62 protein-coding genes and 1 other annotated feature (2 of these 63 running past the window's edge) are annotated in these 57671 nt (G+C 36.2%); of the genes, 55 read left to right on the forward strand and 7 right to left on the reverse strand.

Annotated features, from left to right (window positions below; genetic code table 11):
* Positions 1 to 351 carry the 3' portion of a YrrS family protein gene (locus tag SM124_RS03900; protein ID WP_322445431.1) on the forward strand. 306 nt of this gene lie to the left of the window's left edge, so 351 of the gene's 657 nt are visible here — the last part of the coding sequence; the start codon falls outside the window, past its left edge; it ends in the stop codon at positions 349 to 351.
* A gap of 252 nt (positions 352 to 603) precedes the next feature.
* Here SM124_RS03900 and SM124_RS03905 read toward each other — a convergent pair whose 3' ends face one another.
* Complete coding sequence (locus SM124_RS03905; RefSeq protein ID WP_322445432.1) at positions 604 to 810, reverse strand: DUF2536 family protein; 207 nt, start codon at positions 808 to 810, stop codon at positions 604 to 606.
* A 244-nt stretch (positions 811 to 1054) separates the two neighbouring features.
* On the opposite strand from SM124_RS03905, the gene SM124_RS03910 reads away from it, so the two are divergent.
* From SM124_RS03910 to sigK, 9 genes are all read left to right on the forward strand, one after another.
* The gene (locus SM124_RS03910) at positions 1055 to 1690 is read left to right on the forward strand and encodes a class I SAM-dependent DNA methyltransferase (RefSeq protein WP_322445433.1); all 636 of its coding nucleotides are present in this window, start codon (positions 1055 to 1057) and stop codon (positions 1688 to 1690) included.
* A 15-nt stretch (positions 1691 to 1705) separates the two neighbouring features.
* Positions 1706 to 2410 carry a 5'-methylthioadenosine/S-adenosylhomocysteine nucleosidase gene (gene mtnN, locus SM124_RS03915; protein WP_322445434.1) on the forward strand — a complete coding sequence of 235 codons (705 nt, stop codon included), beginning with the start codon at positions 1706 to 1708 and terminating at the stop codon, positions 2408 to 2410.
* Between the two features lie 21 nt (positions 2411 to 2431).
* Positions 2432 to 3355 (forward strand): PLP-dependent cysteine synthase family protein, encoded by a 924-nt coding sequence (locus tag SM124_RS03920; protein ID WP_322445435.1) that lies wholly within the window; start codon positions 2432 to 2434, stop codon positions 3353 to 3355.
* Positions 3356 to 4492, forward strand: coding sequence for a bifunctional cystathionine gamma-lyase/homocysteine desulfhydrase (locus SM124_RS03925; protein ID WP_322445436.1), 1137 nt, complete (start codon positions 3356 to 3358; stop codon positions 4490 to 4492).
* Positions 4493 to 4891: 399 nt separating this feature from the next.
* Positions 4892 to 5152: a YrhC family protein gene (locus SM124_RS03930; protein WP_322445437.1), complete on the forward strand. Its 261-nt coding sequence runs from the start codon at positions 4892 to 4894 to the stop codon at positions 5150 to 5152.
* A 405-nt stretch (positions 5153 to 5557) separates the two neighbouring features.
* On the forward strand, positions 5558 to 5698 hold the full coding sequence (locus SM124_RS03935; RefSeq protein ID WP_322445438.1) for a YrzI family small protein: 141 nt from the start codon (positions 5558 to 5560) through the stop codon (positions 5696 to 5698).
* A gap of 14 nt (positions 5699 to 5712) precedes the next feature.
* Positions 5713 to 5853: a YrzI family small protein gene (locus SM124_RS03940; RefSeq protein ID WP_322445439.1), complete on the forward strand. Its 141-nt coding sequence runs from the start codon at positions 5713 to 5715 to the stop codon at positions 5851 to 5853.
* 626 nt (positions 5854 to 6479) lie between these two features.
* On the forward strand, positions 6480 to 6947 hold the full coding sequence (locus tag SM124_RS03945) for a GNAT family N-acetyltransferase (protein WP_322445440.1): 468 nt from the start codon (positions 6480 to 6482) through the stop codon (positions 6945 to 6947).
* Positions 6948 to 7057: 110 nt separating this feature from the next.
* Positions 7058 to 7789 (forward strand): RNA polymerase sporulation sigma factor SigK, encoded by a 732-nt coding sequence (gene sigK, locus SM124_RS03950; RefSeq protein WP_322445441.1) that lies wholly within the window; start codon positions 7058 to 7060, stop codon positions 7787 to 7789.
* Between the two features lie 27 nt (positions 7790 to 7816).
* Here the strand turns inward: sigK and SM124_RS03955 are convergent, their stop codons facing one another.
* The gene (locus SM124_RS03955; protein ID WP_322445442.1) at positions 7817 to 8374 is read right to left on the reverse strand and encodes a TVP38/TMEM64 family protein; all 558 of its coding nucleotides are present in this window, start codon (positions 8372 to 8374) and stop codon (positions 7817 to 7819) included.
* A gap of 578 nt (positions 8375 to 8952) precedes the next feature.
* Between SM124_RS03955 and SM124_RS03960 the strand changes: the two genes are divergently transcribed.
* The 3 genes from SM124_RS03960 to SM124_RS03970 all read left to right on the forward strand — a co-directional run bounded on the left by SM124_RS03960 (position 8953) and on the right by SM124_RS03970 (position 12266).
* Positions 8953 to 9102, forward strand: coding sequence for a hypothetical protein (locus SM124_RS03960; RefSeq protein ID WP_322445443.1), 150 nt, complete (start codon positions 8953 to 8955; stop codon positions 9100 to 9102).
* 342 nt (positions 9103 to 9444) lie between these two features.
* Positions 9445 to 11241: a M3 family oligoendopeptidase gene (locus SM124_RS03965; protein WP_322445444.1), complete on the forward strand. Its 1797-nt coding sequence runs from the start codon at positions 9445 to 9447 to the stop codon at positions 11239 to 11241.
* Between the two features lie 242 nt (positions 11242 to 11483).
* A complete protein-coding gene (locus tag SM124_RS03970) occupies positions 11484 to 12266 on the forward strand; it encodes a phosphatidylserine decarboxylase (RefSeq protein ID WP_322445445.1) in 783 nt (260 codons plus the stop codon).
* Between the two features lie 104 nt (positions 12267 to 12370).
* Here SM124_RS03970 and SM124_RS03975 read toward each other — a convergent pair whose 3' ends face one another.
* A complete protein-coding gene (locus tag SM124_RS03975; protein ID WP_322445446.1) occupies positions 12371 to 12511 on the reverse strand; it encodes a sporulation histidine kinase inhibitor Sda in 141 nt (46 codons plus the stop codon).
* A gap of 739 nt (positions 12512 to 13250) precedes the next feature.
* Here SM124_RS03975 and SM124_RS03980 point away from each other — a divergent pair.
* From SM124_RS03980 to SM124_RS04015, 8 genes are read left to right on the forward strand one after another with little or no spacing between them, the layout of a single operon-like run.
* A complete protein-coding gene (locus SM124_RS03980; protein WP_322445447.1) occupies positions 13251 to 13766 on the forward strand; it encodes a YqeG family HAD IIIA-type phosphatase in 516 nt (171 codons plus the stop codon).
* A gap of 3 nt (positions 13767 to 13769) precedes the next feature.
* Positions 13770 to 14873: a ribosome biogenesis GTPase YqeH gene (gene yqeH / locus SM124_RS03985; protein WP_322445448.1), complete on the forward strand. Its 1104-nt coding sequence runs from the start codon at positions 13770 to 13772 to the stop codon at positions 14871 to 14873.
* 26 nt (positions 14874 to 14899) lie between these two features.
* Entirely contained in the window at positions 14900 to 15739 is an 840-nt protein-coding gene (gene aroE, locus SM124_RS03990) for a shikimate dehydrogenase (RefSeq protein WP_322445449.1), read from the forward strand.
* Entirely contained in the window at positions 15733 to 16023 is a 291-nt protein-coding gene (gene yhbY, locus SM124_RS03995) for a ribosome assembly RNA-binding protein YhbY (RefSeq protein WP_322445450.1), read from the forward strand. The genes aroE and yhbY overlap by 7 nt, the downstream gene beginning before the upstream one ends.
* Positions 16024 to 16043: 20 nt before the next feature.
* Positions 16044 to 16613, forward strand: coding sequence for a nicotinate-nucleotide adenylyltransferase (locus SM124_RS04000; protein ID WP_322445451.1), 570 nt, complete (start codon positions 16044 to 16046; stop codon positions 16611 to 16613).
* On the forward strand, positions 16600 to 17157 hold the full coding sequence (yqeK, locus tag SM124_RS04005) for a bis(5'-nucleosyl)-tetraphosphatase (symmetrical) YqeK (protein WP_322445452.1): 558 nt from the start codon (positions 16600 to 16602) through the stop codon (positions 17155 to 17157). Before SM124_RS04000 ends, yqeK begins: the two co-directional genes overlap by 14 nt.
* Before the next feature lie 14 nt (positions 17158 to 17171).
* Positions 17172 to 17528, forward strand: a complete 357-nt coding sequence (gene rsfS / locus SM124_RS04010) for a ribosome silencing factor (RefSeq protein ID WP_322445453.1) — start codon at positions 17172 to 17174, stop codon at positions 17526 to 17528.
* Entirely contained in the window at positions 17525 to 18271 is a 747-nt protein-coding gene (locus SM124_RS04015; RefSeq protein WP_322445454.1) for a class I SAM-dependent DNA methyltransferase, read from the forward strand. Before rsfS ends, SM124_RS04015 begins: the two co-directional genes overlap by 4 nt.
* An 82-nt stretch (positions 18272 to 18353) precedes the next feature.
* On the opposite strand, the gene comER is transcribed toward SM124_RS04015, so the two are convergent.
* On the reverse strand, positions 18354 to 19178 hold the full coding sequence (gene comER, locus SM124_RS04020; protein ID WP_322445455.1) for a late competence protein ComER: 825 nt from the start codon (positions 19176 to 19178) through the stop codon (positions 18354 to 18356).
* Positions 19179 to 19342: 164 nt separating this feature from the next.
* On the opposite strand from comER, the gene SM124_RS04025 reads away from it, so the two are divergent.
* From SM124_RS04025 to SM124_RS04035, 3 genes are all read left to right on the forward strand, one after another.
* Positions 19343 to 19972: a helix-hairpin-helix domain-containing protein gene (locus tag SM124_RS04025; RefSeq protein ID WP_322445456.1), complete on the forward strand. Its 630-nt coding sequence runs from the start codon at positions 19343 to 19345 to the stop codon at positions 19970 to 19972.
* Between the two features lie 103 nt (positions 19973 to 20075).
* Complete coding sequence (locus SM124_RS04030; protein WP_322445457.1) at positions 20076 to 20576, forward strand: deaminase; 501 nt, start codon at positions 20076 to 20078, stop codon at positions 20574 to 20576.
* Positions 20577 to 20745: 169 nt separating this feature from the next.
* On the forward strand, positions 20746 to 23055 hold the full coding sequence (locus SM124_RS04035; protein WP_322445458.1) for a DNA internalization-related competence protein ComEC/Rec2: 2310 nt from the start codon (positions 20746 to 20748) through the stop codon (positions 23053 to 23055).
* Positions 23056 to 23172: 117 nt separating this feature from the next.
* Here the strand turns inward: SM124_RS04035 and SM124_RS04040 are convergent, their stop codons facing one another.
* A complete protein-coding gene (locus SM124_RS04040; RefSeq protein WP_322445459.1) occupies positions 23173 to 23307 on the reverse strand; it encodes a YqzM family protein in 135 nt (44 codons plus the stop codon).
* Positions 23308 to 23609: 302 nt separating this feature from the next.
* Here SM124_RS04040 and holA point away from each other — a divergent pair, with 302 nt between their 5' ends.
* Positions 23610 to 24635: a DNA polymerase III subunit delta gene (gene holA, locus SM124_RS04045; protein ID WP_322445460.1), complete on the forward strand. Its 1026-nt coding sequence runs from the start codon at positions 23610 to 23612 to the stop codon at positions 24633 to 24635.
* Between the two features lie 151 nt (positions 24636 to 24786).
* Here the strand turns inward: holA and rpsT are convergent, their stop codons facing one another.
* A complete protein-coding gene (gene rpsT, locus SM124_RS04050; protein ID WP_322445461.1) occupies positions 24787 to 25053 on the reverse strand; it encodes a 30S ribosomal protein S20 in 267 nt (88 codons plus the stop codon).
* A 332-nt stretch (positions 25054 to 25385) separates the two neighbouring features.
* Here rpsT and gpr point away from each other — a divergent pair, with 332 nt between their 5' ends.
* The 13 genes from gpr (at position 25386) to deoC (ending at position 41310) form a co-directional block, all read left to right on the forward strand.
* A complete protein-coding gene (gene gpr, locus SM124_RS04055; RefSeq protein WP_322445462.1) occupies positions 25386 to 26507 on the forward strand; it encodes a GPR endopeptidase in 1122 nt (373 codons plus the stop codon).
* Positions 26508 to 26615: 108 nt separating this feature from the next.
* Positions 26616 to 27815, forward strand: a complete 1200-nt coding sequence (gene spoIIP / locus SM124_RS04060; protein WP_322445463.1) for a stage II sporulation protein P — start codon at positions 26616 to 26618, stop codon at positions 27813 to 27815.
* 79 nt (positions 27816 to 27894) lie between these two features.
* A complete protein-coding gene (locus SM124_RS04065; RefSeq protein ID WP_322445464.1) occupies positions 27895 to 28236 on the forward strand; it encodes a DUF3679 domain-containing protein in 342 nt (113 codons plus the stop codon).
* A gap of 133 nt (positions 28237 to 28369) precedes the next feature.
* A complete protein-coding gene (lepA, locus tag SM124_RS04070) occupies positions 28370 to 30208 on the forward strand; it encodes a translation elongation factor 4 (protein ID WP_322445465.1) in 1839 nt (612 codons plus the stop codon).
* A 353-nt stretch (positions 30209 to 30561) separates the two neighbouring features.
* Positions 30562 to 31701, forward strand: coding sequence for a radical SAM family heme chaperone HemW (gene hemW / locus SM124_RS04075; protein ID WP_322445466.1), 1140 nt, complete (start codon positions 30562 to 30564; stop codon positions 31699 to 31701).
* Between the two features lie 125 nt (positions 31702 to 31826).
* Positions 31827 to 32858 carry a heat-inducible transcriptional repressor HrcA gene (gene hrcA, locus SM124_RS04080; protein WP_322445467.1) on the forward strand — a complete coding sequence of 344 codons (1032 nt, stop codon included), beginning with the start codon at positions 31827 to 31829 and terminating at the stop codon, positions 32856 to 32858.
* Between the two features lie 147 nt (positions 32859 to 33005).
* Positions 33006 to 33608 carry a nucleotide exchange factor GrpE gene (gene grpE / locus SM124_RS04085; protein ID WP_322445468.1) on the forward strand — a complete coding sequence of 201 codons (603 nt, stop codon included), beginning with the start codon at positions 33006 to 33008 and terminating at the stop codon, positions 33606 to 33608.
* 97 nt (positions 33609 to 33705) lie between these two features.
* Positions 33706 to 35538 carry a molecular chaperone DnaK gene (gene dnaK / locus SM124_RS04090; RefSeq protein ID WP_322445469.1) on the forward strand — a complete coding sequence of 611 codons (1833 nt, stop codon included), beginning with the start codon at positions 33706 to 33708 and terminating at the stop codon, positions 35536 to 35538.
* A 398-nt stretch (positions 35539 to 35936) separates the two neighbouring features.
* Complete coding sequence (dnaJ, locus tag SM124_RS04095; RefSeq protein ID WP_322445470.1) at positions 35937 to 37073, forward strand: molecular chaperone DnaJ; 1137 nt, start codon at positions 35937 to 35939, stop codon at positions 37071 to 37073.
* Positions 37074 to 37094: 21 nt separating this feature from the next.
* Positions 37095 to 38030: a 50S ribosomal protein L11 methyltransferase gene (gene prmA, locus SM124_RS04100; protein ID WP_322445471.1), complete on the forward strand. Its 936-nt coding sequence runs from the start codon at positions 37095 to 37097 to the stop codon at positions 38028 to 38030.
* A gap of 334 nt (positions 38031 to 38364) precedes the next feature.
* Positions 38365 to 39111: a 16S rRNA (uracil(1498)-N(3))-methyltransferase gene (locus SM124_RS04105; protein WP_322445472.1), complete on the forward strand. Its 747-nt coding sequence runs from the start codon at positions 38365 to 38367 to the stop codon at positions 39109 to 39111.
* A gap of 4 nt (positions 39112 to 39115) precedes the next feature.
* Positions 39116 to 40465 (forward strand): tRNA (N(6)-L-threonylcarbamoyladenosine(37)-C(2))-methylthiotransferase MtaB, encoded by a 1350-nt coding sequence (gene mtaB / locus SM124_RS04110; protein WP_322445473.1) that lies wholly within the window; start codon positions 39116 to 39118, stop codon positions 40463 to 40465.
* Positions 40466 to 40641: 176 nt separating this feature from the next.
* Entirely contained in the window at positions 40642 to 41310 is a 669-nt protein-coding gene (gene deoC, locus SM124_RS04115; RefSeq protein ID WP_407691373.1) for a deoxyribose-phosphate aldolase, read from the forward strand.
* A 51-nt stretch (positions 41311 to 41361) separates the two neighbouring features.
* On the opposite strand, the gene SM124_RS04120 is transcribed toward deoC, so the two are convergent.
* On the reverse strand, positions 41362 to 42279 hold the full coding sequence (locus tag SM124_RS04120; RefSeq protein WP_322445474.1) for a Na/Pi symporter: 918 nt from the start codon (positions 42277 to 42279) through the stop codon (positions 41362 to 41364).
* Between the two features lie 305 nt (positions 42280 to 42584).
* On the opposite strand from SM124_RS04120, the gene rpsU reads away from it, so the two are divergent.
* The 17 genes from rpsU to glyS form a co-directional block, all read left to right on the forward strand.
* The gene (rpsU, locus tag SM124_RS04125; RefSeq protein ID WP_019154564.1) at positions 42585 to 42758 is read left to right on the forward strand and encodes a 30S ribosomal protein S21; all 174 of its coding nucleotides are present in this window, start codon (positions 42585 to 42587) and stop codon (positions 42756 to 42758) included.
* A 16-nt stretch (positions 42759 to 42774) separates the two neighbouring features.
* On the forward strand, positions 42775 to 43218 hold the full coding sequence (locus SM124_RS04130) for a GatB/YqeY domain-containing protein (RefSeq protein WP_322445475.1): 444 nt from the start codon (positions 42775 to 42777) through the stop codon (positions 43216 to 43218).
* 231 nt (positions 43219 to 43449) lie between these two features.
* Positions 43450 to 44775 (forward strand): NfeD family protein, encoded by a 1326-nt coding sequence (locus SM124_RS04135; protein WP_322445476.1) that lies wholly within the window; start codon positions 43450 to 43452, stop codon positions 44773 to 44775.
* Between the two features lie 137 nt (positions 44776 to 44912).
* Positions 44913 to 45908: a flotillin-like protein FloA gene (gene floA / locus SM124_RS04140; RefSeq protein WP_322445477.1), complete on the forward strand. Its 996-nt coding sequence runs from the start codon at positions 44913 to 44915 to the stop codon at positions 45906 to 45908.
* Positions 45909 to 45940: 32 nt separating this feature from the next.
* Positions 45941 to 46453: a YqfB family membrane protein gene (locus tag SM124_RS04145; RefSeq protein WP_322445478.1), complete on the forward strand. Its 513-nt coding sequence runs from the start codon at positions 45941 to 45943 to the stop codon at positions 46451 to 46453.
* Positions 46454 to 46603: 150 nt separating this feature from the next.
* Entirely contained in the window at positions 46604 to 46930 is a 327-nt protein-coding gene (gene yqfC, locus SM124_RS04150; RefSeq protein WP_322445479.1) for a sporulation protein YqfC, read from the forward strand.
* Positions 46931 to 46978: 48 nt separating this feature from the next.
* Entirely contained in the window at positions 46979 to 48172 is a 1194-nt protein-coding gene (gene yqfD, locus SM124_RS04155; RefSeq protein ID WP_322445480.1) for a sporulation protein YqfD, read from the forward strand.
* Positions 48169 to 49134, forward strand: coding sequence for a PhoH family protein (locus tag SM124_RS04160; RefSeq protein WP_322445481.1), 966 nt, complete (start codon positions 48169 to 48171; stop codon positions 49132 to 49134). Before yqfD ends, SM124_RS04160 begins: the two co-directional genes overlap by 4 nt.
* A gap of 199 nt (positions 49135 to 49333) precedes the next feature.
* On the forward strand, positions 49334 to 51511 hold the full coding sequence (locus SM124_RS04165; protein ID WP_322445482.1) for an HD family phosphohydrolase: 2178 nt from the start codon (positions 49334 to 49336) through the stop codon (positions 51509 to 51511).
* Positions 51512 to 51514: 3 nt separating this feature from the next.
* Positions 51515 to 51985 carry an rRNA maturation RNase YbeY gene (gene ybeY, locus SM124_RS04170; protein WP_322445483.1) on the forward strand — a complete coding sequence of 157 codons (471 nt, stop codon included), beginning with the start codon at positions 51515 to 51517 and terminating at the stop codon, positions 51983 to 51985.
* Positions 51963 to 52361, forward strand: coding sequence for a diacylglycerol kinase family protein (locus SM124_RS04175; protein ID WP_322445484.1), 399 nt, complete (start codon positions 51963 to 51965; stop codon positions 52359 to 52361). Before ybeY ends, SM124_RS04175 begins: the two co-directional genes overlap by 23 nt.
* 393 nt (positions 52362 to 52754) lie before the next feature.
* Positions 52755 to 53153 (forward strand): cytidine deaminase, encoded by a 399-nt coding sequence (locus SM124_RS04180; protein ID WP_322445485.1) that lies wholly within the window; start codon positions 52755 to 52757, stop codon positions 53151 to 53153.
* Positions 53146 to 54069, forward strand: coding sequence for a GTPase Era (gene era / locus SM124_RS04185; protein WP_322445486.1), 924 nt, complete (start codon positions 53146 to 53148; stop codon positions 54067 to 54069). The genes SM124_RS04180 and era overlap by 8 nt, the downstream gene beginning before the upstream one ends.
* Positions 54070 to 54276: 207 nt before the next feature.
* Positions 54277 to 54420: a YqzL family protein gene (locus SM124_RS04190; protein WP_322445487.1), complete on the forward strand. Its 144-nt coding sequence runs from the start codon at positions 54277 to 54279 to the stop codon at positions 54418 to 54420.
* Positions 54421 to 54447: 27 nt separating this feature from the next.
* Positions 54448 to 55200, forward strand: coding sequence for a DNA repair protein RecO (gene recO, locus SM124_RS04195; RefSeq protein ID WP_322445488.1), 753 nt, complete (start codon positions 54448 to 54450; stop codon positions 55198 to 55200).
* Between the two features lie 90 nt (positions 55201 to 55290).
* Positions 55291 to 55474 (forward strand) — a binding site (T-box leader).
* A gap of 91 nt (positions 55475 to 55565) precedes the next feature.
* Positions 55566 to 56456 (forward strand): glycine--tRNA ligase subunit alpha, encoded by an 891-nt coding sequence (gene glyQ, locus SM124_RS04200; protein ID WP_322445489.1) that lies wholly within the window; start codon positions 55566 to 55568, stop codon positions 56454 to 56456.
* A protein-coding gene (gene glyS, locus SM124_RS04205) for a glycine--tRNA ligase subunit beta (protein ID WP_322445490.1) crosses the window boundary here: on the forward strand, positions 56449 to 57671 show its 5' portion. 850 nt of this gene lie beyond the right edge of the window; the window shows 1223 of its 2073 coding nt (coding positions 1–1223); it begins with the start codon at positions 56449 to 56451; its stop codon lies off the right edge, out of view. Before glyQ ends, glyS begins: the two co-directional genes overlap by 8 nt.

Genomic DNA, 57671 nt, shown 5'->3' on the forward strand with positions numbered 1-57671 from the left:
GAATCCGTTGAGGGAGAAGAGGTTGTAACGGAAGGTGGAAGTGACCCTAACGTTTTACGAACCATTGTAAATCCAGCTTGGAAGCCTGTTGGAACGGTACAAACAGGAGAGCATGTAACCCAGTTTGGTGGAGTAGACTGGGATGAGATGGTTCAGGCTATTACATACGGGACAGGTTTATCTGAAGATAATATGACTATTTTGTTCTTAGGTAACAACGGTCATAACAAGGCAATAGGAACCGTATATCCTAAAGATAAATCACAATTTTTCCGTGTAAGTATTGAATGGGTTGACGGTGAAGGTTGGAAACCAACAATGGTTGAGGAATTGGCTGAACCAAAACAATAGAAATAGAAAGAGGTAAGTGATTCCTAAGGGAGTTTACTTACCTCTTTTTTGCTTTAAATATATTTAGATTACTGAGTGAATTGTAGCGGAAGGCACTTGACTCCAGCAGGATATAGAGGAAAGGTCGAGACCCCGCAGACGGAACGGCGAGGAGGCTCGACTTCCTCCCTGCGGAAAGCAAGTGCCTGGAGCGGAAAGGAACGGGCAATTATATGGAAAAACCCTTCTCCTAGAAAAAGCCTATAGATGACACTATTTTTTAGCTTTAAAATGTACAACAGCAGAATAAAATTTTCTTCCATTATCATCAAGGTGCATTTGATGGGACACTGAATGAACAGATAATAAAATGGATCTATTAATTTCGATTTGTTTACTAATTTGGCTCTCTAGTGACTTAAGGTCCAAAGCTTCAAAAAATTCAACCTTATCCTCAATTATATCAAGTTGAAAGTTCATTCTACTTCTCCTCCGATTCTTTAAAGATATTCTTCATTATACCAAACGTTCATGTAGGGATAATAATTTAGAAAACCAAGTATTTTGGTTGGGATTATTAAATTAGCTCAATATCAAATGGAAAACAAGAAACTCCTAGTTGAATGTTTCTAGGCAATGTGATAAATTGAGAACAGATTTATTTTAAATTCATACTATACTTATAGGAATTATTTGATTATATATAAAATGGAGCGTGTATATCATGGGGAAAGAGTTTATTGAGCTGTTTGAAGAATGGGCAGACAGTTATGATGATAGCGTGACAGGGCATGATATTGAATATAAGGCTGTATTTTTAAACTACGAAACTATACTTACTCAAGTGGCTAAACGCTCTTTTGGCCAAGTGTTAGAGTTTGGTCCAGGTACAGGGAACTTAACGGAGAAATTATTAAGTTATGGGCTAACAGTGACAGCTGTTGAGCCTTCCTCATCTATGCGTAAAATCGCTATTGAAAAATTACAGAACCGTGCAAATGTTATTGACGGGGATTTTATGAATTTCCCTGAAAGTAACTACCAAACCATTGTTAGTACGTACGCCTTTCATCACTTAACGGATCAAGAGAAATCGGAAGCTGTAGCCTCTTATGGTAAATTGTTAGCTTCTGGTGGTAAAATAGTCTTTGCGGATACAATGTATGAATCTGTCGAAGCTTATAAAGAAGCAATTGCAGATGCGACTGAAAAAGGCTTCCATAATTTAGCAGAGGACTTACAACGTGAATACTACACAACCATTCCTGTTTTAAAGGAGATACTTGAAACAAATGGTTTTAGCGTATCATTCGAACAAATGAATGACTTTGTTTGGATTATGGAGGGTGCTAAACTTTAAAAGAGAGGTTACACAATGAAAATAGCAATTATCGGGGCAATGGAAGAAGAAGTAGCTTTACTAAGAGAAAAAATAGACAATGCAGTACAAGAAACGATTGCTGGTTGTGAGTTCACATCCGGGCAAATGAACAGTGCTGAAGTTATTTTATTGCGTTCAGGAATTGGGAAAGTTAACGCAGCTATGTCTACAACGATACTTTTAGAAAAATTCAAGCCAGACTTTGTTGTGAATACAGGTTCTGCTGGTGGTTTCAATCCAGAACTAAATGTTGGAGATGTCGTTATTTCAACAGAGGCTCGTCATCATGATGTGGACGTAACAGCTTTCGGCTATGAATATGGGCAAGTGCCTCAATTACCGGCTGCCTTTGAAGCAAATGGTGATTTAGTGGCAATTGCTGAAGAAGCAGCAAAAGAAATTACGGATATAAAAGTGGTAAAAGGTTTAATCGCTACAGGGGATTCATTTATGAATGATCCAAAACGAGTAGATGCGATTCGTGATAAGTTTACCAATCTTCAGGCTCTTGAAATGGAAGCAGCTGCTATTGCGCAAGTTTCTTACCAGTTTGGAACTCCTTTTGTGATCATTCGTTCATTATCGGATATCGCAGGGAAAGAATCGGATGTGTCTTTTGAGCAATTTTTAGAAAAAGCAGCTGTTAATTCTGCATCCCTTGTAATGAAGATTGTTGCTGGAATACACAACAAAGGTTAATGGATTCAAGGGGGGAGAATATTGAAGGTATATAAAAATATCCATGAGTTAATTGGTCAAACACCTATCTTGGAATTGACTCAATTCTCGCTGCCTGAAGGGGTTAGGCTATTTGCTAAGCTTGAATTCATGAACCCTGGTGGTAGTGTAAAGGATCGTCTAGGTCAAGAACTTTTAAGAGAAGCGTTTGAAAGCGGAGAGTTAAAAGAAGGCGGCACGGTGATTGAACCGACGGCAGGGAATACGGGAATTGGTTTAGCTCTAGCTGCTATTAATAAAAATATTAAAGTAATGTTCTGTGTGCCAGAGAAATTCAGTATCGAGAAGCAAGAATTGATGAAGGCTTTAGGTGCAGAAATTGTTCATACGCCAACATCTGAAGGAATAAAAGGTGCTATTAAAAAAGCGAAACAATTGTTAGAAGAAATACCAAATTCCTATTGTCCACAGCAATTTGGAAATCCTGCAAATCCTGAAACATATTACAAAACACTAGGACCAGAGATGTGGGAGCAGATGGAAGGTAATATTGGCGTGTTTGTTGCTGGAGCAGGAACAGGCGGAACATTTATGGGGACAGCACGATACTTAAAGGAACAAAATAAAGAAATCAAAACCGTTATCGTTGAGCCAGAGGGGTCAATTTTAAATGGCGGTGAGTCAGGTCCACATAAAACGGAAGGAATCGGGATGGAGTTTCTACCTGATTACATGGATACAAGTTATTTTGATGCCATTCATACGGTTACAGATGTAGATGCTTTCCATTTAGTAAAAGAATTAGCATCAAAGGAAGGCTTACTTGTAGGTAGCTCATCTGGGGCTGCTCTTCATGCTGCGTTGGCTGAAGCAAGTGTTGCAAAAACGGGTACGAATATCGTTGTTATCTTCCCAGATGGAAGTGAACGTTACTTAAGTAAGAAAATTTATGAGGGGGGAATTTAAGTGAAAAGAAAGACAAAGTTAATTCACGGTGGTATTGTTGGTGATCCAACTACAGGTGCAGTATCTACACCTATTTATCAAGTGAGCACTTATAAACAAGAGAGCGTTGGAGTTCATAGTGGGTTTGAATACTCACGTACAGGAAATCCTACTAGACATGCTTTAGAGGAATTAATTAAGGATCTAGAGGGCGGAGAAGCTGGATTTGCTTTTGGCTCCGGTATGGCAGCTATTACAGCTGTGATGATGCTATTTAACAGTGGCGACCATATCATCATGACAGACGATGTTTATGGTGGTACTTACCGTGTGATGTCAAAAGTATTAAATCGATTTGGAATTGAGTCTTCTTTTATTGATACAAGCTCTTTAGAGAACATCGAAAAGGCAATTCAATCGAATACAAAAGCGCTTTATTTAGAAACACCTACAAATCCATTATTAAAAATTACTGATATTGAAGAAGCAACGAAAATTGCTAAAAAGCATAATTTACTAACCATTGTAGACAACACTTTCTCTACACCTTATTGGCAAACTCCAATAGACTTAGGTGCAGATATAGTTCTTCACAGTGCTACAAAGTATATCGGTGGTCACAGTGACGTAGTAGCTGGTTTAGTGGTAGTAAACAGTAAAAAACTAGCTGAAGACTTACATTTCGTTCAAAACTCAACAGGCGGAGTATTAGGACCGCAAGACTCATGGCTATTAATCAGAGGGATTAAAACACTAGGTGTACGTATGGAAGAAACAGAAGCAAACACAAAAGCAATTGTTGAATTCCTACAATTACACCCAGCTGTTGAAAAAATTTACTATCCTGGTTTAGAAACTCACCCAAATCACGCTATCGCTAAAAAACAAGGCGGCGGATTTGGTGGAATGGTATCGTTCGATGTAGGAAGCCAGGAAAACGCAGATAAGCTATTAAGCAAACTAAAATACTTTACATTAGCCGAAAGCTTAGGTGCGGTTGAAAGCTTAATCTCCGTTCCAGCACGCATGACACACGCGTCTATCCCAGCTGAAAGAAGAGCAGAACTAGGAATCACAGACGGCCTAGTACGTATCTCAGTAGGCCTTGAAGACGCAGAAGATCTAATTGAAGATCTTAAACAAGGATTAGAAGTTTAATATTAGATGTTAAAAAAATAGGTAATTGCCTAACTTAGTTAGGTGATTACCTATTTTTTATGCTTGTAGAATTGTTTTACAAAGTTTTTGCTATTTATAGTCTCATTTGATGCCTATACTGAGTTGATTGGAGCGGAAGGCACTTGACTCCTGCAGGATTAGAGGGAATGGGAGACCCCACAGGCGGCACGCCGAGGAGGCTCCCATCCCTCCCTGCGGAAAGCAAGTGCCTGGAGCGGAAATCAACGGGTTAAATTTCTAGGCTATACCAAAAAATAAAGCCATGGGTTCCAATAATTCCATACCATTTTTACTATAAATTACATCCACACTACGACCTATAATTATGTTAATCTTATATAAGATTCATAGTTTATAAGATAGCGCAGGTGAGCAACGATGAAAAAAACAGCAAAACAACTTCATGAAAAAATGGTTGATTTTAAAAGATTTGCTATTGTGCTATTAGCAGCAGGCGTATTTTTTTACCTTGGTGTAATCATTCCAACTGAAACAAAAACAGTTATGGATACAAATATAATGATTATCGCTTCAACGTTATTTTTAATAGCTTCTATGTTACTTTTTGTTGAATCTAAAAAGGCTCGTCAAAAGCTCATGGAGATGGACGAAGGCGAAGAATATTTAATGAAAAAATAACATCCCTTTAGTAATAGGGATGTTATTTTTTTACTTAATTTTCAGTGACAAATTCCCTAAATTAAAAACTTTTTTCAAATTAGGCAGAAAAAGGGTTTACAAATGAAGGGGAAGTGGATATACTTACCAATGTAAGCAAATAAATTCTTTAAAAGGAGGTCGAATGACATGATGATGAAATTAGTAGCTTTACAATGTGGTACACTTCAAAACTTAATATTTACACATTCGACCGTTAAGGAATGGAACGCTTAATTTAGTTTTTTGACTATAACATATCCATGCCGCAGGAAGAATGATGTCCTGCGGCTTTTTATGCCTTCATATCTGGTCGCAGGAAACGTCTCTGCGGCCTTTTTGTGCCTAAAAATCGGATATGTGGAAAAATGTAGGAGGTGAATAGGCATGACATTAAATATTTTATTCTTTTCAGTCAGTATCAATAAAAGAAAAATAACTGGTGAGGACGCTCTTCGTCAGGAAAAGGCTAGAAAAGTCTACTCTGACAATAAGGCTCAGCAAGTAGTTATTCACCGTATGATATAAGGAGGTGAAACAGAATGACTCTAAATATTTTATTTTTTACAATCACAATCAATAAACGAAATATCTCAGCTGAAGATGCAATGCATGAAGAGATGGCTATAAAGCTATATGAGCAAAACAAAGATCGTTTATATGAAATTCATCGTTTGTACTAAGTTCGTTATTAAATTAAACAGAAAGGTGGTAATTAATATGGTTTTTATCATGCAAGGACGTAATGCAATTTTATGGGTGGAGAAAGATACCACCTAACCAAGCTTAGTTTAGGAGTGAATCTTATTATGTATTTAAATATATTGTTATTAACGCTTCCATTTAGAAAGAAGAAAAAGAACGGCAGCTAATGTATAAAATAAAATGGCTAGAGACTGACGGATAATTTCCCTCCCCCGGAGAATTTATCCTCTGGACTCTAGCTTTTTTAAAAGTTGTTTTCAAAAAATGTTCACAACCTCACACATTTAAAATGTAGAGAATGTGGTAAATTTTAATTAGGATATTAAGATTTTAAGGGGTGTGAATGGGATGTTCGCAATCGTTATGGGATTAGTTATTTGTAGTGTTATTGGTTTAGTTATTACTGCTGAAGTAAGCGTTGAAGGATAAAGGTAAGGTACACAAAAAAGTATTGACCAGTAATAAGGGTCAATACTTTTTTTATGCACCTTTTTCATTTGTAGTTAAATTTTATAAGGGATTTCCAATCTTGTGTTTACATAAATAAGGAATTCGATTATTATCTAATTAGATAAACATCTAATTAAAGGAGAGGGAAATCAAAATGAAATTAATTGAAAGCAATCCTTCCTTAATATCTATAGAGTTAGAGATTATGAATTCTCACCCATATCATAATCTAGTTTCTGAAGGAAGAAAGTTACTAACTGAAGATGACATGATGGAAGAACATGAAGAGAGTAGTGAGCTTAATAAAGAAAGATATCTCATTGAATATGTAGATAAGTATATTGGTATTGTTGATTTCATTATGAAAAATCCTAGAGATGATAAACCGTGGTTAGGTTTATTTATTATACATCAAGACTGGACGGGAAAAGGTCTATCCGAAGAAGCATTTAATGTCTATGAAAGCTTAATGAAGTCCCGTGGGATTAAAGAAGTTAGACTAGGATGCTTTGTCAATAACGAAAGAGGACTTCATTTTTGGAAAAAGCAAAAGTTTGAGATTGTAAAAGAAATTGAATTTAAGGATAAGCCCATGTATGTATTGGAGAAAAAATTAGGTTAATGGAAATATTTTCTTTACAAAAATAATTTATTTTGGACAGACAAATACAACCCATTGCTTTCATAGGTATTAGTTATAGGCGAAAGTCTTGAAAGTGGGGGTGATGTTACTTGCCTGGAATCCTAACTGCACTTAGTTATTTAGTAAAAGAGATCGTCTTTCTTGTCTCTTATGTTAAAAATAATGCCTTCCCTCAACCACTATCACCTGCAGATGAGAAGAAATATTTGCGACTGATGGCAGATGGAGATAGTCACGCCCGTAATATGCTCATTGAACATAACTTGAGATTAGTGGCACATATTGTGAAAAAATTTGAAAATACTGGCGAAGACTCAGAGGATCTTATCTCCATTGGAACAATTGGTTTGATAAAGGCGATCGAAAGTTATTCAGAGGGGAAAGGAACGAAATTAGCAACTTATGCGGCTAGATGTATTGAAAATGAAATTCTAATGCATTTACGAGCGTTAAAGAAAACAAAAAAGGATGTTTCCCTTCATGACCCGATTGGTCAAGATAAAGAAGGTAATGAAATATCTTTAATCGATGTCTTAAAGTCTGAATCCGAGGATGTTATTGAAACCATTCAATTAAATATGGAATTGGAAAAGGTTAAGGAATATATCGATGTTTTAGATGACAGAGAAAAAGAAGTAATTGTAGGAAGATTTGGACTGGATTTGAAAAAAGAAAAAACACAAAGGGAAATAGCAAAAGAATTAGGTATTTCTAGAAGTTATGTGTCGAGGATTGAAAAAAGAGCTTTAATGAAAATGTTCCATGAGTTTTATCGAGCGGAGAAGGAAAAAGAAAAGCGTAAGAAAGACATGAATAATTAGAGCAAAGAAGCTGAGAGCGAAGTAATCTCAGCTTCTTTTATTCTTGGAGTATAGAAAACAAATCAATATCAAAATTAAGGTGGTGATTACAGCAACTAGCTGATATTCCTGCTTCCAGCTTAGTACTGTATGGATCGATAGAGCTTCAATGTACAGTGCAGGAATTTTTCCAAGAGTACTTGCTATAGAAAAAACGACCAAACTCATTTTACTAACAGCAGCTGTAAGAGTAACTAGACCTGAGGGAACAAAAGGAAAAATTCTTAATGCTATTACTAAAATAAAACCATAAACATTATTCGTTTCGCGGAGTTTACGAAGTAATTTATTATTTATGGTTTTTGTTTTTGAATGTGTAAACTTATTTATTCCCTTCCTATATAAATAAAAACTAACTATCGCCCCAAGAGCCTCCCCCAGTATTGATAAAATAAGTCCATTAGAAAAACCAAAGTAAGCAATGTTTCCTGCTGTTATAAAGGTACTCGGTAAAATACCAGCAATGGAGATGATAACACTAGCTATTAAACTAATTAAAATTGCTAAAATCGGGTGATTAGAAAAGATTTCTATATTAAGGTCCATAAATTCTCCTATTAAGCGTGCATCATTTCTTAAATTATATAGATATAATAGGATTATTTAAAGGGGAGTTGAAGGCTAATAACGGAAATAAAACAGCTTAGTCTGATAGCTGTTTTTTATTGGTTGGGTAGTAGTGGGAAGAGAATACGACTATCTAGAAGTCATCAGGTGAATGTACGAATGTTATTTCTGTCTTTTATTTCTTTAATATGCTTAATGGTTTTACCTTCCCCTTTACAAAGAGGACAGGTCTTTTTAATAAAAGGATAAGTGGAGATATTCCCTTTACCTTTGCATTTTTTACATATGGAGATGATCTTCATTTAACGCCTCCCCTTTAACATTAGTCTTATGATTATTATATGGGAAGAAAAAAATAGTGCTACAAAATTCCTTAATGCTACTTAGAAAAGAATTGGAGTTTTCTTAAACAGTATGACTGTTGCCTATACAGCAAGTAGGGCAAAAGCATAACTTATTATAAAAATATTAATTTTTAGGGACGTGTTTATAGGTTATTTACTTAATAATTTATAAACATTTATCATGATTTTTACATTGAATAGGAGGTAAAGATTATGCCATACGGTTATCCCTATGCATATCCTGCGCCATATGCAGGAGGAGCTTATGCTGGAACAGGAATATGGTTCGCGTTGCTAATTGTACTCTTCGTTCTTCTTCTAATCTTCGGAAGCTTCTGGTACTTTAGTGGTTATTTTAGATAACTAATAATAAGCAAATTTTTATAGCGCCTAACATAGGCGTTTTTTATTGTTTAGGAAACTATATATTTCTCGCATTGTGAATAACTGTTTTATATTGATTGTCCACGTCCAGCTCCAGCGCCTAGCCCCTCGAGGTCAAATAACCTTCAACCCTAAAAGTCGAAAGGCAGACTTTTAGGGTTGAAGAACATTTGCTTGTCGGGGCTGATCGAGGCGCTTGCGCTTTTGTTCTTTTAATTGTTGTTTTTTAATTAAACAAAAGAAAGTTTCCTTATTTATAGAAATTTCAAAAAAATAAATTTATAATAGCTTTGTATAGATAAAATTTAGGGGGACGAAGGAATGACAACAACTACATATTTTGACGTATGGGATTTAGATGTTTTCTTTGATGGTGGAAGTAACTCACCTGCATTTGATAGTCATCTTAATGAATCAGGTCAATTAATCCAAGAATTTAATACACTCGTAAAAGGTTGGGAGCCAACTAATAGCGTGGCAGATCAAGCTAGCATCAAACAATTAATCAGTCAGTTCGAAGTTGTTGCAAAGAAAATTCGTCAGGCTGGTGCTCTCGTTAGTTGTCTTCAAGCTCAAAATACGGAAGATAAAAAAGCGAATGATTTACGTGGCCGTGTTACAGCTCTAAGTGCAAATTTCCAGAATGCTCTAACTGTTATGGATCAAAAGCTAACTACATATGACCAAGACGTTTGGGAAGCGATTTTAGGGGATAGTGAATTAAATGACTTGTCATTCGTTTTAACTGAACGTAGAGAAAGAGCGGCGGAGAAACTATCTCAAGAAGAAGAATCAGTCATCAACGCTCTTGGTGTAGACGGTTATCATGCATGGGGACAAATGTATGATGTAATCGTAGGCACAGTAAAAGTAGCCGTGAACGAAAATGGCGAGGATAAAGTCCTGTCTGTTGGTCAAGCTGCTAACAAGTTTTCAAACCCTGATCGTTCCGTTAGAAAGAATGTATTCAACGGCTGGGAAAAAGCTTGGAATGATAAATCAGATTATCTAGCAACAACTTTAAACCATTTAGCAGGTTTCCGTTTAAATGTATATAAAATGCGTGGTTGGGAAGATGTTTTAAAAGAACCACTTGATATCAATCGTATGAAGAAAGAAACATTAGATGCCATGTGGAATGTCATTTCACAAAATAAAGAACCGTTTGTAAAGTTTTTAAATCGTAAAGCTAGTTTATTAGATTTAGATAAATTAAGCTGGTATGATCTAGATGCACCACTTGGCAAAGCAGAATCTAAAGTATCGTATCAAGAGGGTGCAGAGTTTATTTTAGAGCATTTCTCTAAATTTGGGGAAGAAATGACTAGCTTCTCGAAAAAAGCATTTGAAGAAAGATGGATTGAGGCAGAGGATCGACCTGGGAAAGCACCAGGCGGTTTCCATACGTACTTCCCAGAGAGTGCTCAGTCTAGAATTTTTATGACCTATTCTGGAACACCTTCAAATATTTCAACTCTTGCGCATGAGTTAGGGCACGGTTTCCATACTTACGCAATGAGAGATTTACATCTATTGAATCGTAACTATGCTATGAATGTTGCGGAGACAGCTTCTACATTTGCTGAAATGATTTGTGCAGATGCAGCTGTAAAGAGTGCGAAATCTGAAGAAGAAAAATTAGCTTTACTAGAAGATAAAGTGCAACGTTCAGTCGCTTTATTAATGAACATCCATGCTAGATTCCTATTTGAAACTAGATTCTATGAGGAAAGAAAGAATGGTTTAGTTAATGTTGAGCGACTAAATACTCTTATGGAAGAGGCTCAGAAAGAAGCATACGGTGGTGCGCTTGACGAATATCACCCATCGTTCTGGGCATCCAAGCTACATTTCTTTATTACTGGGGTACCTTTCTATAACTTCCCATACACTTTTGGGTACTTATTCTCATTAGGAATTTATGCTCAAGCGTTAGAAGAAGGTAAGGGGTATGAAGAGAAGTATATCGCTTTATTAAAAGATACTGCTTCCATGACAGTAGAAGATTTAGCGATGAAACATCTAAATGTTGATTTAACTAAGCCTGACTTCTGGGAAAAAGCAGTACAATTATGTATTGATGATGTTGAAGAGTTTATGAAGTTAACATCGAAATAACCTCTTTTATAAAATAAATTAAGGTTGTTTTGTAAAATTTTCTATGCGAAAATAATAGCTAGATAAAATTGGTGGAAAAACAGCACATACTATTAGTGCTGTTTTTTCTATTGGAATGATTTTCAATCATTTTAGAAATCAATAGTCATTCAATTATTGAAAATGATATAATAGCACTCATGGATTCTTAGACCTGAAATTTACAGTATTATTTTAACAATAGGAACGTGGAGGTTAAATCATTGATTCAAGGAATTTATCGCTTACTAATTGAACTAACAAATGGTAGATGGACTTCTCATTTATTAAGAACTTTTGCCCAGTCAAAAGTCAGTCGTATACTGGTTCCTTCTTTTTCGAAGGTTTATAAAATTAAGGAATTTGAAATGGAAAAAGAGATTCAAGAGTATCCGACACTGCACCATTTCTTTATCAGAAATTTAAAGGCAGAAGCACGTCCGATTCATAACGACCCTTCCTCAGTTGTTAGTCCTGTAGATGCAGTGATTGAAGATGTAGGAGGAATATCGGCGAACAAAACGATGACAGTAAAGGGTAAAACCTACTCCGTTCATGAAATGTTAGGTAATGAAGTCAATGTGGATAAATATATGAACGGTATTTATATGGTCTTATATTTAAGTCCAAGTCATTATCATCGAATACATAGCCCGTTTTCAGGTAAAGTGATGGGAGAGTATACACTCGGTAATAAATCATATCCTGTAAATAAGCTTGGATTAAAATACGGAAAAGATACACTTGCGAAAAATTATCGGGTTGTTACCGAGGTAAAACATGATTACGGTCATGCAGCTATAGTAAAAGTAGGTGCCATGTTTGTTAACTCTATTGAAACGATTCATGAAGGGGAGCAGCTGGTAAAAGGACAGGAGATTGCATACTTTACATTTGGATCGACTGTTGTCCTACTATTTGAGAAAGATACGTTCGAAATGATTGATTTTAGTACTCCAAAGGATATAAAAGTGGGAGAAAAAATTGGCTACCTGAGAAAAGGGTAAATATTATTCCCATTGATAAATGTAGATGATCTATTTCTAGAAAAAAAAGCCCTGTTGTAGGGCTTAGATGAGTCTCTCTATCACAAGGAATGCATCTTATAGCATTATGAGGAAACTTTGATTTTGTGTGTCAATGAACGTCGGTGAATTTCCGTCTCTATGAGGCGAATAAAGTCTTGACTTAAATTCAACTCTCTAGCTTTGAAATAAGATTCAACTAATAATTCGTCTGACAGTTTACGCATGTCAGAATTCACCTCCATTTTAATTTAAACCGTTCTAAATAAAATTCATCATACATATAATGTAAGTTCGTTCGATGTACCCTAACTCTATCAAAAATTATTCAGGAGAACAACCGTTCTGTTATCCACAGTTTCCAGTGGATAACCTGTGGTTAAAGTGTTAATAATTGGGTAATTAGTATGTAATACAATGTGTACATTGTTAGTAAAGTTATCCACAGGTGTTGAAATTTAATAAGATTTGTCGAAAAATTTTTATTTAAATCCCATTTTTTATTTAATTCGACACTATTTGACAGCGTTTTAGCAACATTTCGCGTATAAAAACAGATCAAACTATTTAAGGAAAATCAGTTAATAATATAGTAAGAAGATGTCCTTTTATTCAACTAGATTTGACTGCCCTTTAATTTAATAGGTTTTTTTTGAAAGAGCGGTTAAAATTGGTTATGATGGAGTACGGTGCAATTATAAATCACATATGTTTTAGGATTAAAGTGGTTAAAAGAATAAATTTCATACATCTGAGTTGATTGTAGCGGAAGGCACTTGACTCCTACGGGAGAAGCGGGAAGAGGAGACCCCACAGATGCGCTAGCATCGAGGAGGCTCCTCGCCCGCCCCGTGGAAAGCAAGTGCCTGGAGCGGAAATCAACGGGTAAAGTCATGAAGCAAAATATAATTAGAATAGACCCTAACAAATACATTTGTATAATTGAGTTAAAAAGAGGTGTCCGTATTGTTAAAGAATTTTTTACCGGATCAACACGTAAAAAACGTTTTTGAAATAACTCCTCAAAGTTTAAAGGAAAAAGGAATCAAGGGAATTATCACAGATTTAGACAACACGCTAGTAGAATGGGATCGTGCAGATGCTACCCCAGAATTAATAAAATGGTTTGCGGAAATGAAGAAAGCAAATATAAAAGTAACAATCGTCTCAAATAATAATGAAAGACGAGTAAAAATCTTTTCAGAACCTCACAATATTCCGTTCATATTTCAAGCACGTAAGCCAATGGGGCGAGCTTTTAAAAGAGCACTTAAGGAAATGGGTTTGCAGAAGCATGAGACAGTGGTTATTGGAGATCAATTGTTAACAGATGTTCTTGGAGGAAATCGCAGTGGTTTCCATACTATATTAGTAGTTCCAGTTGCTTCTACCGATGGCTTTGTAACGAGGTTTAATCGAAAAGTGGAAAGAAGAATTTTAAACTGGTTTAGAAAAAGAGGAATGCTTGCATGGGAGGACTAATCATTGAGTGAAAAATATAGTTGTATAGGTTGTGGAGTAAATATTCAAACAGAAAATCGTGATGAGATTGGCTATGCTCCCCCATCTTCACTAGATAAAGAAACGATTATATGTCAACGTTGCTTTCGACTAAAACATTATAATGAAGTTCAAGACGTTAGTTTAACGGATGACGATTTCTTGAAAATCTTAAATGAGATTGGTAAAAGTGATGCTTTGATTGTAAAAATCGTTGATATTTTTGATTTTAACGGTAGTTGGTTACCTGGTCTTCATCGTTTTGTTGGAAATAACAAAATATTACTAATAGGTAACAAGGTCGATCTTCTTCCTCACTCGGTTAAGCCAAATAAGCTAATCAATTGGATGAAACAGGAGTCTAAACAACTCGGGCTAAGACCAGAAGAAGTATTTCTTGTGAGTGCTGCCAGAGGTCAGTTTATAAGAGAGGTTGCTGCAGCCATTGATGAGTACCGAGAAGGCAAAAATGTATACGTAGTTGGTTGTACCAATGTTGGGAAATCCACTTTTATTAATCGTATATTAAAAGAAGTAACAGGAGAAGGCGATGTGATTACAACTTCTCATTTCCCTGGAACTACTTTAGACATTATTGAAATTCCATTAGCGGATGGAAAGGCATTAGTGGATACGCCTGGTATCATCAACCATCATCAAATGGCGCATTTTGTAGATAAACGAGATTTAAAGATTATTACACCAAAAAAAGAGATAAAACCAAAAGTATATCAATTAAATGAGGCACAAACTCTCTTCTTCGGTGGATTGGCTCGATTTGATTATATTAGTGGTGGCCGTAGAGCGTTTACCTGTCACTTCTCAAATGAGATTAATATTCATCGAACAAAAATGGAAAATGCAGACAGCTTGTATGAAAAACATGTTGGAGAAATGTTAACCCCTCCACGTCAGGAGCAACTCGACCATTTTCCTGAGTTAGTAAAACATGAATTTACTATTAAAGAAGCAAAGACAGATATTGTTTTCTCTGGTCTAGGCTGGATTACGGTAAATGAACCTGGGGCAAAAGTGGCTGCTTATGTTCCAAAAGGTGTACATGCTATGTTAAGAAAGTCATTAATATAGAAGGTCAAACTTTCAGGGAGAGGCTCATGAAAAAATTATATGCCGTTATTGGGGATCCTATTGGCCATTCTATGTCACCAGCTATGCATAATGATTTGTTTCAGCATTATAAAATTGATGCACATTATCATGCTCTCCATGTTAAGAGTGAGCAATTAGAAGATGCGATAAAAGGATTGAAAGCAATAGGGATAAGTGGTTTTAATGTGACCATCCCGCACAAAGTTAAAATCATTTCCCTTTTAGACCGAGTAGACTCTCTAGCATTGTCAATTGGGGCCGTTAATACCGTTGTGAACGAAGATGGCCAGCTTGTTGGCTATAACACGGATGGTAGTGGATATCTTACGGGAATTCGAAATGAACTTTCTTCCCTTGAGGATAAGAAAGTTTTAATCATTGGTGCGGGTGGAGCTGCAAGGGCCATTTATTTTTCTATGGCAGATGCAGGAATTAAACAGATTGACCTTACGAATCGGACTGTAAATAAGGCATTAAGTTTAATTCATGATTGCCCTTATGCTGTACAATCCGAAGCATTAGAGTTAAACGAAACTGAAAAACAGTTAATTGAATATGATATTGTTATTCAAACAACATCCATTGGTATGTCACCTGAGAGGGATTATATCCCCCTTTCACTACATAATCTAAAAACAAACGCTTTTGTAAGTGATATTATCTATAATCCACTCGAGACTTTGTTTTTACAAAATGCTAAAGAAAAAGGTGCGTCTATTCAAAATGGAATTAGTATGTTCGTTCATCAAGGTGCTTTAGCCTTTCAAAAGTGGACGGGGATATTACCAGATTTAGATAGAATGAAAAACATTGTATTGAAGCAACTAGGAGGAAATATATGTTAACAGGTAAACAAAAGAGATTTCTACGCTCACAGGCTCATCATTTAAATCCAATTTTCCAAGTTGGAAAAGGTGGAGTAAATGAAAATATGGTTAGACAGATTAGTGATACATTAGAGGCTCGTGAATTAATTAAAGTGAGTATTTTACAAAACTGTGATGAAGATCGTGATACGGTTGCTGAACAACTTTCAAAAGGTAGCCAAGCAGAATTAGTTCAAGTTATCGGAAATACGATTGTTTTATACAAAGAGTCAAAGGAAAATAAACAAATTAAATTACCTTAATATATAAGGGGTGGACAAAAATGAAAAAAATAGGGATACTAGGTGGAACCTTTGATCCACCACATTTTGGTCACCTCCTAATTGCGAATGAGGTATTAGAAAGTTTAGACTTGGACGGGATATGGTTCTTACCTAATCAAGAACCCCCACATAAGAAAAAATCAAATGTTAGTAACCAAGACCGAATTCAAATGTTAAAGAAGGCTATTGAAGGGAATGAGAAATTTCAATTGGAGACAATGGAATTAGAACGTCCTGGCCCCTCTTATACTTATGATACGGTTAAGCTTCTACAATCGAAGCATACAGATATACAATTTTATTTTATTATTGGTGCTGACATGGTTGAATACTTACCCAAATGGTATAAAATAGATGAGCTTGTTCAACTTATTCATTTTGTTGGAGTAAAAAGACCTTCGTATAATGTTCAAACATCTTATCCAATTCTTTATGTGGATGTTCCCGAATTTGACATCTCCTCAAGTATGATTAGAAATCGTCTAAAGGAAGGGAAAACCGTACGTTATTTACTTCCTGATACAGTGATTAACTACATGGAGGCGAAACAATTATATGGAACGAACTGAAGCTTTAGAAATTGTAAAAAAACAAATAACAAAGCATCGATATGAACACACACTTGGAGTAATGGAAACAGCCATTTCTTTGGCACAACAGTATGGTGCAGATGAGAAGAAGGCAGAACTTTCGGCTATATTTCATGATTATGCTAAGTTTAGACCAAAGGATGAAATGGAGAATATAATAGTAAGAGAAAAAATGCCCGAGCTACTTTTAAAATTCAATAGCGAGCTTTGGCATGCCCCTGTTGGTGCTTTTTTGGTAAAGACTGAAGTTGGTATACAGGATGAGGAAGTGTTGGATGCTATTAAGTACCACACTTCAGGCAGGGCTCAAATGACCTTACTAGAAAAAATCATTTATCTTGCAGACTATATTGAACCGGGTAGACATTTCCCTGGAGTAGAAGAGGTTAGGGCTCTAGCGGAAAAAGATTTAAATGAAGCATTAATAAAAGCGGTTCAAAACACGATCCTTTTCTTAATGAAAAAAAATCAACCTGTCTATCCTGAAACATTTAACACATACAATGATTTAGTTATTAAATAAGGGGGACTGATTGGATGACCGATCGTCAATTATTATTAACAGCAGTAAAAGCAGCAGATGATAAAAGAGCTGAAGATATCGTAGTTTTAAATATGGAAGGTATTTCTCTTGTTTCAGATTATTTTATTATCTGTCACGGAAATTCAGATAAACAAGTTCAAGCAATTGCTCGTGAAATGAAAGAAAAAGCGGATGAATTTGGTTATGGTGTAAAAAGAATGGAAGGTTTTGACGAAGCAAGGTGGATATTAGTAGATATGGGTGATGTGGTTGCCCACGTATTCCATCGTGATGAAAGAAGCTATTACAACCTAGAACGTCTATGGGGAGATGCTCCTCACGAGAATGTTCAGAGTGAGCTTAATTCATGACCTATGGAAAGTTCGCTTATCTTTATGATGATTTAATGGAGGAAGTCCCCTATGATCGATGGGTTGAGATGGTCCTTAAATTAAAAAGTAAGTACAATCTTAAGGGGGATAAGCTTCTCGATTTAGCATGTGGAACGGGTGAATTATCCGTTAGTCTGACTGGAGCAGGCTTTGATGTAATCGGAGTGGACCTTTCAGGAGATATGCTAGCTGTTGCTAATGAAAAGGCAGAAAATAGTGGAAATCAAATTCCTTTATATCAGCAGAACATGGTAGAGCTTGATGTAAACACCACCTTTGATATCATTGGTATTTTTTGTGACTCATTAAATTACCTTCAATCAGAAGAAGAAGTGATTGAAACATTTCATAAAGTACTTCAACATTTAGACTCAGGTGGATTGTTTATTTTTGATGTTCATTCCGTTTATAAGATTATGGAAGTGTTTATGAATCAAACGTTTACTCATGACCAGGAAGATATCTGTTATATATGGAACTGTTTCCAAGGGGAATATCCTTATAGTGTTGAACATGAATTAACATTCTTTGTTCAAGATTCTAATACAAATAAATATGACCGTTATGATGAGTTTCATTCACAGAGGACCTTTCCGGTTAATCAGTATCAATCCTGGCTGTCTGAGGCAGGATTTGAATTCTTAGAAATGACTGCTGATTTCACAGATGATTCTCCAACGAATGATTCAGAGCGAATCTTCTTTGTTGCAAGAAAACCTTAATTAACAAAAGCCATTCTCGTGAATGGCTTTTGTTGTTTAAAAAAATATAAATAAAGAAGGATTTTCTTAATAAGAAATCGAATTATTGAAGTGTAAATTGTTTTTCTGTTTCTTCTAAATCTTCCTCGAACTTGGAGTGTGTTGCATGAAATAAATGTTCGAACACATCCCCTAGTTCACTTTCAAGAACTTTAATTCCTTCTCCGGTAATTCCACCTTTAACACATACTTTTTCTTGTAATGTAGGCAAAGTATAATATCCTTTTCTTAAAAGTTCTCCCAATCCAATTAACATTTCACTGGCTAACTTAGTTGCTGTTTCTTCATCAATTTTTGTTTCAGAGACTGCCGCATTTATAAACCTTCTTGTTAAATAACTAAAAAAGGCAGGACCACAACTAACAATATCAGATGAAACTCGAGTAATCTCCTCATCAATTGAAAGAGGTGAAGAAATGTAAGTAAATAAAGTAACTAACCTTTCCTTCCATAATTCCTGACAACGTTCCCCAAATGTAAATAAGGATACTCCAGCTAGAGCTCTATTCGTGATACTAGGAATGATTCTAGCAACTGAGCAAGGTATGACCGATTCTAACTGTTGAACACTAATCGGACTTGTAATAGATACTACACATTTTTCCTCTGATAAGTATGGATGAATTTCCTTTACTACTTTGTGAACATCTTTTGGTTTTACACAAATGAAGATTAAATCAGATTCCTGAGCTACCTCTATAGAATGATTTTTAACAGCAATATCTTTGTAATTTTTTTGAATTTCCAAAGCTTTAGCCGTTGTTCTATTGGTTATAGTCATGGAGGAAGGGGAAACGGCCTTACCATCAAGGAGTGCCTCTATCAAGATCCTTCCCATGTTTCCTGTCCCGATTACTCCTATTTTCATTGTGCTGCCCTCCTTCACAATCAATTATTTCTTAAGTGATTGTTATTTGCTGCATAATACCTCCGCATTGAAATCAATTTTGGAACCACTAATGCGAAAACAGCCTTCTCTGATAAAGATATGAAATATGAATAATTTTTATGACAATTGAAAGGACGGAATCTATGATTGAATGGTTAAAAACAAATAAAGTATATGTTGTCTTGGGATGTTTATTAACATCTATTGTAGGGCTATATATTTATTCTCAATATGATTTTCAATCAATCGAAGCATCAGATGATATTTGGGATCCTAGTTCAAGTCTAGAAGTTGATAATCAAGAGCATATTTCAACGAGTAACGAACAAACAAGTTTTATTTTAATTGATGTAAAAGGTGCGGTAAACAAACCAGGGGTATATGAGGCTGTAGAGGGAGATAGGGTAATTGACTTGATTGAAAAAGCGGGAGGTTTAAGAAAGACGGCTAATGAGTTAGCAGTCAATTTTGCTATGAAAGTTACAGACGAAATGGTTTTGTATATACCTGAAAAAGGGAAGGAATCTAGTTTTACTACTACAAGTTCAGTTCTTAACTCTAGCGGAGAGACAAAAAATGATAAAATCAATTTGAATACGGCTACTCAAAGTGATCTTCTCACCCTACCAGGAATAGGACCTTCAAAAGCAGATGCAATTCTGAAGTATAGGGAGGAAAATGGACCTTTTAAAACAGTGGAAGATCTCACCTCTGTAACAGGTATAGGGGACAAGACTTTTGAGAAATTAAAAGATCAACTTACAGTAAAATAAATTTAAACAGGTAGGTTAATAATTAGTAACTATTAAATTCAAATTGACGAGCTTTTAACCTTAATATTACACTATAGGTGGGAATGAATTAGGAGGGGAAAAGATGAGTGAAAACAGACTCACTTGGGATCAATATTTTATGCTGAACGCCCACCTTATAAGTATGAGAAGTACTTGTAACCGCCTACAGGTGGGTTCCGTATTAGTTAAAAATAATCGAATTATTAGTACGGGCTATAATGGTGGGATTAGTGGTGAGGAACATTGCCTTGATGCTGGTTGCTATGTTATTGATAACCATTGCTTAAGATGCTTGCATTCAGAGGAGAATGCTATCATACAATGTGCTTTACAGGGAATATCAACAAAAGGTAGCCAAATTTATGTTACTCATTTCCCTTGCACTCACTGTATGAAGAAAATACTTCAAGCCGGCATAACAAAAATATATTATACTCACGATTATAAAAATCATGAATATTGCTATCATTTGTTAAAAATTAGTAACGTAGTAGCAGTTAAAATGGAAATGAATATTGAAAAGTTCATCGATGAAACTAATCCTAAATCCGGTTTGTTAAAATGGGATTTTGATGGTAATTAACAAAAGGGCTGTCTACTTGATAGCCCGAAAAACCTTTTATGCCATCCTCTTCTTAAATGCTACAGATAACCTCACTAAACAAAACAACTGAATCTTATCCCTCTAAAGAAACACTGCGATTTAAAGTAATCAATAATTAGTTTGTCATAGTAATCTAGTAGGTGATTGATTGAAAGGTTATTGGATTTATCTAGCTTTTATGTCACTCCTTTCTATTTTGGCTGCTCTAGAAGAGAACGTCTTTTTTTTCATACTAATTGTAGTTACGATATTTGTTCTTTACCAATTTAAACTATTTACAAAAAAACAATTATTACTTGTCATGAGTGCGTGTTTATTATTAATGCTAAGAGGTGAATTAGCGGAGAAAAATAATCGGACTAAATTTAAAGGTGTAGAAAAAGAATTTCTAATCTTATTCGAAAATGAGATAAATTATGATGGAAACTTACTCACAAGTAACGGGAAGGATTTAAATAAACGAGAGAAACTAGTCATACGATATACTATAAAATCAGAAGAGGAGAAAAACAGGTTAAGAGAAAAGCTTATTACAGGGGCAGTTTGTCGTCTAAAAGGTGAGTTAATAGAGCCACCCGTTTCTACAAATGAAAATGCCTTTCACTATAAGAATTATCTAAAGCAACAACATATTCATTGGATGCTCAAAGTGGAACAGTTTAATCATTGTAAGGAAAAATCCTCCCCCATTTTTTTATTGAGAAACATAAGGCAAATGGGAATTGATTATATGGTTAAGTATTTTCCAGAAGATACTGCTACACTTGCTTCAGCCTTAATATTTGGTGATAGAAGTTTGATGGGTGATGAGTTACTAGAATCCTATCAGAAACTTGGAATTGTCCATTTGCTTGCTATTTCGGGCCTCCATGTTGCCCTTTTAATGGGAATTCTTTATTATATTGGAATAAGGATAGGGATCACACGTGAGAGGGTATTGAATTTATTGATTATCCTTCTACCTATTTATATTATTCTAACGGGTGCTGCTCCTTCAGTTGTAAGGGCATGTTCTATGATGATAATGGTCCTCATAATTAAGAAGTTCAGTCATTCTATTCAAATGATTGATGTCTTAAGTATTGTATTTATTATGTATATCTGTATTTTCCCATATGTTATATATAATGTAGGCTTTCAACTCTCTTTTTCAGTCACTCTTGCTCTCATTATTTCCTCCGCTAGAATCCTAAAAAACGCTACAAATCCAATTCTTCTTCTTATTTACACCTCTATTGTATCCCAAGTGATATCCATGCCCATCTTACTATATTATTTTTACGAAATTTCAATCATTTCAATTGCAGCAAATATTATCTACATTCCACTGTTCTCGATATGTATATTACCTTCACTTCTTTTATTGTTTATTTTACATGTAATAGTAGGGGATCCTATCAATCCCTTAATAACTGTTATGAACTTTTTCATAAAAGTCATTAATTTGGTTACAGAGCATTTTTCTAGTTTTCCCTATGCAGTAATTACTCTAGGGAAGCCTACCATTTGGCTGCTAGTCCTCTATATTATTTCAATTCCAATAATGTATATCATTTGGGAAAAGCAAATATCTAAGAAAGGAATTGTGAAAATCATCTTGATACAGTTTGGTATTCTTCTCATTCACTTTTTCACTGTTCATATCGATTCTAAAGGTGAGGTAACTTTTATTGATGTTGGTCAGGGAGACAGTATCTTACTAAAACTTCCACACAGCCAGGGCACCTACTTAATTGATACAGGTGGGACCATCCAATTTCAATCGGAACAATGGAAGAAAAGGAAAAATCCTTATGAAGTCGGTAAAAATGTTTTAGTTCCTTATTTAAAAAGTAAAGGAATTACTAAAATAGATAAACTAATTTTGACACATGGGGATATGGATCATGTTGGGGGAGCTTTAGCTGTCTTGAATTATATAACAGTAAGTGAAGTTTTCTTACCTAAAACAAAGGAACCGTCGGCTTTGGAATTAAGAATTGTCAATCTGGCTAAAGAAAAGCAAATCCCTATCAAAACGGTGAAACAAGGTGACAGGTGGACGATAAATCGCATGGATTTTAACATTTTATCGCCCTCTAATTCATGTGGAGAAAGGAATGACTGTTCTATTGTTGTACACGCCAATGTGGGCGGAATTAATTGGCTGTTTACGGGCGACTTAGAAGAGGAAGGAGAAAGGAAGCTTGTTCAATCCTACCCTAAATTAAAGGTAGATGTACTTAAGGTTGGTCATCATGGGAGTAAATCATCTACTTCAGAATTACTACTCAGGCAGTATCAGCCCAAAGCTTCTATCATATCTGTAGGAAAAGAAAATCGCTTTGGTCATCCGCATCCTGATGTTTTAAATCGATTAAAGGAACATAAAATCATCATTTTTAGAACCGATCAAGATGGTGCAATTACTTATCAATTTAAAGGAAATAGAGGAACCTTTTTGAAACGTTTTCCATAGTATAGAGTATAACTAATTCGATATTCAATATTTCAATAAAAAATATGGAAAACATGAAAAAGAGACTGCTTATTGAGAATAAGCGGTCTCCATAAATTCTTCGCTATGTAGCTAGCATTAAGCCCCAACGAATTTAATGACTGTTGCAATTATAAATAAAGTTGCAAAAAAGCCGAAGGAAACGATAAATCCTACGCCTGAATCAATCGCGTCATTGCGTTTACTTTGAACATTTTTTTCAAATTCGTTCACAATCTACCCCTCCTATTTCCATTATAGTATAGACCATTTGCTAAAAAAAATCTATAGTTCCATGACTGCTTTTCCTATACTGACAAGAGTTGTCACAAATAGTTTACTTTTCGAGAGGCAAAAATAAAATTACAGTTGAGTACCGCTTCTGATTAAGTATCCTAGGCCTTGGTCAGCGGCGTTCAATATAAATCGGGAATTGGCACTGGCGAGGTTGCCAATTCCCTCTTAATTACTTGTCAAAATGTCCAAGCTTCTATAGGATTAAAATATTGATAAAGTATTTCAAGGAGCGAAGGATATTGGTTTTAGATGTATGGAAACAAATAAAGAAACAGCAATTTGCACCTATATATGTATTGTATGGTAAAGAATCCTTTCTTATAAATGAGACAAAGCAATTATTAATTAGTAACATACTTGGAGAAGAAGAATCTGATTTTAATTTATCTACATATGATTTAGAAGAAACACCTATTGAGGTTGCTATAGAAGATGCAGAGACCTTTCCTTTCATGGGAGAGAAGCGATTAATATTTTTGAACAATCCTGGTTTTTTAACGGCTGAGAAGACAAAAGATAAAGTTGAGCATAATCTTTCTCGACTGGAGGCATATCTACAGGAGCCTGCTCCATATTCCATTATCGTATTTAGTGGTTTGTACGAAAAATTGGATGAGCGAAAAAAACTCACTAAGGAACTAAAGAGAAAAGGTGCAATTGTTGAAGCGAAGAAGCTTGATGAGCAAGAATTAAAGGTATGGATTAGAGAAAGAGCCGCATTGAATAGCGTTCAAATAGATGAAGATGCAGTTGAGCTCATGCTTACCTTAGCTGGGGCGAACCTTTTTATGTTAACAACTGAGGTAGATAAATTAGCTTTATATGTTGATGCAGGGAAATCTATCGACGTACATACAGTAGATAAGCTAGTATCCAGATCACTCGAGCAAAATATATTTTCACTAGTAGATAAAATCATTCATAGGAAGATTGATGAGGCTCTAAGAATTTATTACGATCTGCTAAAGAAAAATGAAGAACCGATTAAAATCCTCTCTATTATTTCAGGTCAATTTAGATTAATCTATCAAGTGAAGGAATTAGCCAGAAGAGGATACGGACAACAACAAATTGCGGGGTATTTAAAAATCCACCCTTTCAGAATAAAATTGGCTGCTGGACAGGCTAATTTATTCTCAGATGAGGAATTAACTAGAATTATGAAGATGTTAGCAGACGCCGACTTCCAACTCAAAACAGGCGGATTGAATAAAGAGATGATTGTGGAAATGTTTTTATTTCGTTTACAAAAGAATAAGGCCTAAAAAAAGGAAACCACTTTACTTGTGTGGTTTCCTCTTTTTTTACTAGGGTAGAAAATATATGTTTTCTGAAGTTAGACTACTGTCAAGCTCTTGCGCTTTTCTTACAAAAATAAAAGGCTATCTAAAATTAGATAGCCAATCGAATGCAAAATTAAGCGTTTAATGAACCAATTTTCTTCATTAGACGAGATTTTTTGCGGGCAGCAGCGTTTTTGTGGATTAGACCTTTAGCTGCAGCTTTATCTAATTTGCTAGCAGCATCTAAAAGAGTTTCTTTTGCTACTGAAGCATCATTGTTAGTGATAGCAGCTTCAACTTTCTTAACTGCAGTACGCATTGTAGACTTAACTGTTGCGTTATGTGCATTGCGTTTTTCGTTAGTTTTTACACGTTTGATAGCAGATTTAATATTTGGCATTCCGTTCACCTCCTACAAAGCATCGAGACTATATTTAACTCGATTTTCACATTCATAACATAAATTAAGAACAAAAGATATTCTATCAAAGGCACACAATTATTGCAATACTATCGCATAAATTCCTTATTATCAGACAACAAACTTATGAATGTTAAATGAATTAAATGGTAAAGCTAGAAAATAGAACTAAATTTTAAAATAAAGGGTTTAAAAAATTAATAACTATCAATAAAAAATAGCATTTTTTATCGTTATAGTCAAGCGATTATTGGTAGTTATAGCTCATCATGTACTCTTAACAACTAAGTATAGAAACGAGGGAGCCTGAAATGAAAGAACTAGACTTAAGTAAATACTCGGTAAGGACAGATTTAGCAGTAGAAGCTAGAGAAATGATATTAGAACAGAGAGCTAAAAATGTTAACCAAGAAGAAGATCTTTCTCAAATCGAGGGAGTCATTATAAAGGAAAGAGAAGAAAATGACCTTAAGGTATCGCTAGTGGAAATTACAGGCGAAGGAGCAGAAGCTCTCGGAAAAAAAGCTGGTAAGTATTTAACCATTGAGGTTATTGGTATTAGACAGCAAGATACTGAACTACAGCAAAAAGTAGAAAAAACTTTTGCCCATGAATTTGCTCATTTTATAAAGGAACTCGGCATCAAGGAAGATGCTTCGTGTTTAGTTGTGGGACTTGGGAATTGGAACGTAACTCCAGATGCCCTTGGCCCTCAAGTGTGTGAGAACCTTCTTGTCACTAGACACTTATTCGAGCTTAGTCCAGAAAATGTAGAGGAAGGTTACCGTCCAGTGAGTGCTCTGGCTCCAGGAGTTATGGGACTAACAGGTATTGAGACTAGCGATATTATCTTCGGTGTTGTTGAAAAAACAAAACCAGATTTCGTTATAGCTATTGATGCTCTAGCATCTAGATCCATTGAGAGAGTGAACTCTACTATTCAAATTTCGAACACGGGTATCCACCCTGGTTCTGGAGTTGGAAACAAAAGAAAAGAAATAAGCCAAGAAACATTAGGTATTCCTGTAATTGCAGTTGGAATCCCTACTGTAGTGGATGCTGTTTCTATAACAAGCGATACTATTGACTTTATTCTCAAGCATTTCGGAAAAGAAATGAAAGAGGGAAATCGTCCTTCAAGAGCTTTAGCTCCGGCAGGACTGACCTTTGGAGAGCGAAAAAAATTAACAGATGAAGACCTTCCTGAGGAGCACCATCGTAAGACATTTTTAGGAATTGTGGGTACTCTACCAGACGAGGAAAAAAGAAAGTTAATCTCTGAAGTCCTCTCCCCTATTGGCCATAATCTCATGGTGACGCCAAAGGAAGTAGATGTGTTTATAGAAGATATGTCTAATTTAATTGCAAGTGGATTAAACGCAGCTCTACATCATTCGGTAGATCAAAATAATGCAGGATTCTATACAAGATAAAACTCTATCAAGGTAATATCTACCAATAAATATAAATTATTAATACTTGTTCTATCTTCTCTATCAAAGTCATAAGATTTACTAGACTTGTTAAGAGAGGTGGAACAGTTGAAATCTCCAAAAGCTTCAACATTTATTGTTACTGTCCAAGGCACCAGCATGGTAAAGCTGATAATTTCTCTAGTGTTGCTACTATTTTTAGTTTTTTCACTAAGTGCATTGTTTACGTCATTGTCTCCTGAATATAGGATTAAATCCAATTCTTTAGGTAGTGCCTCTACCATTTTAAATGGAGAGGTACTATACCAATTAATGGGGTCAGAAAATCATTACTTTTTACAATCATTACCTGAAGATTCCACGCCTAATTTATCTAGCCTACTCTTTAAGGCTTCAACCAACATTAGCTTGGATGACCCGAGAAGTCTATTAGGGAGAGAGTTTCCTGGTTTCTCCTTATTCGACGGTGATATCCTAGTGGCGGGAGAAGGTACGAATTATACCAATATGCCGATGGAATCTCCTCCGCCTCAAGAGGTTTTAAATATTGAGCAAGAAGCTAAATTGCAGAATACGGAAAAGCTTGAAAATGCGAAAGCAAATGAATCAGCGGATACCCCTCTATCAACGGGTAAGAGAAAAATGGTCTATATTTATTTTTCTCATAACCGTGAATCATTTTTGCCTTACTTAAAAGGTGTTAAAGATCCTAACTTAGCACATCATTCAAAAATTAATGTTACTAAAATCGGTGATAGATTAAAGTCTCAGTTTGAAAGTAATGGAATTGGGACGGTTGTAGAAAAAGCAGATATCATGGACAAGTTAAATAAAAAAGGTTGGACATATGGAAGGTCTTATGACGAATCAAGAAATGTAGTACAAGCTGCCATGACTAAGAATGATGATTTAACATATTTCATTGATATTCATAGAGATTCACGTAGGAAGAAAGACACTACGAAAAAAATAAATGGAAAATCATATGCGAAATTAGCTTTTGTTATTGGAGCGGAACATTCAAAGTATGAAAAGAACTTAAAACTAGCGAATAAAATCCATAAAAAATTAGAGAAAAAGTATCCTGGACTGAGTCGAGGGATTATACAGAAAAAAGGTGCACATACGAATGGTAAGTTTAATCAAGATTTGTCGGAGAAAGCCATGTTAGTAGAGTTTGGTGGAGTTGACAATACATTTGAAGAATTAAATCGCTCTGCTGACGCTTTTGCAGATGTATTAAGTGAGATTTTCTGGGACGCAGAGGAAGTTTCAAATACAGTAAATGAAAAGGGAGAAAAGAAATAGATTACCCTACGTGGATTTTGATTAAACATACCATATCTGTAAAAAAGGTCTAAATATTCTTTATAAGTGAGTGATTGTTATGAAAATGTTTATGCTAAAGTCTATATTCCTCTCCGCATTAATGTTTGGTTCCGTCTTATTTGGAATGCAGCTGGCCAACGATGGCATCCATCGAATGAAGGGATTTAATGATGCTAATTTTAAAGGAGCCTTTACTGTAAATGAAAATACAGGCGGGGAACTTCAAGTATCCCTTTTAGGAAACGATGTCGATAGTCATGATTTGCAAAGTAAAAAGGAGAAGCTTGAGGAAATGAAGGCCTATAATTTCTTTTCAACGATGGGTAAAAGCCTAGCGGAAGGTATTACTAACATAACGGACCGTGCGATAAACTTCATAACAGATCAACTTAGTAGCTAGAGCGGTAATCCCCATGATTATCGCTTTTTTGATGATACAAAAAAGCTTATCTCTAGTTTTGATTGAATCTTGGTTACCCTACTGATATAATCAAAAATAGTGTATATGCGCGAGTATAGTAGGAGTGAACGATATGAACAAAGAAGAAAGACTTAATAGACAATCAAAAATACGGAATTTTTCAATCATCGCTCATATCGACCATGGAAAATCTACATTAGCTGACAGAATCTTAGAGAAAACGAATGCTTTAACTTCTCGTGAAATGAAAGATCAGTTGCTAGATTCTATGGATCTTGAGAGAGAAAGAGGAATTACAATCAAGTTGAATTCCGTTCAACTTAAATATAAAGCAAAAGATGGAGAAATTTACACATTCCATTTAATTGATACCCCTGGACACGTTGACTTCACATATGAAGTTTCTCGAAGCCTAGCAGCATGTGAAGGAGCAGTCCTAGTAGTGGATGCGGCTCAAGGAATTGAGGCACAAACGTTAGCTAACGTTTATTTGGCAATTGATAATAATCTAGAAATTGTCCCTGTTATCAATAAGATTGACTTACCAAGTGCTGACCCGGAGAGAGTCCGTGGTGAAATCGAAGACGTCATTGGCCTTGATGCTTCAGAAGCTGTACTTGCTTCTGCTAAAGCGGGTATTGGTATCGAAGACATCTTAGAACAAATCGTTGAAAAGGTTCCGGCACCAACAGGTGACCCGGAAGCACCTTTAAAAGCATTAATCTTTGACTCATTATACGATGCATATCGCGGTGTAGTAGCTTACATTCGTGTCGTTGATGGAACAGTTAAAGTGGGCGACAAAGTTAAAATGATGGCTACAGGGAAAGAATTTGAAGTAACAGAAGTAGGTGTGTTTACACCAAAATCTACTCCTGTTGCTGAACTTACGGTTGGAGACGTTGGTTTCCTAACTGCAGCTATTAAAAATGTGGGAGACACTCGTGTAGGGGATACCATCACAAATGCAAAAAATGGGGCGACTGAACCACTTCCTGGATATCGTAAGTTAAATCCAATGGTATATTGTGGTCTTTACCCAATTGATAGCTCTAAATTTAATGACCTACGTGAAGCGTTGGAGAAACTTGAATTAAATGACTCTGCTCTTCAATTTGAACCTGAAACTTCACAAGCTTTAGGTTTCGGTTTCCGTTGCGGATTCTTAGGACTTCTCCATATGGAAATCATTCAAGAGCGTATTGAGAGAGAGTTCAATATCGACTTAATTACTACTGCACCAAGCGTTATTTATCATGTTGTTATGACTGACGGCAGCGAAGTGAGAGTAGATAATCCAAATAATATGCCTGACCCACAAAAGATTGAACGTGTCGAAGAGCCTTATGTAAAAGCAACAATGATGGCTCCTAACGACTATGTTGGTGCGATTATGGAGATCTGCCAGCTAAAACGTGGTAATTTCATTGATATGCAATATATGGATGAAACCCGTGTAAGTATTGTTTATGAAATTCCATTGGCTGAAATCGTATATGATTTCTTCGACCAACTAAAATCTAGTACAAAAGGATATGCATCCTTTGATTACGAATTAATTGGTTACAAAGCTTCTAAGCTTGTTAAGATGGATATCTTATTGAATGCTGAGAAAGTGGATGCATTAAGCTTTATCGTACACAAAGATTTCTCATACGAACGCGGTAAAGTGATTGTTGAGAAATTAAAAGAGCTAATCCCGAGACAGCAATTCGAGGTACCTATCCAAGCGGCTGTCGGACAAAAAATTATTGCCCGTTCAACCATTAGTGCTATGCGTAAAAATGTATTAGCAAAATGTTACGGTGGAGATATTTCACGTAAACGTAAACTTCTTGAAAAACAAAAAGAAGGTAAAAAACGTATGAAACAAGTAGGATCCGTCGAAGTTCCACAAGAGGCATTCATGGCAGTCCTTCGTATGGATGACGACAGCAGTAAAAAGAAATAATCAGAACTGAAAAATTGATTTGTTTTGAAAGGTTAGATAAGCTTGTTTTTAACAAGTGTATCTAGCCTTTTTATTATTAGAGATTTATTAGGAATAATTGAATTGATATAAGCCGTGTTGATTGGAGTGGAGCGGATGGTGCTTGACTCCTGTGGGAGCAGCGGTACAGGGGGGACCCCACAGGTGCGATAGCACCGAGGAGGCTTCCCGACCGCCCGAGGAAGAATTCGCACTTAGAAAAAATCGGCTTTAAGATTTTTTCGTTAATTCTTCCCCACGGAAAGCAAGCACCAGGAGCGGAAATCAACACTTAAACTTAAAAGAGCCATCATTAAATTTAAGGTTGTGAAAAAATGGTACAAGCAGCTTATATTCACATTCCTTTTTGTGAACACATTTGCCACTATTGTGATTTTAATAAAGTGTTTTTAAAAGGACAGCCAGTAGATGAATATCTATCATCACTAGAAAAAGAAATATCATTAACTTTACAACAATATCCAACGAACCAATTAAAATCTATTTTTGTTGGGGGCGGCACACCAACCTCATTAAATGAAAATCAATTGGAAAAACTTTGCGAAATTATAAATAAACACTTACCTTTTAATAGCCAAGCAGAATTCACATTTGAAGCTAACCCTGGTGATTTATCTAAAGAAAAATTTCAAATCTTACATGATGCTGGTGTTAACCGACTGAGTTTTGGTGTCCAAACTTTTAATGATGACCTTCTAAAAAGAATAGGTCGTACCCACAGAGCAAAAGATGTTGCACAATCCATTTATAAGGCTAAAGAAACAGGATTCAAAAATATAAGTATTGATTTAATTTACAGTCTACCGGAGCAAACCATAACCGACTTCAAAGAATCTTTAGATACTGCTTTCTCATTAGAAATTGAACATTATTCAGGCTATTCACTCATTATTGAGCCTAAAACGGTCTTTTATAATCTAATGAAAAAAGGGAAGCTACCAACACCTGGAGAAGATACAGAAGCAACGATGTATAAATTATTAATGGATGAGATGGAGAAGAATGGCTTCCATCAATATGAGATTAGTAATTTTTCAAAACCAGGTTTTGAAAGTATACACAATTTAACATACTGGAATAATGAACAATACTATGGATTTGGTGCAGGTGCTCATAGCTATTTAAGTGGAGTTAGACGTTCTAATTATGGACCATTGAAGAAGTATATGGATCCTATTGATGAAGGAAAACTACCTTCAATGGATGTTCATGAAGTAACTCTAAATGAGCAGATGGAAGAAGAAATTTTTCTGGGGCTTAGGAAGACGGAGGGGATATCTATTCAAACCTTTAACGAGAAGTTTAATAAAAATCCTCTAACCCTTTTTGAGAAAGAGGTTTCAGAACTTGAGCAGAGACAATTAATTACGATACAAGATAATCGATTGAAATTGACTGAAAAAGGTCGCTTCTTAGGGAATGAAGTTTTTCAATCTTTTATCGGTGTCATATAAATTCTACTTAGTAGAGAATGTTAAAAGAAAACAGCCTAAAACGTTGACATCAGTACCCTTTATTTGATAATTTAATATTAGATTTAGCACTCGGTGCTTGTGAGTGCTAACAGAGGTGATTAAACTTGTTATCAGATCGTCAATTGTTGATTTTCCAGGTGATTGTTGATGATTTCATTCGGTCTGCACAACCAGTAGGTTCAAGAAGTTTGTCGAAAAAGGATTCTATTTCCTTTAGTTCAGCCACCATTCGAAATGATATGGCTGATTTAGAAGAGTTAGGATTTCTTGAGAAAACACACACCTCATCGGGTAGAATTCCATCCGAGAAGGGCTATCGTTTCTATGTTGATCATTTGTTATCTCCGCAGCAATTGGATGAAAAAGACGTAGGATCGGTGAAATCTATTTTTGCTGAAAGAATCTATGAGCTAGAGAAAATTGTTCAAAAATCAGCAAGAATCCTTTCCGATTTAACGAACTACACATCGATTGTACTAGGGCCGGCCGTAAGAGAAAATAAATTGAAGAAAATTCAAATTGTGCCTCTAAATAACGAAACAGCCATCGCTATTATCGTTACAGATACTGGCCATGTTGAAAATAAAATGTTTCATTTACCGGCAAACCTAGATGTGAATGACATTGAAAAAATGGTTAACATATTAAATGACAGATTGTCTGGGGTTCCTATTGAAGACTTAAATAGCAAAATCTATAAAGAAGTTGCTACTTTGTTACGTCAACATATTAGTAGTTATGATTCCATGCTTTCTTCCATTGCTCAAGTATTGCAGGTTCCTGCAAACGAAAAACTATTTTTCGGTGGTAAGACTAAAATGCTTAGTCAGCCTGAGTTCCATGACATTAAAAAAGTCAAGAATCTAATGGAAATGATTGAGCATGAAAAAAGTATGTATGAACTAATAAGGAAAAATCCGACCGGTATTCATGTGAAAATCGGGAAAGAAAATGATAATTCTGCAATGGAAAATTGTAGCTTAATTACAGCTACTTATTCTGTAGGTGCCGAGCAGCTAGGTACAATTGCTATTCTTGGACCGACAAGAATGGAATACTCAAGGGTAATCAGTTTACTAAAATTCATAAGTAATGATTTAACGTCTATATTAACAGAGTTGTATCAAAACAAATGACGCTGGAAATATTGATTAAGGGTGGAGCGCTTTGTTCCTACCCTTTATCTTCGTGTTTTTTCACTATTTCTTAACTTCATTAGAACCATTGCTAAATCATTTTCATTTAAATATAAATGTAGGTATCCTTTAAGGGAGGTGAGTAAGTTGACAGAAGAAAAAAACTCGTTACATGAAGAACTACAAACTGCAATTGATGAAAACAGTGAAGAAGTAGTTGAACCGGTTTTTGCAGAAGAAGAGGTTGTAGAATCTGGGCAAGAAGAAGCTACTGCTGAATCTAATGAACTAAAGTCAGCTCAAGAAAGAATCGTTGAATTAGAGGCTAAACTTGAGGAGACTGAAAATCGCTACCTTCGATTAAATGCAGATTTTGATAATTCACGTCGCCGTTCAAGACTTGATTTAGAAGCGACGCAAAAATATAGAGCTCAAAGCTTAATAACAGACCTTTTACCAGCACTTGATAACTTTGAAAGAGCACTGCAAATTGAGGCAGACAATGAGCAAACGAAATCCTTACTACAAGGGATGGAAATGACTTATCGTAGCTTACAAGAGGCTCTTAAGCGTGAAGGTGTTGAAATCATTGAGGCAAAGGGTAAACCATTTGACCCGAATCTTCACCAAGCAGTTATGACGGTAGAAGACAGCAATTTTGAACCAAATGTTGTTGTTGAAGAGTTCCAAAAGGGCTACAAACTTAAGGACCGAGTGATTCGACCAACTATGGTTAAAGTGAATCAATAGGCTGTTTTTAGCATGTAAGGAACAATAAAGTTTTAGAAAAGTGTCAATTAAAAAACGTCAAAAATGAGTGTTACATATAAATTGGGAGGTAAGAAACATGAGCAAAATTATTGGTATTGACTTAGGTACGACTAACTCATGTGTATCAGTACTTGAGGGCGGCGAACCAAAGGTTATTCCTAATCCAGAAGGAAATCGCACAACTCCATCTGTTATCGCGTTTAAAAATGGTGAACGCCAAGTTGGTGAAGTAGCGAAACGTCAGGCTATCACAAACCCTAATACAATTATCTCTATTAAACGTCACATGGGTACTAGTCATAAAGAAACGATTGAAGGTAAAGAGTATACTCCACAAGAATTATCTGCTATTATCCTTCAATACTTAAAATCTTATGCAGAAGACTATCTTGGTGAAAAAGTTACAAAAGCAGTTATTACCGTACCTGCTTACTTCAATGATGCTGAGCGTCAAGCAACAAAAGATGCTGGTAAAATTGCTGGTTTAGAAGTAGAACGTATTATTAACGAACCTACCGCAGCCGCTCTTGCTTACGGTTTAGACAAAATGGAAGAAGATCAAACAATCCTTGTTTATGACCTTGGTGGAGGTACGTTTGACGTTTCTATCCTTGAACTAGGTGACGGAGTATTCGAAGTAAAATCAACGGCTGGTGACAACCGCCTTGGTGGAGATGATTTCGACCAAGTCATCATTGATTACTTAGTAGAGCAATTCAAAAAAGAAAACGGCATTGACCTTTCTAAAGATAAAATGGCTTTACAGCGTTTAAAAGATGCAGCTGAAAAAGCGAAAAAGGATTTATCTGGTGTCACTTCTACTCAAATTTCTTTACCGTTCATTACGGCTGGAGAAGCAGGACCACTTCACTTAGAACTATCATTAACTAGAGCAAAATTTGAAGAACTTTCTGCTGACCTAGTAGAAAGAACAATGGGACCTACTCGTCAAGCTTTAAGAGATGCTGGAATTTCTCCGTCTGAATTAGATAAAGTAATTTTAGTAGGTGGTTCTACTCGTATCCCTGCTGTTCAAGAAGCAATTAAGAAAGAAACTGGAAAAGAGCCTCATAGAGGGGTAAATCCAGATGAAGTAGTTGCAATGGGTGCAGCTGTTCAAGGTGGAGTTATTACTGGTGACGTTAAAGACGTAGTATTACTTGATGTTACACCACTTTCTTTAGGAATCGAGACAATGGGTGGAGTATTTACAAAGTTAATCGACCGTAATACAACGATCCCTACATCTAAATCTCAAGTGTTCTCTACAGCCGCTGATAACCAATCAGCAGTAGACATTCACGTACTTCAAGGTGAGCGTCCAATGGCGGCAGATAACAAAACACTTGGTCGTTTCCAATTAAGTGATATCCCACCAGCACCACGTGGAGTACCTCAAATTGAAGTATCTTTTGATATTGATAAAAACGGTATCGTTAACGTACGTGCTAAAGACTTAGGAACAAATAAAGAGCAATCTATTACGATTAAATCTTCAACAGGTCTATCTGACGAAGAGATTGATAAAATGGTAAGAGAAGCGGAAGAAAACGCTGAAGCTGATAAAGCACGTAAGGAAGAAGTAGAATTACGTAACGAAGCAGACCAGCTTGTTTTCACTACTGAAAAAACAATGAAGGATCTTGAAGGCAAAGTAGATGAGTCAGAAATTACAAAAGCTAACGAAGCAAAAGATGCTTTAAAAGCAGCTATTGAAAGTAACAATCTAGACGAAATCCGCACTAAGAAAGATGCACTTCAAGAAATCGTTCAAGCATTAACAGTGAAACTTTATGAAGAAGCGGCTAAGCAAGCACAAGCAGAGCAAGGCGATCAAGCAGGCGCTGGTGCAGCTAAAGATGACAATGTCGTTGATGCTGAATTTGAAGAAGTTAAAGACGATAAATAAGATTTAACGAACAAAGGAAAAAGTCAAAGTCATGTCATTTACGGCTTTGGCTTTTTCTATGTTGTTAAAAAAGAATGAAAAAATTATTATTATAAGGTTATTTATTTGAGTTTCTAAAATTAAAAGGTGCTTAAATTATTTCTACTGAGTTAATTGGAGCGGAGGGCACTTGACTCCTGCAGGATTAGAGGAAATGGGAGACCCCACAGGCGGCACGCCGAGGAGGCTCCCATTCCTCCCTGCGGAAAGCAAGTGCCCGGAGCGGAAATTAACGGGCAATATTTAAAAACCTTAATAAAAACCTTATGAATTCGTTACTAGCTATCTTAAAATATTGCACTCATTTACTCGAGAGTGTTAAAATAACCTTTATGTGAATGATCGGGGAGTGGTGAATTGTGAGTAAAAGGGATTACTATGAAGTCCTTGGTGTCAGCAAAACTGCAAACAAGGACGAAATAAAAAAAGCTTATCGTAAGCTATCAAAAACCTATCATCCTGATATAAACAAAGAACCGGATGCGGATGCTAAATTTAAAGAAGTAAAAGAAGCCTATGAGATTCTAAGTGACGATCAAAAACGTGCACATTACGATCAGTTTGGTCACACAGACTCTAACCAAGGATTCGGTGGTTTTGGTGGTGGCTCAGATTTCGGTGGCGGTTTCGGTGGCTTTGAAGATATCTTCAATACGTTCTTTGGAGGTGGCGGTGGAAGAACTCGTGATCCAAACGCCCCTAGACAAGGTGCAGACCTACAATACACAATGACTATGTCCTTTGAAGATGCTGTTTTCGGGAAAGAAACGGACATTGAAATTCCGAGGGAAGAAACATGTGAAACGTGTAACGGCTCCGGAGCAAAAGCAGGTACAAAGCCTGAGACATGTAAGCATTGCCAAGGCTCTGGTCAGCTGAACGTCGAACAAAATACTCCTTTCGGTAGAATCGTTAATAGAAGAGTATGTCACCACTGTAGTGGAACAGGGAAAGAAATTAAACATAAGTGCGGTACTTGTCACGGTGCTGGAAAAGTGAAAAAACGTCGCAAGATTCATGTGAAGATTCCTGCTGGTATCGATGATGGTCAACAACTTCGTGTATCAGGTCAAGGGGAACCGGGAATTAACGGTGGACCATCTGGTGACCTTTATGTAGTGTTCCATGTCAGATCACATGAATTCTTTGAGCGTGATGGCGATGATATTTACTGCGAAATGCCGATTACATTTGTTCAAGCAGCATTAGGTGATGAGGTTGAAGTTCCAACCCTTCACGGAAAAGTTAAACTTAAAGTGCCTGCTGGAACACAAACGGGCACGAAATTCCGATTAAGAGGAAAAGGCGTTCCTAACGTAAGGGGTTATGGTACAGGGGACCAGCACATAATTGTACGTATTATCACCCCTACAAAACTTACAGAAAAGCAGAAGCAATTACTCCAAGAGTTTGCTGAAGTAAGTGGTACTGTTCCACAAGGGGATCAAGAAGAAGGTTTCTTCTCAAAAGTAAAGCGTGCCTTCAAGGGCGAATAATGAAATGGAGTTGGTAGATAGATGAAATGGTCAGAAATTAGCATTCATACAACAAATGAAGCAATTGAACCGATCTCAAATATTTTGCATGAAGCTGGAGCAAGTGGGGTAGTCATTGAGGATCCTTTAGAACTTGTAAAAGAGAGAGAAGACCAATTCGGTGAAATCTACCAACTTAATCCTCAAGACTACCCAGAAGAAGGTGTACTTGTAAAAGCCTATCTTCCTGTAAATAGTTTTTTAGCAGAAACAGTAGATGAGATTAAAGAAGCCATCAACGGATTAATTACTCACAATATTGATATTGGAAAAAATACGGTTACAATTAGTGAAGTAAATGAAGAAGAATGGGCTACTGCTTGGAAGAAGTATTATAACCCAGTGAAAATCTCAGAAAAATTTACGATTGTTCCTACTTGGGAAGAATATACACCTGTCAATAGTGATGAATTAATCATTGAATTAGACCCTGGAATGGCATTCGGTACAGGAACTCATCCAACAACTGTATTATGTATTCAGGCCTTGGAAAGAACGGTTAAAAAAGGTGATCAAGTTGTGGATGTAGGTACTGGCTCTGGTGTGTTAAGTATTGCCGCTGCCCTTCTTGGTGCTGAAGAAGTTATTGCATTAGACCTTGACGAAGTAGCAGTTGAATCTGCTAAATCTAATGTTTTACTTAACAAAGTTCAAGATGTAGTCTCTGTATCTCAAAATAACTTACTAGATGGCATAGACAAACAAGTGGATGTCGTGGTCGCTAATATCTTAGCAGAAGTAATCATGCGTTTTACAGATGACGTTGCTAGTGCGATTAAAAAAGATGGCTACTTCATTGCATCAGGAATTATTCTTCAGAAAAAACAAGATGTTAAAGATGCTATCGTGAAATCAGGGCTGACAATCGTTGAAACGGTACAAATGGAAGATTGGGTAGCTATTATTGCTAAAAAGTAATAACTATGAAGCTGACTCAAAAGGTAGATAAAACTTTCTTTGGTTAGCCATTTGAATATTTCAACTAGTTGATTGGAGTGGAAGGCGCGTAGACTCCTGCGGGAGAACGGGGTAGGGGAGACCCCACAGGAGCATAGCGACGAGGAGGCTCCCCGGCACGCCCGCGGAAAGCGAAGCGCCTGGAACGGAAATCAACGGACAAGATTCAGAGAGCAAAACAAAATGGGTGATCCTAAAAGTTGTGCTTTTGGTCACCCTCATTTCATTTTAACTGAATGTGATGTAAGAATAGACTACTATAAGATGTACTAATTCCTAGAAGAAGGTGTTTCAGATGCAGCGTTATTTTGTAGACGAAGCAGTAGATAATCATTTTTATATTTCCGGTGACGACAGACATCACATCGTAAAAGTGATGAGACTTAAGGTTGATGATCAAATCATCTGCGCCAATTCTTCTGGAAATAGTGCCATTTGCGTAATTGAAGAAATTACCGATGAAAATGTAGTGGCAAAAGTAGTAAAATGGGAGGAAGGGTCTGTTGAACTCCCAGTAAAAGTGACAATTGTGAGCGGACTGCCCAAAGGGGATAAGCTCGAATGGGTAATCCAAAAAGGTACTGAACTTGGAGCAAGTCGGTTTATCCCTTTTACTGCAGCTCGCTCAGTTGTAAAGTGGGACGAAAAGAAGGCTGCAAAAAAAGTTGAACGATGGGAAAAGATTGCTAAAGAAGCAGCAGAGCAATCACACCGTCGTGAACTTCCTGAAGTATGGAGTCCTGTAAATCTTAAAAAATTGATTGAATTAAGCAAGAGCTATGACAATAGATTAATTGCATTTGAAGAGGATGCTAAAACAGGTGAATCCTCGGTTTTGGCGAAAACTTTAGCCAAGGTGGAAAAGGGACAATCCCTTTTATTTGTTTTTGGTCCTGAGGGAGGACTTACAGAAGAGGAAGTTGCTCTCATGCGGGAAAGTGGTTTTGAAACTTGTGGTCTCGGACCTAGAATATTACGAACAGAAACAGCTCCATTATATGCACTATCTGCTGTTTCGTATCATTTTGAATTAATGAGGTGATTATATGTCTTCAGTTGCATTTCATACACTTGGTTGTAAAGTAAACCATTATGAAACAGAAGCTATTTGGCAATTGTTTAAAGAGCAAGGGTATGAGCGAGTTGACTTTGAATCAACTGCTGATGTTTATATTATAAATACATGTACGGTAACGAATACAGGGGATAAAAAGAGCCGCCAAGTAATCCGTCGTGCGATTCGTAAAAATCCTGATGCGGTTATTTGTGTAACGGGTTGCTATGCTCAAACTTCGCCTGCTGAAATTATGGCTATTCCTGGTGTTGATATTGTAGTAGGAACACAAGACCGTGTAAAAATGGTAGAGTATATCGAGCAATATAAAGAAGAACGCCAACCAATTAATGCAGTAGGAAACATCATGAAAAATCGTGTGTACGAAGAATTGGATGTACCTGCATTTACAGATAGAACTCGTGCTTCTTTAAAAATTCAAGAAGGATGTAATAACTTCTGTACATTCTGTATTATCCCTTGGGCACGTGGATTAATGAGATCACGTGATCCACAGGAAGTTATTCGCCAAGCACAACAGCTAGTAGATGCTGGTTATCAAGAAATCGTTCTAACAGGTATTCATACTGGTGGTTACGGTGAAGATATGAAAGATTATAATCTAGCTATGCTTCTAAAAGATTTAGAAGCACAAGTGAATGGGATTAAACGTCTACGTATTTCATCTATTGAAGCTAGTCAGATCACTGATGAAGTCATTGAAGTAATCAAGCATTCTAATATTGTAGTAAGACATCTTCATATTCCGCTACAATCCGGATCAAATACAGTCTTAAAGAGAATGCGTAGAAAATATACTATGGAGTTTTTCGGAGAGCGTCTTGACCGCTTAAAAGAAGTACTACCTGGACTTGCAGTAACTTCAGATGTTATTGTCGGTTTCCCAGGTGAAACAGAAGAAGAATTCATGGAAACATACAACTTTATCAAAGAGCATCAATTCTCAGAGCTACACGTTTTCCCATATTCTAAACGTACAGGAACACCTGCAGCTAGAATGGAAGATCAAGTAGATGAAGAAATTAAAAACGAACGTGTTCACCGCTTAATTGCTTTATCTGATCAGCTCGCAAAAGAATATGCATCTGCATTTGAAGGTGAAGTTTTAGAAGTGATTCCAGAAGAAGCATTTAAAGATGGATCAGAAGGTCTTTACGTTGGTTATACAGATAACTATCTAAAAGTAGTTTTCCCTGGTAATGAAGATATGATTGGAAAAATTGTTAAAGTTAAAATTACGAAAGCAGGCTACCCTTATAACGAAGGGCAGTTTGTGACAGTAATCAATGAAGAATTATTAAAACAAGAAGCTGTTAGCTAATGAAGATGGGGAGCTGTCAATCTGGCAGCTTCTTTTATATTTCATTAGCATTGATTTCTTTTTAAAAGGTTAGAATAAGCATAGAATTCATAAAAAAATTGTTCTCGAATTTTAAATAAGACAATGATATGATGATTGAGGTACGTACAACTAGTGTTTGGAAGGAGATACATATAATGACTAATATTGCAGGAATGATTGATCATACTTTATTAAAGCCTGAGGCTAGAAAAGAACAAGTTGAACTGCTTTGTGCTGAAGCAAAAGAATATACTTTTGCATCTGTATGTGTAAACCCAACTTGGGTGCGTTATGCGAGTGAATTATTAAGTGGAACAGAAGTAAAAGTATGTACAGTAATTGGGTTCCCACTAGGGGCTACTACTTCCGAAACAAAAGCATTTGAAACAAAAAATGCAATTGAAAATGGTGCAACTGAAGTTGATATGGTAATCAATATCGGAGCACTAAAAGATGGCAATAACGATTTAGTCGAAAATGATATTCGTGCAGTTGTAGAAGCGGCTAAAGGAAAAGCTCTAACGAAGGTAATTATTGAAACAAGCCTACTTACTGAAGAGGAAAAAGTAAGAGCTTGTGAGCTTTCGGTTAAAGCTGGGGCAGACTTTGTAAAAACATCTACTGGTTTCTCTACAGGTGGAGCAACTTATGAAGATATCGCACTAATGAGAAAAACCGTGGGACCAGACATTGGAGTGAAAGCTTCTGGTGGAGTTAGAAGTGCGGAAGACGCAGGGAAAATGATTGAAGCAGGAGCTACTCGTATTGGTGCAAGCTCAGGAATTGCCATAGTCAAAGGATTAACTGCAAATACAGACTATTAATAAATTATTAATGCCGGTACTTAAATGAACCGGCATTTTTTTTGTATCGTCTTACCCATGTATTTTAGTGATAAAGCGTGCAAACAGGTTAGCAAATGGAACAACAAGTAAGGAGGAGATTACATTAAAGACGACACTAATATGAGCTAACTGGACATCAGGTTCACTTGCTAACAGAGGTGCTAATTCAGCCAAATAATTAATTAATGGATAAAACGATAGTACACCAATCACATTTAACCATATATGTGCATAAGCACAAAGCTTAGATTCCTTTCCACCGCCAATACTTGCGATAAAAGCTGTTACACATGTCCCCACATTTGAGCCTAGCATAATAGCAATGCCAGATCCTATAGTAAGGATATCACTTGATAAGAACCCCATAATGATTCCTGTAGTGGCTGTACTGGATTGTATAATAGATGTAATAACAATTCCTACTAGTACTGAGTATATGTAACTGTCATTTAATTTATAGATGGATTCTTCTATATAAGGTAATGAAGCAATAGGGTTGGCTAAATACTCAAATCCAGTCATAGCTGAAAAGACAAATGAAATTCCAAGAAAAATAAAACCGACACTCTTTACCTTTTGGTTGTTCCAAAATATAAGTAAGGTCCCTATTATTGCCATAGGTATTAGGAGAGAATCAATGTTAAAGGTGATGAATTCAGTTGTAAAGGTGGTACCAATATTCGTCCCAAGAATAATCCCAATGGAACGACGAAAGGTTAACATTCTTGCTGAGATTAACCCTATAGTCATCACCATAACCGCAGAACTACTTTGTAATATCCCTGTGACGATTGTACCAACCAAAAGTCCTTTCCACGGGGTATCTGTCAGTTTTAGTATCCATCCCTTTAAAGAATCACCAGAAACATTAAAGAGCCCTGTTCTTAAGATGGTCATACCGATAATAAAAATAGTAATTAAAAATATAAATAAAAATAAATATAACATGTCCTCACTCCTCCCTATATTTGTATGGGGATTCATTCATGGACATGCTAATAATATGTGAATGTTTATAAACTCATTAAAATACTAGTTAAGCAAACTAGTGAAAAAAATAGAATGAGCCAAAAAGCTGTAATATATTGGTGAATTTGGACGTTTATCGTAATTAAATAGCTGAAATTTACTATTTGATGATAAGGTTAGGCGAATTACAGTTGACCTTGTTTCACTGTTATATTATAATTGCAAAGTACATGGAATTCCCATGGTTGATGTAAGTGTGTTGTGTTCGGAGGGAGGGAAAGAGAATGTCTAAAACCGTCGTTCGTAAAAACGAATCGCTTGAAGATGCTCTTCGTCGCTTCAAACGTACTGTATCTAAATCAGGTACTATACAAGAAGCTAGAAAGCGCGAATTCTACGAAAAGCCTAGCGTAAAACGTAAGAAAAAGTCTGAAGCTGCAAGAAAACGTAAGTGGTAAGAGAGGGTGTAATTTAGTGAGTCTTCTCGAGCGTTTAAATAGTGATATGAAACAAGCGATGAAAAACAAAGAAAAAGATAAACTCACAGTCATTCGTATGATTAAAGCATCACTTCAAAACGAGGCGATTAAACTTGGTCATGATTTAACTGAAGACGATGAGTTAACTGTCCTTTCTCGCGAAGTAAAACAACGCAAGGATTCCCTCCATGAATTTGATAAAGCCGGTCGTGAGGACCTAGTTGAAAAATTACGTACAGAGCTTCTGTATGTAGAAGAATATATGCCAAAACAGTTAACAGAAGAAGAACTTACAAAAATAGTTAAAGAAGCTATTTCTGAAACAGGTGCTTCATCCAAAGCTGAAATGGGAAAAGTGATGTCTGTTCTTATGCCTAAAGTAAAAGGTAAAGCAGATGGCTCACTTGTTAATAAACTTGTACAACAACACCTTTCATAAATACTGTACTTAAGATCGTAGGCAAAAGCTTACGGTCTTTTTACATAGGATTTCTCGTTTATTATAAATACATATATTTATGTAAATGATTAATATAGTGAAAACTAATTACATAACTTACAATTCAGCATGTATTTCAAACAACCCAAAATTATTTTTAAACAAAATGAAACTTTCAGAGAGCTTAACCGTAAGATTATTATAGCTTCTATTGAAGGGAGGGAATTTGATATGAAACTTAGAAGACTGATTGTTATCTTTTCCTTTTTATTAGCTTTTGGATTAATGTTTCAACCTTTTAAAGGAGATGCAAAGAATGATGTCGTCTATGTAGTACCCATTACTGAAACCGTTGAAAAAGGGCTCTATGCTTTTTTAAGTAGGGCTGTAGAAACAGCTGAAGAAGAAAATGCATCCGCTATTATATTTGATATTCATACTCCAGGCGGTGCTGTTGATGCAGCTACACAAATTGGGAAACTACTAACATCCACAGATATAAAGACTATTTCTTTTATCAATAAGCAGGCTCTGTCAGCAGGTGCTTACATCTCATTAAACACAGATGAGATTTATATGGTACCTGGTGCTACAATGGGATCAGCTGCAATTATTAACCAAGAAGGAACAGCTGCTGATGAAAAAGCACAGTCCTTTTGGCTAGCAGAAATGCGAAATGCAGCTGAACATAGTAAGAGAGATCCTAAATATGCTCTAGCTATGGCGGATAAGCAAGTAGATATACCTGAGTACGGGGCTCCGAAAGGGAAACTGTTAACTTTAACAACAGAACAGGCATTAGAAGTGGGCTATTCTGAAGGAACGGTTAATGACTTAGATGAGTTGATCAATCGATTAGGCTATGCTGATGCTGAAATTAGATCACTCGATGAGACTTTTGCAGAGAAGCTAGCAAGGTTCATTACACATCCAGTCGTGGTTCCAATCCTATTGTCTATAGGGAGCTTAGGTCTTGTCCTTGAACTGTACTCTCCTGGTTTTGGAATACCTGGTCTTATGGGGTTATCTGCCCTACTATTATTTTTCTACGGTCATTTAGTAGCGGGATTGGCCGGCTATGAAACGCTGATACTATTTGTTTTAGGAATTGGACTAATGGTACTGGAGCTATTTATACCAGGTGGAATAGCAGGAATAATCGGATTCATATCCATATTAGCAAGTTTATTTTTAGCAACAGACAATATCGTTCATATGGGTATCTCTATACTTATCTCCATAGGAATTTCTATTCTGGCATCTATTTTAATGGTAAAGGTGTTTGGTAAAAAAATGAAATTCTTTAAAAAAATTATTCTAACTGATTCTACAAATACTGAAAGTGGTTATGTTTCAAATAAAACTAGAACTGATTTAATTGGGGTAGAGGGTTATACCCTAACCGCTTTACGTCCTTCAGGAACAATCCTAATTGAGGATGAGCGAATTGATGTAGTCAGTGAAGGTAGCTTTATTGAAAAAAATACTAGGGTGAAAGTTGTTAAAGCGGAAGGATCAAGAATTGTGGTTCGTGCCGTATCAGACTTAAATAAATAGGTTACAACTTTTCAAATATGCTTTTGTCAATACTTAATAAGTGCTTCATCATTTTTTTCACTTATGAAGACAATGATTGAAAAAGGCTATTATTTGGAGAACATAAATAAGTTTTTACGCTTAAGGAGGAATGAAATATGTTAACAGCACCGACAGCATTATTGTTAGTTGCTATTGTACTAGGAATTATTTTTCTAGCTGTTCTATTTACATTTGTTCCAGTTATGCTGTGGATCTCTGCATTAGCAGCTGGAGTTAAAGTGAGTATCTTTACCCTTATCGGAATGAGACTACGCCGTGTTATTCCTAGCCGTGTCATTAATCCGTTAATTAAAGCCCACAAAGCAGGGATTAATGTAACAACGAATCAACTTGAGAGTCATTATCTAGCGGGAGGAAATGTTGACCGTGTAGTTAATGCTCTAATTGCGGCTCACAGAGCAAATATTGAATTAACTTTTGAGCGTTGTGCAGCGATTGATCTTGCTGGTCGTGATGTATTAGAAGCGGTTCAAATGAGTGTAAATCCAAAAGTAATCGAAACTCCATTTATTGCTGGGGTTGCAATGGATGGAATTGAAGTAAAAGCGAAAGCAAGAATCACTGTTAGAGCTAACATCGAACGATTAGTCGGTGGTGCTGGTGAAGAAACGATTGTTGCCCGTGTAGGGGAAGGGATTGTCTCTACTATCGGTTCTTCCGATAATCACAAAAAGGTATTAGAAAATCCAGATATGATTTCTCAAACCGTATTATCTAAAGGATTAGATGCTGGAACCGCTTTCGAAATCTTATCGATTGATATTGCGGACGTTGATATCGGTAAAAACATTGGTGCAGAACTTCAAACTGAGCAGGCTGAAGCTGATAAGAAAATTGCACAAGCAAAGGCAGAAGAGCGTCGTGCAATGGCAGTAGCTCAGGAACAAGAAATGAAGGCACGTGTAGAAGAAATGAGAGCAAAAGTAGTAGAAGCAGAAGCAAAAGTTCCACTTGCGATGTCAGAGGCACTACGTTCTGGAAATATCGGAGTAATGGATTATATGAACATTCAAAATATCTCTGCTGATACAGATATGAGAGGTTCAATCGGTAGAATCTCAGGTGATAAAAAAGATAAGAAAAATGAATAACGGATCCGTTATACGGAGGGAGGGATCCTCTCTTGGAATTTTTATTTGAAAATCCATTTATATTAGTTGTTTTAATTGGAATTATCTCCTCTCTTTTTAAAAGAATGAAAGGGGAGCAACCAGAAGAACAACAAAAGAGACCTACACCAAAGCCTGTTGTTCAAAAGCGTAAACGGATTGAAGAACAGAATCCAACATTAGCGCAAGAAATAGAAATGCAAAGACAAAAAGAGCAACAAAGGCAACAAGAACACCACCAAGGTCGAAATAAATTCGAGCGAATTGAAAAACAATATCAAGAGAAAAAGAAACAAGCAGAAGAGAAGATTGCTGCTATGAAAAAGCAGCAGTTAGTTAGTGAGAAAAAGTCTCAACGTATGAGTAGCACCAGCCGTATGAACTCGGCAACTAAGGATCATGTAGTAACTCCTCAGGAGGATACCTCTTTTTATCAAGTAGATGAGAAGAAGTTAGCAGATGCAGTTGTATGGGCTGAAATATTAGGGCCTCCTAGGGCGAAGAATCCACATAGAGCTAGACGTTAAAGTGGTAAGTTCAGTGGTGGAAAAGTCAATTTCAAATGGCTAAATGTTTAGTTAAGCTTAATATGTGAGAAAACCATTCCGGATTAGAAAAATATGTGCTAGAACCCCCTTTCATTTCATAAATATGAGATGAAAGGGGGTTCTTTTTTTATGGCAAAAAAGTTGGGGCAAAAAGTCAAGAACTGGATGAGCAAACATATGGAGCTTCCTCAAGATGTCATGATGGACTTACCCCGAATAACGATGATTGGTCAAATTCATATATACATTGAGAACCACCGGGGACTAATCACCTTCTCAGACAAGGAGCTAAGATTGCTTTTAAAACAAGGGCAACTATTGATAAAAGGAAAAGCTTTCGTAATTAAAACCATCTTACCCGAAGAAATTTTACTAGAAGGAAAAATAGACCAAGTTACCTTTTTAAGTGAAAATGGCGGAGAAATAAACTTGTCGACAGACATCTTAAGCAAATAGCAATCAAACCCGTTGACACAGTAATAGAAGAAATATAGGAGGCTAGTAATGAAGAATCATTGGATACACTTTTTCTCAGGGGTTGTAACAGTAAAAGTTAGTGGGAAGGGTCTTGAGAGGTTTTTAAACTCTCTCATGAGAGAAGAGATTCTTATCTGGCATGTTAAGAGGCACGGAACAGCAACCATGATTTTCAAAATAAGACTGGAAGATGTTCATAATATGAGACGTGTTGTAAGGAACTCCGATTGTAAAGTCGAGTTCCTACAAAGATCCGGTTTACCTTTTTTCGTTAAACAATTAATTAGTAACAGTGGTTTTTTGATTGGTGCAGCATTGTTTTTTGCGGTTGTATTACTTTTATCTAATATGGTTTGGGGAATAGAGATAAAAGGAGCTAACCCTGCAACGGAATATAAGATTCGAAAAGAATTGGACTCGATAGGCGTTAAAACTGGACAACTTCAATTCTTCATAGGAAATCCAGAGTCTATACAAAGAAGTTTAACCAACAGTATTCAAGAAATTACTTGGGTTGGAGTGGAGTTAGAGGGGACAACCTACCACCTACAAGTAGTTGAAAAAAATGAACCGGAAAAACCAGAAAAACTGGGACCAAGGAATATCATTGCAAAAAAGAAAGCAGTTATTGTTGATATGTTTGTGGAAGAGGGGAAGCCTGTTGTCGAGGTAAATGACTATGTTGAAGCGGGAGATTTATTAGTATCTGGTCTTTTAGGTAATGAAGAGGAAACAAAATCAGTTTCAGCCAAAGGGAAGGTTTACGGAGAAACTTGGTACAAGTCTCAAGTGACCTTACCATTAAAAAGTACCTTCCAAGTGTTTAATGGGAACGAAAAAATAAAACATTTTATAAAAATAGGCAAACTCCCTATAAATATTTGGGGATTTGGAAAAGTGCCTTTCAGTCAACATGAATTAGAAGCTAACGAAAAGAAAGTTAAATTCTTAAAATGGACCTTGCCAGTTAGTTATATTATGGAAACTTATAGGGAAAGTGAGAAGGAAACAAGAATTTATACGAGATCTGAGGCCATTGAAGTTGCAAAAGAAATGGCGAGAAAAGATATAAAAAACGGCTTACCTGAAGATGCTAGTATTAAAGGTGAAAAAGTTTTGCACCATTCCATAGAGAATGGTAAAGTTAACCTATCAATACATTTCCAAGTTATTGAGAATATTGCAGAAGGACAACCAATAATTCAAGGAGACTCGGAATGACAGAGGATTTAAAAACCATTAATGTAAAATTAGAAGATCCAAATGAAGCAATATCTTTACTAGGTAATGGAGATTCAAATTTAAAAATTATTGAGCAAGAGCTGAATGTCTCGATCGTAACTAGAGGAGAAAATGTTAGTGTCTCAGGTAGCTTAGAGGATGTGGAACTCGTTACCGGTGTCATTGAACAACTTCTATATGTTATTCGAAAAGGAATCAGTATAAGTCAAAGGGATGTTATTTACGCAGTCCAAATGGCTAAAAAAGGACAACTTGATTATTTTAAAGATATATACGAAGAAGAAATAACGAAGAATGCAAAAGGAAAGTCGATCCGTGTAAAAACACTGGGTCAAAGACATTATGTTACAGCTATTAAAGAAATAGACCTTGTATTTGGAATTGGCCCAGCTGGTACTGGAAAAACCTATCTAGCTGTTGTAATGGCTGTTAATGCGCTTAAGAATGGATTTGTAAAGCGAATTATTCTAACACGACCTGCGGTAGAAGCTGGCGAGAGCTTAGGGTTTTTACCAGGGGACCTAAAAGAAAAAGTCGACCCTTATTTAAGACCTTTATATGATGCTCTAAATGACATCTTAGGTGCAGAACACACCCAGAGAATGATTGAAAGAGGAACGATTGAAATTGCACCACTTGCCTATATGCGCGGTAGAACATTAGATGATGCGTTTGTTATTTTAGATGAAGCCCAAAATACGACCGAAGCTCAAATGAAAATGTTTCTAACACGATTAGGTTTTGGTTCTAAAATGGTTATCACAGGTGACAAAACACAGGTTGATCTACCAAGAGGAGTAAAATCAGGGCTATTAAGTGCTGAGAACATCTTGAAAAATGTTAAAGGTGTTTCCATCATTCATCTTGAACAAAGTGACGTGGTCCGACATCCGTTGGTAGCAAGAATTATTCAGGCATACGAATCGAACAAACAAGAATAACCACTCGGCTACCGAGTGGTTTTTTAATAGGTCTTATACTTTAGGATTATTTTTCCATTTTTAATGGTGTATTCTTTTATTTAAGGGTGAAACTTGTACGAAAAACTGTTATCATTTTACGTAATAATATTTTTTCAGAGATATGTACTAAAAAAATCTTTAAAGCTAGAAGGTGAAGGTTCAGGTAGGAGGAAAAAGAATGGATAAAGTTCAACAACAACTATCTAAAATACGTACCTTATTAGATATAACTTTTTTTAGAGTTTTATTATTTGTCCTATTAGGAGCTATTCTTTATTTAACCATGTACAACAATGTTAAACCTGAAAAATTAGATTTAAAGCTCCTAACGGTTGCAGAGAGAACCATACGGTCACCGATTACAATCGAGGATAAAATTAGTACGGAAAAGAAAAGGACCGAGGCGGAAGAACAAGTTTCAGATGTATATGTTGTTAAGAAAGAGATAGCGGAAAATCGTGCGGACTTAATTACGTCCATCTTTAACACAGCTGTTGAGGTCAATGCAGAAGTGAAAACTTACATAGAAGAGTTGAGACTACAGGCTGAAGAATCGGGAGATGAGCCAGAGTCTGTCAAAGAGCCATCTATTGAAGAAAAAGTAAATAGGATGAAAGATAAATTAACCGAAGATGTCACGAAAGAGATTTCCGATTCTGTTTTTGCAGCTTTATTAAATACTCCTAAAGAGGAACTTACTATAGCAAAGGACTTAACCGTTACTGCGATTAATCGTGTTATGAGTAAAAAGCTACCGGCTGCTGAAGTAGAAAATGGGAAGAAACGAGTGGAAGAGGAACTGAAATATACTTCTTTAAGCAATCCGCTTAGAAATGCAGCCATTGACTTAGGAAGATATGCAGTAATTCAAAATGAATTTTTTGATTTGGCTGCCACTCAAGAACTCCGTCACCAGGCAAAAGAAAGTGTAGAGCCAGTCAAAATTCTTCAAGGGCAAATTATTGTTGAGGAGAATCAGCTTATAAGCACAGATATTTATAGGCAGCTTGAATTAGTCGGATTGTTAGATAATAAACATTCGGTTAAACCGTTTGTTGGTTTGGCGATTATTATCGGTATTATTTTGTTAGCCATGTATTACTATTTTCACGAATTAAACATTAAAAATGAAACAAAGCAGAGTTACTTACTCCTCTTTAGTCTAATCTTTCTTTTATCCATTGTTCTCCTAAAGGGAATTAGCTTTTTACAACAATTTGAATTCTCTGAGGTCGGATACTTCTTCCCGGCTGCACTGGGAGCTATGCTAATAAAGATATTAATTGATGAGCGATTAGCAGTATTATGGACCATAATACTGGCCATTTGTGGAAGTATAATATTTAGTGAAGGAATTACAGGTACTCTCCATATCAATATGGGAATTTATATTATTTGTAGCGGATTAGCTGGGATTTTATTCTTAAGTAAGCAAAACCAGAGGACAAAAATCTTACAGGCAGGCTTATTTGTTTCGTTTATAAACTTGGCTGTTATCCTTTCATTAATATTTTTAAATAACGGTCACTATGATAGTGTGGAATATGCATTTTATGTATTTGCTGCAATTGTGTCTGGTGTAACCTCTGCGGTTTTAACAATAGGTCTATTACCATTTTTTGAAGCTGGTTTTGGTATACTATCGACCATGAGATTAATCGAACTTTCTAATCCGAATCATCCTTTACTTCGAAAAATTTTAACAGAGGCACCAGGTACTTACCATCATAGTGTAATGGTTGCCAATTTAGCAGAGTCGGCTTGTGAAGCGATTGGAGCAAATGGCTTATTAGCAAGAGTAGGATGTTATTATCACGATATCGGAAAAACAAAGAGACCACAATTCTTCATTGAAAATCAGATTAATATTGAGAATCCGCATGATCGATTGCCACCGCAAACGAGTAAGAATATTATTATCGCACATGCAATAGACGGGGCTGAGTTACTCAGGAAACATAAGCTCCCTAGAGAAATTGTTGATATTGCTGAGCAGCACCATGGTACAACGTTATTGAAGTTCTTCTATCATAAGGCTAAGAATAACGGGCTTGAGGTTACGGAAGAGGAATATCGCTATCCTGGGCCGAAAGCTCAAACAAAAGAAATTGCCATCATTGGGATTGCAGATAGTGTGGAGGCGGCTGTACGTTCTATGTCTCACCCCACTCACGAGCAAATTGAAGGCTTGGTAAAAAATATTATTGCAGATCGCTTGCAAGACGGTCAGTTAAATGAATGTGATTTAACATTGAAAGAATTACAAACAGTGGCTAATACATTATGCGAGACTTTGAAGGGGATTTTCCATTCAAGAATTGAATATCCAGAAATGAATAAGCAGAAGGTGAATTAAACAATGAAACTAGAAATTGATTTTTTAGATGAGACGAATGAATTAACAGAAGAACAGATTGAGACGATTGAAAAATTGCTTAATTTTGCTGCTGATAAAGAAAATATTGAAACAGGTAGTGAGGTTTCGGTAACCTTTGTTTCAAATGAAAAAATCCAAGAAATCAATAGAGAATATCGTGGGAAAGATCAACCTACTGATGTCATTTCCTTTGCTCTAGAAGAAATGGGGGAAGGGGAGATTGAAGTCAGTGGAGGGCATATGCCTAGAATATTAGGCGATATTATTATTTCCGTTACTAGGACAAAAGAGCAGGCAGAAGATTATGGTCATTCGTTTTTAAGAGAGCTTGGATTTCTATCCGTGCATGGATTCCTTCATTTATTAGGGTACGATCATGAGAATGAGGAAGACGAAAAAATCATGTTTGATCGCCAAAGGGAAATATTAGATGAGTTCGGATTACAAAGATAAACGCCCCTTTCGTTCGAGTGGAGTATTAGATTCTTTTAAACACGCCTTAACGGGGATATTTTCTGCTATATTACATGAACGGAACATACAAATTCATTTAGTCATATCTTTTGTTGTTGTCGTACTGGGTTTGTTTTTTAGAATAACACCAATAGAATGGATTTTAATCTCCTTTGCTATTGGAGGGGTTATCAGCTTAGAACTAGTCAATACAGCTATTGAAAGAGTGGTTGACCTAGTAACGGAAGAATACCATCCTTTGGCCAAACAAGCAAAAGATATTGCCGCTGGGGCTGTACTGATTTATGCTTTACTATCTGTAATTGTGGGGTTCATTATATTCTTTCCAAAATTAATAAATATGTTTTTATTGTGAAAGGCTGCAATACTAAAAGCAGTCTTTCTTTGTTTAATTATAAAAAAATATAAGCTTTTTGAAGTTAGACAACTGTCTAGCTCCAGCGCCTAGCCCCTCGAGGTCAAATAACCTTCCATCCTAAAAGTCAAAAACCAGACTTTTAGGATGGAAGAACATTTGCTTGTCGGGGCTGACCAAGGCGTTTGCGCTTTTCTTATATTTATATAAATTTGAAAACGCTCCCCAAAAACGATAAAATGACAGAGAAATAAAACCATCGTAGATTTTATTTTTTAGAAAATTCAAATTTTTTTATTACGATTTTGCTACAAACGATGAAATCCCAATAAAAATAAGGTAAAATATAGAGGAGAGCAGTACTCTTCTATATTAAGAAAGGGAAGATGGACTGTGAACATTGAGTTATTAATTGAAGAGGCAAAGAAGGCCAGAGAGAAAGCATATGTACCTTATTCAAAATTTAAGGTAGGTGCAGCCATTTTAACAGAAGATGGCAAGGTATATCATGGCTGTAACATTGAGAACGCTGGCTATAGCATGACTAATTGTGCAGAAAGAACAGGTTTATTCAAGGCTTATTCTGAGGGAGACCGTTCAATCAAGATGATTGCTGTTGTAGCAGATACAGATGGCCCAGTGTCACCTTGTGGCGCATGCCGTCAAGTTATATCAGAATTGTGCCCAAAAGACATGAAAGTGGTTTTAACGAACCTAAAAGGGGATATTAAGGAAATAACAGTCGAAGATTTGCTTCCAGGCGCATTTTCACCGGAGGATTTAAATGATTAACAACGAAAAAAATAATCAAGCACATAAATCAGGTTTTATATCTATTATTGGACGTCCTAACGTTGGAAAATCAACATTTCTAAATAGAGTCATTGGACAAAAAATTGCTATTATGAGCGACAAACCTCAAACAACACGCAACAAAGTTCAAGGGGTTTTAACAACGGAAGATGCTCAGTTAATTTTTATCGACACACCAGGTATTCATAAGCCGAAGCATAAACTCGGTGATTTTATGATGAAAGTTGCTCAAAACACATTAAAAGGTGTAGATCTAGTTTTATTCATGGTTAATGCGGAAGAAGGTTTCGGTCGAGGCGAGGAATTTATTCTAGAAAAGTTCCAAACAGTAAACACACCTATTTTTCTTGTCATTAATAAAATCGATCAAATACACCCTGATAATCTATTTAAGATTATCGATTCATACAAGGAAAAGTACAACTTTGCAGAGATTGTTCCTATTTCCGCGTTAGAAGGGAATAACGTTGAATCTTTACTTGAGCAAATTAAGAAGTATATGCCGGAAGGACCACAATACTATCCAGCTGACCAAGTAACGGACCATCCAGAAAGATTTATTGTCTCTGAATTGATAAGAGAAAAGGCGTTACACCTTACAAGAGAAGAAATTCCTCATTCATTAGCTGTTGTCATTGAAAAAATGGAGCGCTTGGAAGACAAGGATGTTGTTCATGTCATGGCAACCATCATTATAGAAAGAGATTCTCAAAAAGGTATTATCATTGGAAAACAAGGCAGTATGCTTAAAGAAATTGGTAAGAGAGCTAGAATGGATATTGAGAATCTTCTTGGAACGAAAGTATTCCTAGAACTTTGGGTGAAGGTACAGAAGGATTGGCGTAATAAGATGTCACAACTAAGAGACTTCGGTTTCCGTGAAGATGAGTACTAATAGTAAGGCTATTTTCAACACTTTGTACAGTCACTATTAGGTCACTAATAAATAAGCCCTATTTAAAGTATTATCTTTAAAATAAGAATATGCATGGTTTTCATTTACAATATTTTCGTCTCATGATTTTTAGTTGACATGGCTATGATAAGTTTAAGGATTTGGGATTGAGGTTGCTAGTCAAAAATTGAAAGGTGGGGGTTTTTGATGTTAGATCTTACCTGGAAGGTGTTTACTCAAACAGGTAACATTGACACGTATCTTCTTTTTAAGGAATTAGAGAAGGAGAATCAAGAAATACCCGGAAATCAGGACGAAGCACTAGCAGAGGTTGATTTTCCCATCTCATAGTTTGTCTAACAGGGATGGTGACTATAGATGCTTCATAAGTTTGAGGGCATCGTCATTAGAACAAACAATTATGCTGAAACAAATAAGGTAGTTACGTTATATACCCGTGAAGGGGGAAAGGTTGGAGTGATGGCAAGAGGTGCAAAGAAGCCGAATAGTCGGCTTTCAGCTGTCACCCAACTTTTTACATACGGAAGCTTTTTGGTCCAGTCAGGAAGTGGCCTAGGAACTCTCCAACAAGGCGAAATCATCACCTCCTTCCGCTCCATAAAAGAGGATATATTCTTAACTGCTTATGCAAGTTATATGATTGATTTAACTGATAAGAGTACAGAGGAAAAGAAACCAAATCCGTATTTGTTTGAACTTTTATATCAATCTTTGAATTATATTAATGAGGGCTATGACCCTGAAATATTATCGAATATTTTTGAAATGAAAATGCTTAATACATTAGGTCTTTACCCAGTTTTAGATAAATGTTCTGTTTGTGGGAGTACAGATGGGCACTTTTCTTTTTCCATTAGAGAAGGGGGACTTATTTGTCATCGTTGCATTGAAAAAGACCCTTACCATTTAAAGATTACTCCAGCAACAGTTAAACTGCTTAGGGTCTTTTATTTCTTTGATATATCTAGATTAGGTAATATTAATGTTAAAAGTGAAACGAAGGCTGAGTTAAAAAAAGTCATTACAGCTTACTATGATGAATACTCTGGTCTAAGTTTAAAAACGAAGAAATTTCTTAACCAGTTAGATCAGTTGAGTAATTTAAAATGAAAAACTTTGACCTTATTATTGACATTGAAATTTCTTTTCGTTATGATTCAAATTAAAACTAAGCCTTTCACTAAATAACTTATCTCATAATTATTTGCGTTGATGGAAAGGAGTACTTAACCTCCTCTATAAAAGCGATTCTAGGATGGTGTGAGCTAGAAAATAGAGCGTTAAGGAAGGGCATTCCTGAGCAATTTTTGTGTGTATTCACACTTAAGGTGGCTGCAAATGGCAGCAAATAGGGTGGAACCGCGGGTAAACTCTCGTCCCTATGCTTCGTGCATAGAGACGGGAGTTTTTTGTTTTTTCCGAATTGCCGAAAGTGAGTGGTTTAAAATGATTTTAAATTTTACGGAGGTGTCATTATGAACATACAAAATATGATTTTAACTTTACAGAAACATTGGTCAGATCAAGGATGTATTTTGATGCAAGCTTATGACGTGGAAAAAGGGGCAGGAACGATGAGTCCATATACGTTCCTTCGTGCAATAGGTCCAGAGCCTTGGAATGTTGCCTACGTAGAACCTTCACGTAGACCGGCTGATGGTCGTTATGGAGAAAACCCAAATCGTTTGTATCAACATCATCAATTTCAAGTAATCATGAAACCTTCACCTGATAATATTCAGGAACTCTACCTTGACTCATTACGAGCACTTGGGATTAACCCATTAGAGCATGACATCCGTTTTGTTGAAGATAACTGGGAAAATCCTTCATTAGGTTGTGCAGGTTTAGGGTGGGAAGTATGGCTTGATGGGATGGAAATCACCCAATTTACCTACTTCCAACAGGTTGGTGGACTTGAGTGTAAACCAGTTTCAGTTGAAATCACATATGGTATTGAGAGATTAGCTTCGTATATTCAAGATAAAGAAAATGTATTTGATTTAGAGTGGACTAATGGCTTTACAATTCGTGATATTTTTTATCAGCCAGAATTTGAACACTCAAAATACACATTTGAAACTTCTGATCCTGAAATGTTATTCAACTTATTTAACATTTATGAAAAAGAAGCACATCGACAAATGGACGAGGGACTAGTGCACCCTGCTTATGATTATGTCTTAAAGTGCTCTCATGTTTTTAATATTCTAGATGCAAGAGGCTCCATTTCAGTAACAGAGCGTACGGGTTATATCGGTCGCTGTCGTAACTTAGCCAGGAAGGTAGCGAAAACTTTCTATGAAGAGCGTGAAAAGCTAGGTTTCCCAATTTTAAAAGGTAAGGAGGAAAATAGCCATGAGTAAAAGAGATTTATTACTTGAAATCGGTTTAGAAGAATTACCAGCAAGGTTTGTAACTAACTCAATGAACCAGTTAAAGGACAAAGTGCAAGCTTGGTTAGAAGAAAAGAAAATTAGCTTTTATGAAGTTAAAGCTTTTTCTACTCCTAGACGTTTAGCTGTTTTAGTAACTGGTGTGAGTGAAGCACAAGAGGATATAGAAGAGGAAGCAAAAGGGCCAGCAAGAAAGATTGCTTTGAGTGAAGACGGTGAATGGTCTAAAGCGGCAATGGGCTTTACTAGAGGCCAAGGAATGACGGTTGAAGATATTTATTTTAAAGAAATAAATGGCGTAGAGTATGCTCACGTAAACAAATTTATAAAAGGTCAGGAAACGGTTACTCTTTTTCCAGAGTTAAAAAATATTGTTACAAACCTTACATTCCCTAAAAATATGCGCTGGGCTAATGAAGAGTTACGCTATATTAGACCGATTAAATGGCTAGTACTTCTTTTTGGTCATGAAGTCATTCCGTTTGAAATTGCAGGAGTTCACACTAGCAATTGGACGTTAGGACATCGCTTCTTAGGAGAGAAGATCGAGATTACTTCTCCTGAAAATTATGTTAGGGACTTACTTGGCCAGCATGTTATTGTCGATTCAGTGCAAAGAAAAGAAGGCATTGTAGCTCAACTTGAAAAGATAGAAGAAGAGAATAATTGGGTCATACCAATTGATGAAGATTTACTTGAAGAGGTAAATAACCTAGTGGAATATCCAACGGCTTTATTTGGACGTTTTGAAGAAGAGTTCCTTGAATTACCTGAAGGAGTTTTAGTCACCTCTATGAAGGAGCATCAGCGTTATTTTCCGGTTAAATCAAAAGAGGGCAAACTACTACCTTTCTTTGTAACAGTAAGAAATGGAGATCATCAACATTTAGAAACCGTTGCTAAAGGAAATGAGAAAGTATTAAGAGCAAGGCTTGCCGATGCAGCATTCTTCTATCGTGAGGATCAAAAAACGTTAATTGAAGATGCTTTACAAAAGCTTGAAAATATCGTTTACCATGAAGAAATTGGTACATTAGCTAATAAAGTAAAGCGAGTACGTAAATTAACAAATGTCTTAACGGAAAAACTTGCATTCTCTGCTGATGAAAAAGGAATTGCAGACCGTGCAGCGGAAATTAGTAAGTTTGATTTAGTTTCTCATATGGTTTATGAGTTTCCTGAGCT

It is taken from the genome of Robertmurraya mangrovi, from assembly GCF_034427655.1.
GTDB lineage: Bacteria > Bacillota > Bacilli > Bacillales > Cytobacillaceae > Robertmurraya_A > Robertmurraya_A mangrovi.

Coding starts and splice junctions, on each gene's coding strand:
- SM124_RS03905 (WP_322445432.1), bottom strand. CDS start 810: ATGAACTTTCAACTTGATATAATTGAGGATAAGGTTGAATTTTTTGAA.
- SM124_RS03910 (WP_322445433.1), top strand. CDS start 1,055: ATGGGGAAAGAGTTTATTGAGCTGTTTGAAGAATGGGCAGACAGTTAT.
- mtnN (WP_322445434.1), top strand. CDS start 1,706: ATGAAAATAGCAATTATCGGGGCAATGGAAGAAGAAGTAGCTTTACTA.
- SM124_RS03930 (WP_322445437.1), top strand. CDS start 4,892: ATGAAAAAAACAGCAAAACAACTTCATGAAAAAATGGTTGATTTTAAA.
- SM124_RS03935 (WP_322445438.1), top strand. CDS start 5,558: ATGACATTAAATATTTTATTCTTTTCAGTCAGTATCAATAAAAGAAAA.
- SM124_RS03940 (WP_322445439.1), top strand. CDS start 5,713: ATGACTCTAAATATTTTATTTTTTACAATCACAATCAATAAACGAAAT.
- SM124_RS03945 (WP_322445440.1), top strand. CDS start 6,480: ATGAAATTAATTGAAAGCAATCCTTCCTTAATATCTATAGAGTTAGAG.
- SM124_RS03955 (WP_322445442.1), bottom strand. CDS start 8,374: ATGGACCTTAATATAGAAATCTTTTCTAATCACCCGATTTTAGCAATT.
- SM124_RS03960 (WP_322445443.1), top strand. CDS start 8,953: ATGCCATACGGTTATCCCTATGCATATCCTGCGCCATATGCAGGAGGA.
- SM124_RS03965 (WP_322445444.1), top strand. CDS start 9,445: ATGACAACAACTACATATTTTGACGTATGGGATTTAGATGTTTTCTTT.
- SM124_RS03975 (WP_322445446.1), bottom strand. CDS start 12,511: ATGCGTAAACTGTCAGACGAATTATTAGTTGAATCTTATTTCAAAGCT.
- aroE (WP_322445449.1), top strand. CDS start 14,900: ATGAAAAAATTATATGCCGTTATTGGGGATCCTATTGGCCATTCTATG.
- yhbY (WP_322445450.1), top strand. CDS start 15,733: ATGTTAACAGGTAAACAAAAGAGATTTCTACGCTCACAGGCTCATCAT.
- SM124_RS04000 (WP_322445451.1), top strand. CDS start 16,044: ATGAAAAAAATAGGGATACTAGGTGGAACCTTTGATCCACCACATTTT.
- yqeK (WP_322445452.1), top strand. CDS start 16,600: ATGGAACGAACTGAAGCTTTAGAAATTGTAAAAAAACAAATAACAAAG.
- rsfS (WP_322445453.1), top strand. CDS start 17,172: ATGACCGATCGTCAATTATTATTAACAGCAGTAAAAGCAGCAGATGAT.
- SM124_RS04015 (WP_322445454.1), top strand. CDS start 17,525: ATGACCTATGGAAAGTTCGCTTATCTTTATGATGATTTAATGGAGGAA.
- comER (WP_322445455.1), bottom strand. CDS start 19,178: ATGAAAATAGGAGTAATCGGGACAGGAAACATGGGAAGGATCTTGATA.
- SM124_RS04025 (WP_322445456.1), top strand. CDS start 19,343: ATGATTGAATGGTTAAAAACAAATAAAGTATATGTTGTCTTGGGATGT.
- SM124_RS04030 (WP_322445457.1), top strand. CDS start 20,076: ATGAGTGAAAACAGACTCACTTGGGATCAATATTTTATGCTGAACGCC.
- rpsT (WP_322445461.1), bottom strand. CDS start 25,053: ATGCCAAATATTAAATCTGCTATCAAACGTGTAAAAACTAACGAAAAA.
- gpr (WP_322445462.1), top strand. CDS start 25,386: ATGAAAGAACTAGACTTAAGTAAATACTCGGTAAGGACAGATTTAGCA.
- SM124_RS04065 (WP_322445464.1), top strand. CDS start 27,895: ATGAAAATGTTTATGCTAAAGTCTATATTCCTCTCCGCATTAATGTTT.
- lepA (WP_322445465.1), top strand. CDS start 28,370: ATGAACAAAGAAGAAAGACTTAATAGACAATCAAAAATACGGAATTTT.
- hemW (WP_322445466.1), top strand. CDS start 30,562: ATGGTACAAGCAGCTTATATTCACATTCCTTTTTGTGAACACATTTGC.
- dnaK (WP_322445469.1), top strand. CDS start 33,706: ATGAGCAAAATTATTGGTATTGACTTAGGTACGACTAACTCATGTGTA.
- prmA (WP_322445471.1), top strand. CDS start 37,095: ATGAAATGGTCAGAAATTAGCATTCATACAACAAATGAAGCAATTGAA.
- SM124_RS04105 (WP_322445472.1), top strand. CDS start 38,365: ATGCAGCGTTATTTTGTAGACGAAGCAGTAGATAATCATTTTTATATT.
- mtaB (WP_322445473.1), top strand. CDS start 39,116: ATGTCTTCAGTTGCATTTCATACACTTGGTTGTAAAGTAAACCATTAT.
- deoC (WP_407691373.1), top strand. CDS start 40,642: ATGACTAATATTGCAGGAATGATTGATCATACTTTATTAAAGCCTGAG.
- SM124_RS04120 (WP_322445474.1), bottom strand. CDS start 42,279: ATGTTATATTTATTTTTATTTATATTTTTAATTACTATTTTTATTATC.
- rpsU (WP_019154564.1), top strand. CDS start 42,585: ATGTCTAAAACCGTCGTTCGTAAAAACGAATCGCTTGAAGATGCTCTT.
- SM124_RS04135 (WP_322445476.1), top strand. CDS start 43,450: ATGAAACTTAGAAGACTGATTGTTATCTTTTCCTTTTTATTAGCTTTT.
- floA (WP_322445477.1), top strand. CDS start 44,913: ATGTTAACAGCACCGACAGCATTATTGTTAGTTGCTATTGTACTAGGA.
- yqfC (WP_322445479.1), top strand. CDS start 46,604: ATGGCAAAAAAGTTGGGGCAAAAAGTCAAGAACTGGATGAGCAAACAT.
- yqfD (WP_322445480.1), top strand. CDS start 46,979: ATGAAGAATCATTGGATACACTTTTTCTCAGGGGTTGTAACAGTAAAA.
- SM124_RS04160 (WP_322445481.1), top strand. CDS start 48,169: ATGACAGAGGATTTAAAAACCATTAATGTAAAATTAGAAGATCCAAAT.
- SM124_RS04165 (WP_322445482.1), top strand. CDS start 49,334: ATGGATAAAGTTCAACAACAACTATCTAAAATACGTACCTTATTAGAT.
- ybeY (WP_322445483.1), top strand. CDS start 51,515: ATGAAACTAGAAATTGATTTTTTAGATGAGACGAATGAATTAACAGAA.
- SM124_RS04175 (WP_322445484.1), top strand. CDS start 51,963: ATGAGTTCGGATTACAAAGATAAACGCCCCTTTCGTTCGAGTGGAGTA.
- era (WP_322445486.1), top strand. CDS start 53,146: ATGATTAACAACGAAAAAAATAATCAAGCACATAAATCAGGTTTTATA.
- SM124_RS04190 (WP_322445487.1), top strand. CDS start 54,277: ATGTTAGATCTTACCTGGAAGGTGTTTACTCAAACAGGTAACATTGAC.
- recO (WP_322445488.1), top strand. CDS start 54,448: ATGCTTCATAAGTTTGAGGGCATCGTCATTAGAACAAACAATTATGCT.
- glyQ (WP_322445489.1), top strand. CDS start 55,566: ATGAACATACAAAATATGATTTTAACTTTACAGAAACATTGGTCAGAT.